The organism is Streptomyces sp. NPDC053560, assembly GCF_044544605.1.
GTDB lineage: Bacteria > Actinomycetota > Actinomycetes > Streptomycetales > Streptomycetaceae > Streptomyces.
On sequence record NZ_JBITXI010000001.1, the window covers coordinates 394,275 to 451,945 of the forward strand.

The 57,671-nt window shown below is 71.5% G+C and carries 45 protein-coding genes and 3 pseudogenes (1 of these 48 only partly in view); 18 read left to right on the forward strand and 30 right to left on the reverse strand.

What is annotated here, in order from left to right; all coding sequences use genetic code 11:
* Nucleotides 1–1,835 carry the 3' portion of a PEP/pyruvate-binding domain-containing protein gene (locus ACIGQF_RS01780; RefSeq protein ID WP_399704096.1) on the forward strand. The gene continues 178 nt to the left of window position 1, outside the view, so the window shows 1,835 of its 2,013 coding nt (coding positions 179–2,013); its start codon lies beyond the left edge, outside the window; the stop codon is at nucleotides 1,833–1,835.
* Nucleotides 1,832–3,178 carry an MFS transporter gene (locus tag ACIGQF_RS01785; RefSeq protein WP_399704098.1) on the forward strand — a complete coding sequence of 449 codons (1,347 nt, stop codon included), beginning with the start codon at nucleotides 1,832–1,834 and terminating at the stop codon, nucleotides 3,176–3,178. Before ACIGQF_RS01780 ends, ACIGQF_RS01785 begins: the two co-directional genes overlap by 4 nt.
* Here the strand turns inward: ACIGQF_RS01785 and ACIGQF_RS01790 are convergent.
* Nucleotides 3,130–3,666: a hypothetical protein gene (locus ACIGQF_RS01790; protein ID WP_399704101.1), complete on the reverse strand. Its 537-nt coding sequence runs from the start codon at nucleotides 3,664–3,666 to the stop codon at nucleotides 3,130–3,132. The two genes, ACIGQF_RS01785 and ACIGQF_RS01790, sit on opposite strands and share 49 nt — an antisense overlap.
* A 175-nt stretch (nucleotides 3,667–3,841) precedes the next feature.
* Nucleotides 3,842–4,615 carry an IclR family transcriptional regulator gene (locus ACIGQF_RS01795; protein ID WP_399704103.1) on the reverse strand — a complete coding sequence of 258 codons (774 nt, stop codon included), beginning with the start codon at nucleotides 4,613–4,615 and terminating at the stop codon, nucleotides 3,842–3,844.
* Nucleotides 4,616–4,695: 80 nt separating this feature from the next.
* Between ACIGQF_RS01795 and asnB (ACIGQF_RS01800) the strand changes: the two genes are divergently transcribed.
* From asnB (ACIGQF_RS01800) to ACIGQF_RS01840, 9 genes are all read left to right on the forward strand, one after another.
* Nucleotides 4,696–6,243: an asparagine synthase (glutamine-hydrolyzing) gene (asnB, locus tag ACIGQF_RS01800; protein WP_399704105.1), complete on the forward strand. Its 1,548-nt coding sequence runs from the start codon at nucleotides 4,696–4,698 to the stop codon at nucleotides 6,241–6,243.
* Nucleotides 6,244–6,419: 176 nt separating this feature from the next.
* Nucleotides 6,420–7,802, forward strand: coding sequence for an MFS transporter (locus tag ACIGQF_RS01805; RefSeq protein WP_399704108.1), 1,383 nt, complete (start codon nucleotides 6,420–6,422; stop codon nucleotides 7,800–7,802).
* A 5-nt stretch (nucleotides 7,803–7,807) separates the two neighbouring features.
* Nucleotides 7,808–8,785, forward strand: a complete 978-nt coding sequence (locus ACIGQF_RS01810) for a sugar kinase (protein WP_399704111.1) — start codon at nucleotides 7,808–7,810, stop codon at nucleotides 8,783–8,785.
* On the forward strand, nucleotides 8,782–9,525 hold the full coding sequence (locus ACIGQF_RS01815; RefSeq protein WP_399704114.1) for an IclR family transcriptional regulator: 744 nt from the start codon (nucleotides 8,782–8,784) through the stop codon (nucleotides 9,523–9,525). The genes ACIGQF_RS01810 and ACIGQF_RS01815 overlap by 4 nt, the downstream gene beginning before the upstream one ends.
* Entirely contained in the window at nucleotides 9,522–10,253 is a 732-nt protein-coding gene (locus ACIGQF_RS01820; RefSeq protein WP_399704116.1) for a bifunctional 4-hydroxy-2-oxoglutarate aldolase/2-dehydro-3-deoxy-phosphogluconate aldolase, read from the forward strand. The genes ACIGQF_RS01815 and ACIGQF_RS01820 overlap by 4 nt, the downstream gene beginning before the upstream one ends.
* Nucleotides 10,250–11,401, forward strand: coding sequence for a galactonate dehydratase (gene dgoD, locus ACIGQF_RS01825; protein ID WP_399704118.1), 1,152 nt, complete (start codon nucleotides 10,250–10,252; stop codon nucleotides 11,399–11,401). Before ACIGQF_RS01820 ends, dgoD begins: the two co-directional genes overlap by 4 nt.
* A gap of 175 nt (nucleotides 11,402–11,576) precedes the next feature.
* On the forward strand, nucleotides 11,577–12,800 hold the full coding sequence (gene manD / locus ACIGQF_RS01830) for a D-mannonate dehydratase ManD (RefSeq protein ID WP_399704122.1): 1,224 nt from the start codon (nucleotides 11,577–11,579) through the stop codon (nucleotides 12,798–12,800).
* 29 nt (nucleotides 12,801–12,829) lie between these two features.
* On the forward strand, nucleotides 12,830–14,341 hold the full coding sequence (locus tag ACIGQF_RS01835; RefSeq protein ID WP_399704124.1) for a mannitol dehydrogenase family protein: 1,512 nt from the start codon (nucleotides 12,830–12,832) through the stop codon (nucleotides 14,339–14,341).
* A gap of 105 nt (nucleotides 14,342–14,446) precedes the next feature.
* Nucleotides 14,447–15,388 (forward strand): squalene/phytoene synthase family protein, encoded by a 942-nt coding sequence (locus tag ACIGQF_RS01840; protein ID WP_399704127.1) that lies wholly within the window; start codon nucleotides 14,447–14,449, stop codon nucleotides 15,386–15,388.
* Here ACIGQF_RS01840 and ACIGQF_RS01845 read toward each other — a convergent pair.
* From ACIGQF_RS01845 to ACIGQF_RS01855, 3 genes are all read right to left on the reverse strand, one after another.
* Nucleotides 15,329–15,769 carry a cation-transporting P-type ATPase gene (locus tag ACIGQF_RS01845; protein ID WP_399704130.1) on the reverse strand — a complete coding sequence of 147 codons (441 nt, stop codon included), beginning with the start codon at nucleotides 15,767–15,769 and terminating at the stop codon, nucleotides 15,329–15,331. The genes ACIGQF_RS01840 and ACIGQF_RS01845 overlap by 60 nt on opposite strands.
* Nucleotides 15,766–16,680 (reverse strand): polyphosphate kinase 2 family protein, encoded by a 915-nt coding sequence (locus ACIGQF_RS01850; RefSeq protein ID WP_399704132.1) that lies wholly within the window; start codon nucleotides 16,678–16,680, stop codon nucleotides 15,766–15,768. Before ACIGQF_RS01850 ends, ACIGQF_RS01845 begins: the two co-directional genes overlap by 4 nt.
* Before the next feature lie 253 nt (nucleotides 16,681–16,933).
* A complete protein-coding gene (locus ACIGQF_RS01855) occupies nucleotides 16,934–17,470 on the reverse strand; it encodes a SixA phosphatase family protein (protein WP_399704134.1) in 537 nt (178 codons plus the stop codon).
* Between the two features lie 197 nt (nucleotides 17,471–17,667).
* On the opposite strand from ACIGQF_RS01855, the gene ACIGQF_RS01860 reads away from it, so the two are divergent.
* Both ACIGQF_RS01860 and ACIGQF_RS01865 read left to right on the forward strand, forming a co-directional pair.
* On the forward strand, nucleotides 17,668–17,799 hold the full coding sequence (locus tag ACIGQF_RS01860; RefSeq protein WP_399704136.1) for a hypothetical protein: 132 nt from the start codon (nucleotides 17,668–17,670) through the stop codon (nucleotides 17,797–17,799).
* Nucleotides 17,781–18,635, forward strand: a complete 855-nt coding sequence (locus ACIGQF_RS01865; RefSeq protein ID WP_399704138.1) for a S8 family serine peptidase — start codon at nucleotides 17,781–17,783, stop codon at nucleotides 18,633–18,635. Before ACIGQF_RS01860 ends, ACIGQF_RS01865 begins: the two co-directional genes overlap by 19 nt.
* A 24-nt stretch (nucleotides 18,636–18,659) precedes the next feature.
* Here ACIGQF_RS01865 and ACIGQF_RS01870 read toward each other — a convergent pair whose 3' ends face one another.
* The gene (locus ACIGQF_RS01870; RefSeq protein ID WP_399704141.1) at nucleotides 18,660–19,991 is read right to left on the reverse strand and encodes a diacylglycerol/lipid kinase family protein; all 1,332 of its coding nucleotides are present in this window, start codon (nucleotides 19,989–19,991) and stop codon (nucleotides 18,660–18,662) included.
* 320 nt (nucleotides 19,992–20,311) lie between these two features.
* On the opposite strand from ACIGQF_RS01870, the gene ACIGQF_RS01875 reads away from it, so the two are divergent.
* Entirely contained in the window at nucleotides 20,312–21,310 is a 999-nt protein-coding gene (locus ACIGQF_RS01875; RefSeq protein WP_399704144.1) for a D-alanyl-D-alanine carboxypeptidase family protein, read from the forward strand.
* Nucleotides 21,311–21,352: 42 nt separating this feature from the next.
* On the opposite strand, the gene ACIGQF_RS01880 is transcribed toward ACIGQF_RS01875, so the two are convergent.
* Both ACIGQF_RS01880 and ACIGQF_RS01885 read right to left on the reverse strand, forming a co-directional pair.
* A complete protein-coding gene (locus ACIGQF_RS01880) occupies nucleotides 21,353–21,658 on the reverse strand; it encodes a gas vesicle protein K (protein ID WP_399704146.1) in 306 nt (101 codons plus the stop codon).
* Between the two features lie 49 nt (nucleotides 21,659–21,707).
* A pseudogene (locus ACIGQF_RS01885) lies at nucleotides 21,708–21,912 on the reverse strand (gas vesicle protein).
* 114 nt (nucleotides 21,913–22,026) lie between these two features.
* Here ACIGQF_RS01885 and ACIGQF_RS01890 point away from each other — a divergent pair.
* Nucleotides 22,027–22,725: a phosphatase PAP2 family protein gene (locus ACIGQF_RS01890; protein WP_399704149.1), complete on the forward strand. Its 699-nt coding sequence runs from the start codon at nucleotides 22,027–22,029 to the stop codon at nucleotides 22,723–22,725.
* Nucleotides 22,726–22,776: 51 nt separating this feature from the next.
* Here the strand turns inward: ACIGQF_RS01890 and ACIGQF_RS01895 are convergent, their stop codons facing one another.
* From ACIGQF_RS01895 to ACIGQF_RS01995, 21 genes and pseudogenes are all read right to left on the reverse strand, one after another.
* Nucleotides 22,777–24,102, reverse strand: coding sequence for a glutamate-1-semialdehyde 2,1-aminomutase (locus ACIGQF_RS01895; RefSeq protein ID WP_399704151.1), 1,326 nt, complete (start codon nucleotides 24,100–24,102; stop codon nucleotides 22,777–22,779).
* A 7-nt stretch (nucleotides 24,103–24,109) separates the two neighbouring features.
* Nucleotides 24,110–24,661: a dTDP-4-dehydrorhamnose 3,5-epimerase gene (gene rfbC / locus ACIGQF_RS01900; protein WP_399704153.1), complete on the reverse strand. Its 552-nt coding sequence runs from the start codon at nucleotides 24,659–24,661 to the stop codon at nucleotides 24,110–24,112.
* Nucleotides 24,658–25,863, reverse strand: a complete 1,206-nt coding sequence (locus ACIGQF_RS01905; protein WP_399704156.1) for a polysaccharide pyruvyl transferase family protein — start codon at nucleotides 25,861–25,863, stop codon at nucleotides 24,658–24,660. Before ACIGQF_RS01905 ends, rfbC begins: the two co-directional genes overlap by 4 nt.
* A complete protein-coding gene (locus tag ACIGQF_RS01910; protein WP_399704158.1) occupies nucleotides 25,863–26,813 on the reverse strand; it encodes a glycosyltransferase family 2 protein in 951 nt (316 codons plus the stop codon). The genes ACIGQF_RS01905 and ACIGQF_RS01910 overlap by 1 nt, the downstream gene beginning before the upstream one ends.
* The gene (locus tag ACIGQF_RS01915) at nucleotides 26,810–28,117 is read right to left on the reverse strand and encodes a hypothetical protein (RefSeq protein ID WP_399704758.1); all 1,308 of its coding nucleotides are present in this window, start codon (nucleotides 28,115–28,117) and stop codon (nucleotides 26,810–26,812) included. The genes ACIGQF_RS01910 and ACIGQF_RS01915 overlap by 4 nt, the downstream gene beginning before the upstream one ends.
* 5 nt (nucleotides 28,118–28,122) lie before the next feature.
* Complete coding sequence (locus tag ACIGQF_RS01920) at nucleotides 28,123–29,406, reverse strand: DUF4910 domain-containing protein (RefSeq protein WP_399704159.1); 1,284 nt, start codon at nucleotides 29,404–29,406, stop codon at nucleotides 28,123–28,125.
* A complete protein-coding gene (locus ACIGQF_RS01925) occupies nucleotides 29,394–30,419 on the reverse strand; it encodes an NAD-dependent epimerase/dehydratase family protein (protein ID WP_399704162.1) in 1,026 nt (341 codons plus the stop codon). The genes ACIGQF_RS01920 and ACIGQF_RS01925 overlap by 13 nt, the downstream gene beginning before the upstream one ends.
* A gap of 3 nt (nucleotides 30,420–30,422) precedes the next feature.
* Nucleotides 30,423–31,100: a PIG-L deacetylase family protein gene (locus ACIGQF_RS01930; protein ID WP_399704163.1), complete on the reverse strand. Its 678-nt coding sequence runs from the start codon at nucleotides 31,098–31,100 to the stop codon at nucleotides 30,423–30,425.
* Nucleotides 31,097–31,891 (reverse strand): glucose-1-phosphate cytidylyltransferase, encoded by a 795-nt coding sequence (locus tag ACIGQF_RS01935; protein WP_399704166.1) that lies wholly within the window; start codon nucleotides 31,889–31,891, stop codon nucleotides 31,097–31,099. The genes ACIGQF_RS01930 and ACIGQF_RS01935 overlap by 4 nt, the downstream gene beginning before the upstream one ends.
* Nucleotides 31,888–33,156, reverse strand: coding sequence for a class I SAM-dependent methyltransferase (locus ACIGQF_RS01940; protein WP_399704168.1), 1,269 nt, complete (start codon nucleotides 33,154–33,156; stop codon nucleotides 31,888–31,890). The genes ACIGQF_RS01935 and ACIGQF_RS01940 overlap by 4 nt, the downstream gene beginning before the upstream one ends.
* Nucleotides 33,157–34,362, reverse strand: a complete 1,206-nt coding sequence (locus tag ACIGQF_RS01945; RefSeq protein WP_399704171.1) for a glycosyltransferase — start codon at nucleotides 34,360–34,362, stop codon at nucleotides 33,157–33,159.
* A 2-nt stretch (nucleotides 34,363–34,364) separates the two neighbouring features.
* Nucleotides 34,365–35,603 (reverse strand): O-antigen ligase domain-containing protein, encoded by a 1,239-nt coding sequence (locus tag ACIGQF_RS01950; protein ID WP_399704173.1) that lies wholly within the window; start codon nucleotides 35,601–35,603, stop codon nucleotides 34,365–34,367.
* A 1-nt stretch (nucleotide 35,604) separates the two neighbouring features.
* Nucleotides 35,605–37,143, reverse strand: coding sequence for a right-handed parallel beta-helix repeat-containing protein (locus ACIGQF_RS01955; protein WP_399704176.1), 1,539 nt, complete (start codon nucleotides 37,141–37,143; stop codon nucleotides 35,605–35,607).
* Between the two features lie 8 nt (nucleotides 37,144–37,151).
* The gene (locus ACIGQF_RS01960; RefSeq protein WP_399704178.1) at nucleotides 37,152–39,128 is read right to left on the reverse strand and encodes an alginate lyase family protein; all 1,977 of its coding nucleotides are present in this window, start codon (nucleotides 39,126–39,128) and stop codon (nucleotides 37,152–37,154) included.
* Entirely contained in the window at nucleotides 39,125–41,320 is a 2,196-nt protein-coding gene (locus ACIGQF_RS01965) for a bi-domain-containing oxidoreductase (protein ID WP_399704180.1), read from the reverse strand. Before ACIGQF_RS01965 ends, ACIGQF_RS01960 begins: the two co-directional genes overlap by 4 nt.
* Nucleotides 41,321–41,339: 19 nt before the next feature.
* The gene (asnB, locus tag ACIGQF_RS01970) at nucleotides 41,340–43,274 is read right to left on the reverse strand and encodes an asparagine synthase (glutamine-hydrolyzing) (RefSeq protein ID WP_399704182.1); all 1,935 of its coding nucleotides are present in this window, start codon (nucleotides 43,272–43,274) and stop codon (nucleotides 41,340–41,342) included.
* Between the two features lie 3 nt (nucleotides 43,275–43,277).
* On the reverse strand, nucleotides 43,278–44,684 hold the full coding sequence (locus tag ACIGQF_RS01975) for a Wzz/FepE/Etk N-terminal domain-containing protein (RefSeq protein WP_399704184.1): 1,407 nt from the start codon (nucleotides 44,682–44,684) through the stop codon (nucleotides 43,278–43,280).
* Nucleotides 44,681–46,126, reverse strand: coding sequence for a Wzz/FepE/Etk N-terminal domain-containing protein (locus tag ACIGQF_RS01980; protein ID WP_399704187.1), 1,446 nt, complete (start codon nucleotides 46,124–46,126; stop codon nucleotides 44,681–44,683). The genes ACIGQF_RS01975 and ACIGQF_RS01980 overlap by 4 nt, the downstream gene beginning before the upstream one ends.
* Nucleotides 46,123–47,384: pseudogene (locus ACIGQF_RS01985) on the reverse strand (glycosyltransferase family 4 protein). Before ACIGQF_RS01985 ends, ACIGQF_RS01980 begins: the two are co-directional and overlap by 4 nt.
* The gene (locus tag ACIGQF_RS01990; RefSeq protein ID WP_399704189.1) at nucleotides 47,374–48,693 is read right to left on the reverse strand and encodes a nucleotide sugar dehydrogenase; all 1,320 of its coding nucleotides are present in this window, start codon (nucleotides 48,691–48,693) and stop codon (nucleotides 47,374–47,376) included. Before ACIGQF_RS01990 ends, ACIGQF_RS01985 begins: the two are co-directional and overlap by 11 nt.
* A 124-nt stretch (nucleotides 48,694–48,817) precedes the next feature.
* A complete protein-coding gene (locus ACIGQF_RS01995) occupies nucleotides 48,818–50,296 on the reverse strand; it encodes a sugar transferase (protein ID WP_399704192.1) in 1,479 nt (492 codons plus the stop codon).
* A 684-nt stretch (nucleotides 50,297–50,980) separates the two neighbouring features.
* On the opposite strand from ACIGQF_RS01995, the pseudogene ACIGQF_RS02000 reads away from it, so the two are divergent.
* Nucleotides 50,981–51,265: pseudogene (locus ACIGQF_RS02000) on the forward strand (restriction endonuclease); the annotation flags it as partial.
* 345 nt (nucleotides 51,266–51,610) lie between these two features.
* Entirely contained in the window at nucleotides 51,611–52,831 is a 1,221-nt protein-coding gene (locus ACIGQF_RS02005) for a metallophosphoesterase (RefSeq protein WP_399704193.1), read from the forward strand.
* A gap of 890 nt (nucleotides 52,832–53,721) precedes the next feature.
* On the opposite strand, the gene ACIGQF_RS02010 is transcribed toward ACIGQF_RS02005, so the two are convergent.
* Nucleotides 53,722–53,898 carry a response regulator transcription factor gene (locus tag ACIGQF_RS02010; RefSeq protein ID WP_399704195.1) on the reverse strand — a complete coding sequence of 59 codons (177 nt, stop codon included), beginning with the start codon at nucleotides 53,896–53,898 and terminating at the stop codon, nucleotides 53,722–53,724.
* A gap of 592 nt (nucleotides 53,899–54,490) precedes the next feature.
* Here ACIGQF_RS02010 and ACIGQF_RS02015 point away from each other — a divergent pair.
* Nucleotides 54,491–57,103, forward strand: coding sequence for an SCO7613 C-terminal domain-containing membrane protein (locus ACIGQF_RS02015; RefSeq protein WP_399704198.1), 2,613 nt, complete (start codon nucleotides 54,491–54,493; stop codon nucleotides 57,101–57,103).
* Nucleotides 57,104–57,671 lie beyond the last annotated feature (568 nt).

Sequence of the window (57,671 nt, forward strand, 5' to 3'; positions counted from 1 at the left end):
CACACCCCTTCCACGTCAACTACATCGCCACCCGCGTACTCGGCATGGACGTCGCCGAACTCGACGCCGTACTCGACGAGTTCAACGCCTCCGTCTACATGGACCCCGAGCGCCGCTTCCTGCTCGGGGTGCTCTCCCTGCACACCGACGAGGACGCGGAGGGCCGCGAGCGCACCTTCCTCGTGCTGGAGACGACCGAGGCCGACACCATGCACGGGGAGTTGCTGGAGTTCTTCCACGGCTTCGTAAGGGAACGCGTCGACGGCAGGCTGCCGCTGCTGCTCAAACCCGCCAATCACGGCCAGGAGGAGGAGCTGGCCGCGGTCAGCGAGCAGCGGGTGCCGCGCATCCTCAGCCACGAGCTCTTCGGCACCAGGACCCGGACCCCGCTCAACCTCGGGGAAGCCACCGGCCGGCTGCGTTGCTTCCGGACCGTGGAGGAGTACAGGGCCGCGGTCGGCGGGCTCGGCTGGCCGGACATCGTCGCCATGCCCTGCCTGCCGGACGACGTGCAGCGGGTGGCCGGATTCATCAACACCGCGCCCATCACCCCGCTGTCCCACACCAACGTCCTCGCCTCCGGCTGGGGCATCCCCAACGCGATCGTCCGCGACCTGGAACGGCTCGTCGAGAAGGACGGGCTGGACGGCGCCTGGGTCCGGTACCGGGTACGCGAGGACGAGATCACCCTGGAGCGGCTGGAGCAGGCCCCCGAGCTGCGGGCACCGGCCTGGCACCAACAGCGCATCCAGCTGGACCCGCCGCTCCTGGAAGACGCGCCCGTTCTCGCCCTGCACCGGCTGCGCAGCGCCGACCGGGACCGCTACGGCACCAAGGCGGCCAACCTCGGAGAGCTGCACCACGTGCTCGACAGCCGCACGGCCGACCTCACCGCGTACTACGGTCGCCCCCGCCCGCCCCGGGAGGACCTGTACGGGCATCTCGCGGCCCGGCTCGGCCTGCGCTCGCCCTCAGCGGCCGAACTCCGTTCGGCGGCCGCCGCCTTCGTGGCCGGTACGGTCGAGGCGCCCGAAGGCGTCGCCCTGCCGTTCTCCCTTCTGCACCGCTTCCTCACCTCCTCACCGGCGCTGCAACAGGGCATCGGCAAGCTGAAGATGGCGCTCGAACTCGACGCCACCGATGTGCTCGACCCGCTCTGCCTGCAGATCCAGCAGCTCATCCGGCACACCCCGCTACCCGAGTCCGTCGCCGGGGAGATCACCCGGGCCCTCCCCGCCTCGCTCACCGGGGGCGGCCGCCTCGTGGTGCGCTCCTCCTCCAACGCCGAGGACCTTCCGGGCTTCTCCGCGGCCGGTGTCTACGACTCCGTCACCACGGTCCGCGGCACCGGCGAGCTTCTCGACGCCGTGCGGCAGGTGTGGGCCTCCCTGCTCTCGCCGCGCAGCGTGCGGCTGCGCCACCAGGTGGGCATTTCCCTGGACGACACGTACATGGGCGTGATCATCCAGGTGTACCTCCCCGCCGCGCTCGGCGGTGTCCTGGTGACCTGCAACCCGACCCGGCGCGAGGACTTCCGCAACGTCTACCTCAACTGCTCTCCGGGCTCGCCCGAACAGGTCGTGGAGGGAGAGGTCCTGCCACAGCAGTACCTCTACAACACCGTCGAGGGCGGCGGACGCACCGTCGCCCTCGGCTCCTGGGGCGAGGGGCTGTCCGCCGCCACACGTGCCCGGCTCGCGGACCTGTCCCTGACCGGGCGGCTGCTGCAGTCCCACTTCAGCGCGCCCGAGGTGGACGACGCGCTGGACATCGAGTGGCTGCTGACCGACCGGGGCGACTTCCGCCTGGTCCAGATCCGCCCCTACGCGCTGTGAGCCCCCGCCTCCCGCGCGCCGCAGCGCGGCCCGCGGTCAGGCCCCTGACCGGCACCGCCCGCCGCATCATCCGGCTGAACTACGGCTTCCAGCTGCTGTTCAACCTGCTGTGGTGGATGCCGGTGTTCTACGCCTACCAGCGGGACGCCGGGCTGTCCGACGGGCAGATCTTCGGTATCCAGAGCATCTACTACGTGGCCTTCTGCCTCTTCGAGATCCCGACCGGGCTGATCGCCGACCGCATCGGCACCCGCAACTGTCTGCGGGCCGGCGCCGTCGTGATGACGGCGGCGAACCTCGCCCCGGTGTTCAGCGCCTCGTACACCGGGTTCCTCGTCCACTTCCTCGCCATCGCCGCCGGACGCTCCCTCACCTCGGGGGCGGCCAGCGCCTATCTGTACGACGGGCTGCGCGCCGAGCGGTGCGAGGAGCACTACCTCAGGGCGGAGGGCACCGCACGGGCGCTGGGGCTCGCGGCCAAGGTCGTGTGCTGGCCGCTGGTCGGGCCCTTGATGGCGCTCGCCCACCCGGCGCCGTATCTGCTCAGCGCGGTGGGCGCGGCGGGCTCCCTCGCCTGTGTCGTCGCGTTGCCGCGGCCGGCGGGGGCGGGCGGCGCAACGGTCGGGGCGGCCGAGCAGGCGGACGGAGGGCGCAGCGGCGGTGCGTTCCTGCGGGACGCGGGCGCCACGCTCCGCTGCGTCGCCTCTTCACCGTGGCTGGCCCTGGTGATGGTGCAGGGCGTGGCCGTCTTCACGCTGTCCCGGATCTGCCAGGTCAACCTCTTCCAGCCGATCCTGCTGGACCATGGCATCGCGGAGGCGTCACACGGTGGTGTGATGGCGGCGATGACGGTGTCGGAGGCGGTGGCCTCGGCCCGCCCCCAGTGGCTGAGCCGCCGGCTGCCTCCGGTCGCCTGGGTGTCGGTCCTCAGCCTCGCGCTCGCGGGCACCTTGGCGGCCATGACGCTCGGCGGGCCGTGGGCCGTCGTCGCGCTGCTCTGTCTGTTCGCCGCCGCGACCGGTTTCGCGTATCCCGTCCAGCGCAAGCTGGTCAACGACGCCGTGCCCGCCCACGCCCCGCGGGCGACGCTGCTGTCGGTCGAATCGATCGTGGACCGCGCGGTGTGCGCGCTGGCGGCCGTCGCCGTGGGCGCCTACCTCTCCGCCGGACGCCTGGACGCCCTGCTCTGGCACAGCGCCCTGGCGACCGCGGTGCTGCTCGGCGCCTTTCAGCTGGTACTGCCGGTCCTGCGCAGCAAAGTGGCGTGGCGCGGTCCCGGCAGCGCGGCGGAGCGTCAGCGGGGGCCGCGCGCCAGCAGCTCGATCACCCGGGCCGGGAGGTAGGCGGGGCGGTGGGGCTGCCCGATCCGGTAGGCCACGTAGCCGAGCGAGGCCGCGACGCCGGTCTCCTCGGCGGTCTCGGCCTGGTAGACGAGACGGCAGTCGTTCGCCTCCGCCTTGGCACGCTCCCAGAGGACGGGCGCCGGCTTGCGTTCCGCCTCGGTGCGCGGAGTGCGGATCCGGTCGCCGAAGTCCTTCCAGGCGAAGGGGGCGGAGCCCTTCCAGGACCCGTCGAGCTCCTTCTTCAGCGCGGCGGCACGCTCGGCGTCCGTCCCGCCCCACGAGGACGGCACGTTGGTGATCAGCCCGACGCTGATGTGCCGCTCCCGCAACTCGCGCAAGTACGCGGCGGCGCCCGGCAGATAGCCCGTGCTGCCGTCCTCGGCCGTGTGCACCAAGGTCTCGCCGAGGTCGAAGTAGACGACGGCGCAGCCACGCGCGGCGTCCGTCCGCGCCCCGACGGGAACGTCGTGCGGCGCGTCCGCGGGCATGGCCGCACGTGCCGCGGTACCCAGCGTGGCCGACACCGCCACGGCGCCCAAGAGCGCAAGGCCGGAACGGAAGAAGCCGCGAGAGGGTGGTAAAGGGGATCTGTTCATGGCGTTCGGCGCCTTTCTCTTCGACGCTCCCGCCATACCCCTGAACAGCACACCCCACTCGCCACCCTCAGGCCCCGCTCGGCTCGGCCCCGTTCAGGCGTGCCGAAAGCCGGTGCGCGGCGGCAGCGACCGCGTCGACCGTCCGCGGCACCGCCTCCGGCGGGAGCCGGAAGACGGGTGCGGAGACGTTCACGGCGGCGATGACGTCGCCCCGGTGGTCGTGCACGGGGGCCGCGACCGCGATCAGGCCCGGCTCCATCTCCTCCACTGCCACGGCATGGCCGCGCGACCGTTCCGTCCGCAGCCGTTCGAGCACGGACGGCACATCGCGCGGCGCTGCGTCCGTACCCGGCAGCGGCTCACCGCCCTCCGTCGCCAGCAGCGCCGCCACCTCCTGGTCCGGCAGGTGGAACATCAGGGCGCGCCCCGCGGACGTGCAGTTCAGCGGCGAGCTGCGGCCGATCCACTCGTGTGCCTGCAACCCGCGGGAGGTGCGTTCGGTGAGCACCGTGACGACGCTGTGACCGGACAGCACCGTCAGATACGCCGGCTCGCCGACCTGGTGCACCAGCTCGCGCAGTACCGGCGGTGCCTCGCGCTGCAGGCGGTCCTCGCCCGCGGAGGCGGCCAGGGCGAGCAGCTGCCGGCCGACGTGGTACCGCAGGCTACGGGGATCCCGTTCGATGAAGCCCTCCTCGGCGAGGACCTTCAGCGTCCTGGAGATCTGTGACTTCTCCTTGCCGAGCGCCTGGGCCACGTCCTGCACGCCCATCGGCCCCTGCCCCAGGATCCGGAGCACATCCAGCGCGCGCCGCACGCTGCTCAGGCCGTCGCTTCCCATACCCCAACCCTGTCGTGCGCGTGCGTATACAGCAACTCGCATTGCCACATCCGCATGCACCCCCTCTACGGTCGTGGGTCATGTGCGGAATCGCAGCTCTACACAGCCCTGACGGAGACATCGACACCGTGTGCGCCGGCACCCCGGCCCATCGGGTGCTGGACCGGCTGGCCCACCGCGGCCCCGACGACAGCGGAACCCGTACGGTCGGCGGCCACACCTGGCTCGGCCACCGCAGGCTGTCCATCGTCGACCTCGACGGCGGACAGCAGCCCCTCGGCGGCAGCCAGGGCGAAGACGACTGGTCACTCGTGTGCAACGGCGAGATCTACAACCATGCGGCCCTGCGTGAGCAGCTCCCCGCGCACGCCTTCGACTCCCGCTCCGACTCCTCGGCCGCCCTGGCCGTGCTGCGTACCGAAGGCCCCGCAGGACTGCACCGGCTGCGCGGTATGTGGGCACTGTGCGCGGCCACGCCCGGCGGCCGCTTCGTCGCCGCCCGCGACGCCGTCGGGATCAAGCCGCTGTACTGGGCGCACGCCGACGGAACCGTCCACTTCGCCTCCGAGCTGCGTGCTTTCGCGCCCGCGGTGCAGCGGCACGTCACCACATTTCCGCCCGGCTGCTGGTGGACCCCGGAGGACGGGATGCACCGCTTCGCGGACGCCGTGCCCGCCCGCGCACGGGTCGACGGCTGGGCCGGCATACCGCAACAGGTCGTCGAGAAGGCCACGTTCGAGTCCGTCACGGCGTCCGTGCGGCGACACCTCATGGCCGACGTCGAGGTCGGCGTGTTCCTCTCCGGCGGTCTCGACTCCAGCCTGGTGGCCGCCGTCGCCGCCGAGGCCTGTGCGCGGCAGGGCCGACGCCTGAAGACATTCGCCGTCGGCACGGCGGACTCCCCCGACCTGCTCGCCGCCCGCGACGCCGCCGCGTATCTCGGTACCGAGCACCACGAGGCGCTGTTCGACGCCAAATCGGCGGAGAAGATACTGGGCGACGTGGTGCGGTGCGTGGAGTCCTTCGACGCCGGCCTGATCCGCAGCGCGGTCCCCAACTGGTTCCTCTCCGAACTGGCCTCCCGGCACGTCAAGGCGGTGCTGACCGGCGAGGGCGCGGACGAGCTGTTCGCCGGCTACGGCTACTACCACGACCGGCACTCCTCCCCCGACGCCCTGGACGCCGAACTCCGCCGCACCGTGAACACACTGCACGGCCTGAACCTCCAGCGCTGCGACCGCGTCACCATGGCGCACGGCCTCGAAGCACGCGTCCCCTTCCTCGACGCCGACGTCATCGCGCACGCCATGTCGCTGCCGGCGACGGTCAAGGCACTGGAGGACGACGGCATGGAGAAGGGCCACCTGCGCCGGGCCTTCGCCGGCCGACTGCCCGAACATCTGCTGTGGCGCCGCAAGGAGCAGTTCGGTACCGGCAGCGGTGCGCAGAGCGTCCTCACCCCCTGGTGGGCCACCCGCATCACCGACGCCGAGCTCGAAGCCGCAGTCGCCGACGAGGGCACCCCTGACCTGCGCAGCAAGGAAGAGCTGGGCTACTACCGCATCTTCCGCGGGGCACTCCCGGACATCCGTCCGGAGGCCGTGATCACGCGATTCGCCACGGCCTGAGTCCGGTCCGGGCCCGCCGGGACGCATACGGAAGTCCGCTTGTGCATCATGTGCACAGTGTGTGCACACATTGCTTCGCCTGTGGTTAACGTGAGCGAAACACCTCGGGCGGCACAGAGCCTCGCGGCGTCATCACGCCGTGGGAGCCGGCGTGTGCCCTGTGCAAAGGAGCACGCATGGCAGAGCTTCAACCGACCGCGGCGCCGGCAGACGATCCACAGCAGCACTCCCGCAAGCGAAATGCCCTGGCCGCGGTGGTGGGGTCGGTGCTGGAGTGGTACGACTTCTTCCTCTTCAGCACGTCAGCCGCACTGGTCTTCAACAAGATCTTCTTCTCCGGCGAGTCGGAGTTCGTGGCGACGCTGGCGTCGTTCGCCACGTTCGCGGTGGGGTTCGCGGCCCGCCCGCTCGGTGGGCTCGTCCTTGCCCACCTGGGCGACCGCTGGGGCCGTAAGCCGGTCCTCCAGATCACCCTGGTGCTGATGGGCGTGGGCACGATCGCCATCGGGCTGATGCCGACGTACGCGCAGATCGGCATCTGGGCGCCGGTCCTGCTGGTGTTCTGCCGCATCCTCCAGGGACTCGGCGTCGGCGCGGAGCTCGGCGGCGCGTATGTGTGGACCACCGAGAGCGCCAAGCCCACCCAGCGCGGATTCTTCGCGGCGCTGCCCGGCGGTGGCGAGTTCCTGGGCGTGGTGTGCGCGTCCGGTGCGATGGCGGTCGTGTCGTCGATGGACGAGGAGTCGTTCCTGAGCTGGGGCTGGCGCCTCCCCTACCTCGCCTCGGTCATCGTGGTCATCGGCGGCTTCCTCCTCCGGCACGTGGCCGATGAGAGCGAGACGTTCAAGGAAGCGGTCGCGGAGGGCAAGAAGGAGAAGCTGCCACTGACCGCGGCCGTCCGCAGTCACGGCCGGACCATTCTGCTGATGATCGGTGCGGGCTCCGCCACGGCCGTGGCGTCGTACTCCATCCAAGGATATCTCCCGGCTTACACCACGCAGCAGTTGGGGATGCCGGCGAATGCGGCGGTCATCGCGATCACCATCGCCGCGTCCGTGTCCGTCATCGGCGTACCGGTCTGCGGCTGGCTCTCCGACCGGTTCGGGCGGCGCCCTCTGATCATCACCGGTGCGCTCGCGACGGCCCTGTTCGCCGCGCCGTTCTGGCTGCTCGTCGGGACGAAGTCGCTGCCGGTGATCACGATGGCGGTCTGTCTCGCGTTCGCCGTACTGCTCAATTCGCTGATCTTCGGCCCCTCGGGCTCCTTCTTCTCCGAACTGCTGCCGACCGAGGTGCGGTTCAGCGGCCTGGTGCTCGCACGCGAGAGCACGGCCGTGCTGTTCTCCGGCACCGCGCCGTTCATCGCCACCCTTCTGGTCCATGCCGGAGGGGGCAGCCCGTGGCTGCTTGCCGGTTACATGGCACTCTCGGGAGTCATCACCGCCGTTTCGGTGCTGCTGCTGCCGGAGACCGCGCCCCGCGCGCTGCGCCGCAAGGCCATCAAGTCCGGGGACAGTGACGGCAGCACTCCGATCGACGTCCAATACGCAGAGGTGTAGCAGAAGTGTCAGATCAGAAAGTCCCGCGGCCCGGGGAGCACGAAGTCCTGTGCCTCGGGGAGGCCATGGTCCTGGTGGCACCCCAGCGGGGACAGCGGCTCGCCGCGGCCCGCGACGCGACCCTCGGCGTCGCGGGTGCCGAGTCGAACGTGGCACAGTACCTCGCCGATCTGGGCCACTCCGTGGCCTGGGCGAGCCGGGTCGGCACCGACCCGCTCGGCGACCGGGTGCTCACCGCGGTCGCGCAGCCCGGTGTGGACGTGCGTCACGTCGAGCGGGACCCGTCGGCCCCTACGGCCGTCTACTTCAAGGACCCCTCCCCCGAGGGCGGCACCCGGGTGCAATACTACCGGGCCGGGTCCGCGGCGTCCCGAATCACTCCGGCGTACCTGGACAGGCTCCCCATCGGCTCGGCACGTCTGGTGCACCTGTCGGGAGTCACCGCCGCACTGTCGGCGAGCTGCGCGGCGACCGCTACGGACCTGTTCGGCCGGGCGCGCGAAGCGGGGGTGCTCCGCTCGTTCGACGTCAACTACCGCCCGGCGCTGTGGCGTACGGAGGACGCCGCCGCACCGCTGCTCGCCCTCGCCCGCAATGCCGACGTCGTGTTCGTCGGGCTCGACGAGGCGGCGGAAGTCTGGGGCACCACGACCGCCGAGGACGTACGCGACCTGATCGGGCCGTCGGTGAGCGTGGTGGTGAAGAACGCCGAGGTCGGCGCGGTGCTCTTCGCATCGGGTGCCGGCGACGCGGGGACGTTCGTACCCGCCGAGCAGGTCGAGGTCGTGGAGCCGGTCGGCGCGGGTGACGCGTTCGCGGCGGGCTACCTGTCCGCCTGGCTGCGGGGCGCCGAACGCGCCGAACGGCTGCGCCTGGGCCACCGGGTCGCCGCCTTCGCCCTCGGCTCGGTGGACGATCACGTCGACGCGACCTCCCTGCGCGATGTGCCGCTCGCGGCCGGCCCGGACGGGGCGGCCCGGTGAGCCAGGCCGTCGAGCGGGCCATCCAGATCATGGAGATGCTGAGCGAGGGCCCACAGCATCCGACCGCGATCGCCGAACGGTTCGGCGTGCACCGGACCACCGCGCTGCGCCTGCTTCAGGATCTCTGCCGGGGCGGCCTCGCGCGCAAGCGCGAAGACGGCACCTTCGCCGTGGGGTACCGGCTCGCCGGACTGGCGCAGGCGGCGCTGGAGCAGTTCGACCTGCGCGCGATCGCGCACCCGTTCCTCGTCGAGCTCGGCCGCAAGCTCCGGGCGACCGTACACATCGCCACCGTCGAGGACGGGCGCGTCATCTACGTCGACAAGATCGAGCCGCAGGGCGGCGTACGGCTGTACTCGCAGATCGGAAAGCCGGTCGTGCTGCACAGCTCCGGCGTCGGCAAGGCGATTCTCGCGTTCATGCCGGAGCAGGAGCGCGCCGAACTGCTGGACGGCCATGTCTACGAGCGGTTCACCGACACCACGGTGACCACGGCCGACGCGTTCGCGGCCCGACTGCGCGACATCAGGGCGCGGGGCTGGGCCGAGGACGACGGAGAGTACGAATCGTTCGTCAACTGCGTGGCCGTCCCCGTCCGGGACGGCACCGGGACCGTGAGTACGGCCGTGTCGGTGACGGCGCTCAAGGCGCAGGCCGATCTCACCGCCCTTCAGGGGCATCTGCCGGCCATCCGGCACACCGCACAGACCATTTCGCGAGCACTCGGGTGGACCCAATGACCACATCCGCCAACAACACGTCAGGCGTGACCCCCGCGGGCAACACGTCCGGCACGGACACCTCCGGTCAGCTCTTCCAGGAGGCGTTCGAGGCACTGCCCCTCATGGCGATCCTCCGCGGTTTTGACGTCGAACGCACGGTCGCGGTGAGCCACCGCGCCCGGGACATCGGCATCAGGCTCGTCGAAGTGCCCGTACAGAACGACACGGCGGTGGCCGCGCTCCGCGCCGCGGCCGAGGCAGGCCGGGAGCGCGGTGCCGTGGTGGGCGCCGGCACCGTGACCACGGTCGAGCGCGTCGCGCTGGCGGCGCGGGCGGGGGCGCGTTTCACCGTGGCCCCCGGCTTCTCGCGCGAGGTCGCCGAAGCATCGCTCGCCGCGGGCCTCCCCCATCTGCCGGGCGTCGCGACCGCGTCCGAGATCCAGCAGGCCGAGGCGCTCGGTCTCACCTGGCTGAAGGCGTTCCCGGCCACCGACCTCGGCCCGTCCTGGATCACCTCGATGCGGGGCCCGTTCCCGGAGGCGCGCTTCGTCGCGACCGGCGGCATCAACCTGGCGAACGCCGAGGAATTCCTCGGCGCCGGAGCCGCCGCGGTGTCGCTCGGATCGGTGCTGGCCGACCCGGAACAGTACGCACGGCTCCCCGAGCTCGTCGACTCGATCAGGACCACCCGAACCCGCACCGGAGACGGACTCCGTACCGGAAAGACCGGAAAGGAAGACCGATGAAGATCGTTGCGCTGGAGACCTTCTCCGTAGCACCCCGCTGGCTGTTCCTCGCCATTCGCACCGACGAGGGCATCACCGGCTGGGGCGAGCCCGTCGTCGAGGGCCGCTCGGCCACGGTCGCCGCGGCCGTCGAGGAGCTCTCCGACTACCTCATCGGCCAGGATCCGTTCCGTATCGAGGACCACTGGCAGGTGATGACGAAGGGCGGCTTCTACCGGGGCGGGCCCATCCTCTCCAGCGCGGTGGCCGGCATCGACCAGGCGCTGTGGGACATCAAGGGCAAGGCCCTCGGCGTGCCCGTGTACGAACTGCTCGGCGGCGCGGTACGCGACCGGATGCGCACCTACTCGTGGATCGCCGGTGACGAGCCGGCGGGGGTCTCCGAGCACGCGCTGGAGCGTATGCAGCAGGGCTTCGACGCGGTCAAGATGAACGGGACCGGCAAGGCCCGCGCGCTGGAGTCCAAGGCCGAACTCGATGCGCTGGTGGGCCGCGTCGCAGCCGTACGCGAGGCCATCGGTGACGAGGCCGACATCGCCATCGACTTCCACGGGCGCGTCTCGCCCGCAGTGGCCCGCGAGGCCCTGCGGCTGCTGGAGCCGCTGCATCCGCTGTTCGTCGAGGAGCCGATCGTGCCGGAGCTCACCGCGGACTTCGGGCGGATCTGCTCGTCCACGACCGTACCGATCGCCACCGGTGAGCGGCTCTACTCGCGGTGGGACTTCCGCGATCTGCTCGGCTCGGGGATCGCGGTCGCGCAGCCGGACCTGTCCCACGCGGGCGGCATCTCCGAGGTCCGCAGGATCGCTGCGATGGCGGAGGCGCACGGTGTGGCGCTCGCCCCGCACTGCCCGCTCGGCCCGATCGCCTTCGCCGCCTCGCTGCAGATCGACTTCGCCACCCCCAACGCGCTGATCCAGGAGACCAGCCTGGGCATCCACTACAACACCAAGGGCGGCTCCGATCTCCTGGACTACCTGGTCGACAAGAGCGTCTTCGACTTCGCCGACAGCCACATCGGCCTGCCGACCGCGCCGGGGCTCGGCATCGAGGTCGACGAGGCAGCCGTGCGCAAGGCCGCCGAGGCGGGGCAGCGCTGGCGCAACCCGGTGTGGCGGAACGCCGACGGCTCGCTGACGGAGTGGTGACCCGAGCGGCAGAAGTCCGGGCGCATCCTCCGTCGGCAAACATTTGACAATCTTGCGCAAGGTTGTCGAAGCTGGCCGGGAACCGGGGTACGTTCATCGCCTGTGCGGCCGAGACCGCCGCCGGCCGGCGGCCGGCCGCTGGTGAGGATCTCGCCGACACCGTGGAGCGCCCCTGATGAGCAAGCCCGACAGCATCGCAGCCGTCGACGTCCTGGCCGCCGGCCCCACCCGCAACTTCGTCACCCTCAAAATCACCACCGAGCAGGGCCTGGTCGGCTGGGGCGACGCCACCCTCAACGGCCGTGAGCTGGCCGTCGCCGCCTACCTCCGCGACCATCTGGCCCCGCTGCTCATCGGCCGCGACCCCGCCCGCATCGAGGACACCTGGCAGTACCTCTACCGCGGTGCCTACTGGCGCCGCGGACCGGTCACCATGACCTCCATCGGCGCGGTGGATCTCGCCCTGTGGGACATCAAGGGCAAGGCCGCGGGGCTGCCGGTCTACCAGCTCCTCGGCGGTGCCGTACGTGACCGGATCCTGTCCTACACCCACGCCAAGGGCTGGGACATACCCCAGCTCCTGGACTCCCTCGACGCCCGGCTCGCCCAGGGATTCAAGGCCGTACGGGCCCAGACCGGCGTCCCCGGCCTGGACATCGTCTACGGCGTCACCAGGGAGGACGCCGCGTACGAGCCCGCCGGGCGTGGCATCGCCCCCGTCGAGGAGACCTGGGACACCGACGCGTACCTGCGGCACGCACCCAAGGCACTGGAGGCGGCCCGCTCCCACATCGGCCCCGAGGTCGCACTCCTGCACGACGCCCACCACCGCCTCACCCCCAACGAGGCGGCGCGGCTGGGCCGCTCCGTCGAGGATCTGGGCCTGTTCTGGCTGGAGGACGTCACCCCCGCCGAGAACCAGGAGGTACTGCGCACCCTTCGCGGCAGGACCACCGTCCCCCTAGCCATCGGCGAGGTCTTCAACACGATCTGGGAATGCCAGAGCCTGATCACCGAGCAGCTCATCGACTACGTGCGCTGCTGCGTCACGCACGCGGGCGGCATCAGCCACCTGCGCCGCATCGCCGCCCTCGCCGACGTCTGGCAGATCAAGCTCGGCCCGCACGGCCCCTCGGACGTCTCCCCCGTCGCCCTGGCCGCCTCGCTCCATCTCGGCCTGGCCACCCCCAACTTCGCCATCCAGGAGTACATGGGCTACGACCCGCTGGTGCACGAGGTGTTCCGCCACGCCTGGTCGTACGAGGACGGGCACCTGCACCCGGGAGACGCACCCGGCCTCGGCGTCGAGGTCGACGAGGAGCTCACCGCCCGCCACCCCTACGAGCCCGCCTACCTGCCTGTGGCCCGGCGCCGCGACGGCTCGATGACCGACTGGTGACCCCTCCCGGAGCAAGGACGTACCCGCACATGAGCACCGCCCCCACCACCACGCCGCGCCTGAGCACCGCCACGTCACCGGTCGGCGCGCTGCTGCACCACCGGACTCTCGGCCCGGCCGGCACCGGCATCGTCCACCTCGGCCTCGGCAACTTCCACCGCGCCCACCAGGCCGTCTACACCGCGGCCGCGCTCGCCCGCGAGGGCGGCCCGTGGGGTGTCCTCGGCGTGGCGGGGCGCTCCGCCGACGTCGCCGACGCGCTGCGCGCCCAGGACCTGCGCTACACCGTCGCCGAGGTCTCCCCGGCCGGACTGCGTTGCACCATCCCCGCCGTGCACACCGGGGCGCTGGTCGCCGCGCGGGAACCGGAGTCGGTGCAGCGCGCCCTGGCCGCCCCCGGAACCCGCGTGATCTCCCTGACCGTCACCGAGCACGGCTACACGTACTCGCCCCGCACCGGCGGCCTCCACCTGGACCACCCCGGCGTCCGTGCGGACCTGCGCGGCAACCGCACCGCACCGCGCACCACCCTGGGCCGCATCGTGCGTGCCCTCCAGGAGCGGGCCGACGGCCACGGCTCTCCCGTGACCGTCCTCAGCTGCGACAACCTCGTCGGCAACGGCGACCACACCCGCCGCCTCATCGAGGAGTTCGTCGCCCATCTGCCGGAGAGTGAGGGTGCGCCGCTCCGTGCTTGGATCGCGGCCGGGAACGTCACCTTCCCCAACACCATGGTCGACCGCATCGTGCCGGCGACGACGGACGCGGAACGCACCGCCGTGGCCGAGGCGCTCGGCGTGCGCGACGACGTGCCCGTCCCCGCCGAACCGTTCACCATGTGGGTCCTTGAGGACCGCTTCGCCGCGTCGCGCCCCGCCTGGGAGGCGGGCGGAGCGCTGTTCACCGAGGACGTGGAGCCGTACGAACTCCTCAAGGTCCGGCTGCTCAACGGCACACACTCGCTCATCGCCTACCTCGGCGCCCTGGCAGGGTGCGACACCATTCCGCAGTCCACGGCGCACCCCTTCGTCACGGAGGCGGCCCGCGCGGTCCTGCTCGGCGAGTACCTCCCCAGCCTCACCGTCCCCGACGACGTCGATCTGGACGCGTACGTGGACCAGCTCTTCACCCGCTGGGCGAACTCCGCGCTCGGGCACCGCACCCGGCAGGTCGGCTCGGACGGCTCCGTCAAGCTGCGGCAGCGGGTCCCCGACCCCGCCCTGCTCCACCTGCGGGCCGGGCGGCTGCCGCACCATCTCGCCCTCACCGTCGCCGCCTACCTGTGCTGCCTGGCCCCGCCGGCCGGCTTCGACCCCGGTGAGCACGCGGCCGCCATGACGGACCCGGCCCGCGAACGCCTCGCCGCCCTGCGCGCCCGCGCCACCGACGGCCCGTCCTTCGCCGCCGCGGTACTGGACGACGGTCTTCTCGGCAACGCACTCCCCGAACACCCCGCCTTCGCCACCCGCACCGGCGAATTCATCGACCTGCTCCGCACCCACGGCCCCCGCGCGGCCGCGTCGGAAGCCGCCCGGTCATGAGGTCCCGCTCGACAGCCCGACGTCGAAGCAGGGCACGCGTGGTGCCGGTGCGTCGACGCCCATAGGCTCTCCGGTGAGCACCGCACCACGAGAACGAGGAAAACATTGACCAGGTGGCCCACCGCGCTCACCGAGGCCGGCATCAACGATCCATCACTGCGGCTGGATTACGAAGCCCAGCGCCGGCTGGTTCGGCGCTTCAAGCCCCAGGAGTTCCTGGCCGTTCGGCTGCTCCTGCCGGCGCGTCTCCAACCGTCCGTCATCGCCGCCGTGGCGTTCATGCACGAAACCGACAGGCGCATCGACGAAGGTGAGGTGGCCACCCGGCAGGACGCACTCGACGCCTGGAGCCGGCGGGTCGCAGAGGCAATGGAGCACGGCACATCCGATCAGCCCGTCCTCAGAGCGCTGGCCGACACCGCCGAGCGGCACCCGCATCTCTCGACGTACGTCCGGGAATTCCTGGACGGCGCGCACGTGGAAGCCGGCTGGACGGGCTTCGAGACCGAGAGCGACTTCCAGGCATACGTGGACGCCTACTCGCATCCGGCACTCATGCTCACCGCGTCGCTGGTGGCACCAACGGCACAGGCAGAGCAAGCCGATGCGTTCGAAAGCGGCTGCCGCACCCTGATCGAAGCCATGCAACGCGCCGACTTCCTGGCGGACCTCTCCGAGGATGTCCCGCAGGGCAGAGTCGGCATCTCCCACGAGGAGTTGACGCACTTCGGGCTCGAACTCGATGACCTCCTGAACCCCTCCCCGGCATCGGCATCGGCACCCGCACTGGAGCACCTCGTCCAGGCTCAGGCTCGCACCATCAGCGCCGGCCTGGCCTCCTGCCGGGGCCTCCCCGACCTGGTGGCGCCGGAAAACCAACCCTTTCTCCGCGCCTTCATCCGCGTGCAGGAACTGCAACTGGAGGACGTGCGCAGCAAGGGCGGCAAGCTGTTGCACGAGGAAGCAGGGGCATCAAAGCCCGCCGCTCTAGGGGTGCTTCTGCAGCACTGGCGCGCCGCCAGGAAGCAGCGAGGCCGACGCCGGTAGGCTGACGGCCGGACATCGCCATTCGCGCTGTCCGTGCTGGTCCACCGGGCGCCCGTGCGGGCGCGGAAGGCCGCGACGGCGGCTTCGACGGTGGGGAACATGTGGCCCGGGCCGATCGTACGGGTGAGGCCGTAGCGTTCGATCTTGCGCCGCCGAGCAGGGCCACGCCGAGGAAGGCTGCGACCGACAGCAGGTATTCCACCTTGCGTTGCCGCCACAGCCGCGCCGCCCCCGGGACATGTCGCTGCGGTACTGGGCCAGAAACCGCCGCCGGCCGGGCTCGGGCTTCTCCTCGGGCAACGCATTCGGGCCGTCCCGGCTCAGCGACTCGGCAGCGCGTGCGGCGGAGAGGCCGACAGGCGGGTCCACCGCTCCGGTCACCCGCTTCCACGGTTGGCCTCTTCTTCGAGCTCTTTCCTGGCGTTGGCCAGCTCCCGGCGGGCCGGGGCGCTCATCTTCGGGTACTGCGGATCGATGTCGATCAGTGTGTGTGCGAGCACGGCTGCCGCACAGAGCCGCGCGCGCCACTTGCGGTCGGCCGGGATGACGTACCAGGGAGCCCACTCGGTACTGGTGGCGTTGAGCATGTGCGTGAAGGCCTGCTGGTATGCGTCCCAGTGTGCCCGTTCGCGTACATCTGCGGCCGAGAACTTCCAGTTGCGCTCCGGTACGTCGATCCGCTTGAGGAACCGTATGCGCTGTTCCTCCTTGGAGAGGTTCAAGAACAGTTTGACAACGCGGAATCCGTTGTCGGTCAGATAGCGCTCCCAGGCGTTGATCTCCCGATAGCGCCGTTTCCAGATGTTGCCGCCCCTGGCCGACGCGCGGAGCCGCTGCCGGTCGAGGTTTTCCGGGTGCACCCGCACCACCAGGACTTCCTCGTAGTGGGACCGGTTGAAGATGACGATCTGACCGCGCCGGGGCAGCCGACGCGCATAGCGCCAGAGGTAGTCGTGGTCCAGCTCTTCCACGGACGGCACCTTGAAGTTCGCCACCCGCACGCCCTGCGGGCTCATCCCGCTCATCACATGCCGGATCGTGCCGTCCTTGCCGCCCGCGTCCAACGCCTGCAGGCAGACCAGCACCCCTCGCGTCTGTTCGGCGGCCAGCCGCCGCTGATATTCGGCGAGCAGCTCGATGCCCACTCGCAGCAGTTCGACACCGTCCGCCTTCTTGGCGACACCCGCTTCATATTTCGGGTCGAAGTCTGCCGCCAGGTCGACTTTCTTCCCGGGCACGACTCTCAGCGGTGCGATGAACGACTCGGTGCGTCCTGCTTGCAGGTCGGTCATCGTCAGTCAGTCCTTTCGGAGGACTACGGATCGAGATGCCGGCTGCTCGGCGGGGAAGGGCGCCGGAGAATGCCTGTGCCCTCGACGCGACGGTGCGAAAGTGCGTGACAGGCATTCCTGAGTGGCAGGTGCCGCCGAGGTCCGGGGCGACGACCATGGGACGAACGTACGGCGACGAGTCCGCGTGAGGACACCGTACGGCAGACTCCGGGTGGCGGCGAGGAGTGCGGCGGGGAGCATCGTCGCACCACTGTCAACCGTTGTCCCGACGGGGCCCGCGAGCCACGGCCGTCTCCGTCAGGAGAGCCGTACCCAAGTCGATTTCCTTCCACGTACCGCGCCAGGTCAGCAGGGCGATCGCGGCAGTGGGGAACTTCTCCTGCACCGTTTGAAGCCTGCTGCCGACTCCGTCCCCGGCAGTCGCCAGGATCGTGTCCCGCAGAACCGGGTTGTGCCCGACCAACAACAACGTCGCGATGTGCGACGGCACTTCACGCACCACCGTCAGCAGTTCCGGAACGGTCGGGTGGTAGAGGCGCGGCTCGTACCGCACCGAGCACAGGCTCCCCAGGGACGAGGCCGCCAACTCCCAAGTCTCTCTGGTGCGGCGGGACGTGGAGCACAGCACGAGGTCGGGCAGCCAGTCCGCCTCGGCCAGCAGCCGGCCAGCGGCCCGCGCGTCCCGCCGGCCACGCGCGGAGAGCGGCCGCTCGTGGTCGGCCGTCCCGGGAGGGCGGTCGGCTTTGGCGTGCCGCAGCAACAGCAGACGCCGCAGGGCCGTCGGCGTCATGTCGGGCTCCATAGTGCCGGAGATTAGCGAGCCGGCCGCTGCCGCGACACATCTGTGCCTCTTCCGGACAGCAAGCGGCCTGTTCGCCCTGCCGTCCACTCGCGTTTCCCTTCACCCGCTTCGGGTGATGCGGGCCGGCGGGATCGGCTGCGGAATGGACTCGGCCCGGCGGAGCCTCGCCCGGATCGGAGGTAACCATGAGCGAGCCGTTGTCCCGGCACACCGCCGTACTCGCATGCGTCGCTCTCGTCGCCGCTCTGACTGCGGGCTGCGGCGACGACCACGAGCCCGACCCGAAGCGCGGTCAGCAATGGGGCTGGACGCGCTGAAGCTGCCGGCGGCGTGGTCGGTGACGACGGGGGGGGACGACACGGTGATCGCCGTGGTCGACACCGGCGTCGACCTCGACCACCCGGACCTGAGCAACCGCCTGGTACGCGGTACCGACATCGTCGACGGCGACGACACGCCGAACGACAGGAACGGCCATGGCACCCACGTCGCCGGTATCGCGGCCGCGGCGACGGACAACGGTGCGGGCATCGCAGGCGGAGCTCCCGGCGCCAAGATCATGCCGGTACGGGTCCTCACAGCCGCCGGTTCCGGTGCCAAGGAGGACATCACCCACGGCATCGTGTGGGCGGCCGAGCACGGTGCCGACGTCATCAATCTCTCGCTCGGTGAGACCGGGCTCATGGCCAAGCTGCTGCGGGGCGGCACCCTCAACAGGGCCATCACCACCGCGCACGACAAGGGCGCGGTCGTGGTGGCCGCGGCGGGCAACGAAGGAGCCGAGACCCAGCCGTACCGGCTGACCACGCCGGTTCTCGTGGTCGGCGCCAGCGATCAGGACGGCAGGCCCGCGGCATTCTCCAACTTCGGTGCCCAGGGGGCCGTCAGCGCTCCCGGCGTCGCCATCGTGTCCACCCTGCCCACGTACACCACACCTTTGCCCCGCGACAACACGTCCGGATACGGGAAGCTGGACGGCACGTCCATGGCAACCCCCTACGTCTCCGCCGTAGCGGCGCTCCTGCACCAGCAGGGGCGCACCCCGGACCAGATCATGGCCGCCATCAAGGAGACCACCCGCAACCCCGGCCAACTGCCCGAGCTGGGCCTCGGGACCGTGGACGCGCAGGCAGCCGTGAAATCCGCGAAGTAGAGCCGCTCGTGGGCGGCGGCACCGCTACGGCGCACCGCGGCGCGGCCGGACCGGCCGCAGCGCGAGCCGCCAGATGCGCCTCCAGTCCAGGGGTGGCCGGGGCTCGGGGACACCGGGGCGCACCCGGGGCACGAGCACACGCAGCGCCAACGGCCGCACCTCGCAACGGACCGGCACGGGCAGGGTCAGCGCCTCGCCGTCGATGCCGACCGGTATCGACGGCAGATCGGCGTCGACGGTCACTGTTCTCCCTGTCGACCGTGTCAGCCCGGCGGACCGCTGCCCCCGCAGCAGCCCGGCGGCCTGCCCCGCGCTCGACACCTTCACACCGATCACTCCGAGCACTCCGCCGTTGAGATACGGCCGACGGCCCAGCCCTGCGATGTCCCCCATGCCGTAAGGGTTGTTGCTGACCAGCACGGCCTGGGGCCCGGTCATGGTGACGGCGCCCGTCCGGGCCGTCAGGTGGGCGCCGCGGTGCCCCATGAGGTAGTCGGGGAGCATGTCCGCGATGGTGCGGGTCTTCCCGCCGCGGTAGGACGGATTCTGCACCACTTCGGCGTAGGCACCGAAAGACACGTTGTTCACGAAGGGACGGCCTCCGGCCCGCCCGAGGTCGACGCGGAGTTCCGCACCGTCCCGCAGTGCTTCCAGGGCCTTCGATGGATCGTCCCGGTCCAGTCCCAGGTCGAGGGCGAAGTGGTTGCGGGTCCCGGCCGGAATGACCAGCAGCGGTACGTCGTACGCGGCGGCGACATCGGCGACGACGGCCTGCGTGCCGTCCCCACCGGCCACTCCCAGGAGATCAGCGCCCTTGGCCACCGCTTCCCGCGCCAGTCCGGCCACATCGACCGTCCCCGGGCCTTCCAGCAGCGCTACGTCCGCGCCCAGTGCCTCCGCCTTCTCGCGCAGCCCGAACCGCTCCACCTTGCCACCGCCGGAGCGTGGATTCATGATCATGAAGGGCTGTCGGGGCGGAAGGACCGGAGACTCGGGCATCGCCACCGGCCGGTCGGCACGTACCAGGGCGGACCGCCCGGTCACGACGGCCGACAGCCAGAGCACGCCGGACAGCGCCACGATCCAGGTCACGTGGTGTCGTACGTACTGGGTCAGCACCAGGGCCGGAGCGGAGACGGTCAGCACGAGGGCGAGCATCCGCCGAGCGCCGTGGTGCGTGAGCGCCCACCACACGGCAGCCGCCGTCACCACCAGGCCACCGGCTCCCACCCCGAGCAGCACGACGGTACGCAGGCCCGCGAAGAGGAGCAGCACCACCACCGCGCCGGCGGCCGTCAGCAGCGACAGGCGCGCCAGCCATCGCTCCCCCGCCGCCGGAAGGGCCCCGGATCGCACGGGTCACCCGCCCCATACCGCGACGAGCAGCGGTAATCGCACAGGACGTCGGCACCAAGCAGTCATCACAGCCTCCAACCTGCTTCGCCCAGCGTGGCATGACGCGCGCGACACGGCACCCCGCGAGTTCGGCCGAACACTGCCGCGTGCCGCCCCCACGGGTCCCACCGGTCGCCTGCACAACATCTCCACGGCACGGCACTCCGTTACCCGACCATGACATAGCGATCTTGACAGTTACCGCCATTACGCAAGTAGGTTCAGCATGAACGAATTTCTAACTGAAAACCGGCACCCCCACGCCGGAAGAAGGGACGTCCATGGGTTCCCACGCCCGCCCCAACCGCATACACCGGACCGGGGTCAGGATCGCGACGGTGGCGCTTTTCGGGGCCGCCCTGCCACTGACCGCCGGCGGCCTCGCCCAGGCGGCAACCCCCAACGCCACGCATTCCGCCGACGAGAACGGCCAGCAGGGCGGTGTGGCCACCACTGCCGATCAGCAGAGCCTGGACGCGCAGGACCAGACCGCTCCCAAGATCAGCACTGATCACGCCTTCCTGCTGGACGCCCGTGACGGCAGCCAGGAGCGGGAGCTGTGGGCCGGGGCCAAGGCGGACGAGAGCGTGCCGATGGCCAGCACGACCAAGATCATGACGGCCTTGGTGGTGCTGAAGCACCCGGAGTGGCTGAACCGGCAAATCACGGTGAAGCAGGAGTACCGCGACTACGTCCAGGCCAACGGCAGCAGCACCGCCGACCTCCAGACCGGCGACAAGCTGACCGTCAAGCAGATGCTGTACGCCATGATGCTCCCCTCCGGCGGCGACGCCGCGATGGCTCTGGCCGACACCTACGGCGCCGGGGACACCGTGGACGCGCGGATCGCCGACTTCGTGAACCAGATGAACGTCGAGGCGCAGGCGCTCGGCCTGACCGGCACGCACTTCGACACGTTCGACGGCATCTCGCACGGCAACAACCACAGCACCGCCCGCGACCTGGCCAAGCTCGGCCAGCGCGCGATGCTGCAGCCGACGTTCGCCGAGGTCGTGCAGAACAAGCAGTTCAAGACCGAGGCCCCGGCAGCCAACGGACGCACCCGGTACTACACCTGGACCAACACCAACGAGCTGCTGACCAGCTACGACGGCGCTCTGGGCATCAAGACCGGGAGCGGCCCGGAGGACGGCTACTGCGTCGTCTTCGCCGCCAAGAAGGACAACCGCACCCTGGTGGGCGCGATCCTCGGGGCCGACACGGACAAGGGCCGCTTCGACGACGCCACCAAGATGCTCGACTGGGGCTTCGCCCACTGAGTCGACTGCGCATGGCAGACCGGTGGAACCGGTGGACGGTCTTCAGTCGCGGGGCAGCAGGGACCCCGGTGGACCGAGGTCGAGGTTGAGATCTTCGAGGCGCAGGCCGTGCTGATCGCACAGGTCGGAAATCCGCTCGTCGAGCAGCATGAGCGTCTCCCGATCCGGTCCACCTGTGCGTCGCTGAGGCCCCGTGCTCCACAGGCGGATCGCCTGCCGTTCCATCAACTGCCGCAGCGGTTCCACCACGGTGAGTACCAACGCGACCAGGCCACGGCCGACTTGTCGCGGTCGATGTCGCGGTCGATGTCGATGTCGAACCTGTCGTCGGACCGATGGGTCGTCCATTCGTCGATCTGGTCGTGGATCCCCGTATCGCTCCGTACGGCGCGCTCCGTCACAGGGGGCCTCCGTCCGGCCACGGCGCGGGCACCCGCTCGCTGACCGAAGACAGCAGTGCGCGGAGAGAGACGTACCCGGGGTACGTCCGCAATGGCGATGACCACATCGCCGCTGACGACGACGCCGGTGGCCAGTACGCGGTCCAGCAGGTCGACGAGCGGGACGCCGAGGGGCCCGGAGCAGCAGTGGAGGCCCTGCACCCGAAAATCCTGGGCACACCTGCCCGGCCGGCACCGCCGCCGGCCCAATGATGGGGCCGGCCGGGTGGATGATGGACCCGGCTTCGGGGACGCTGCGGAACAAGGGGGCTCGCATTGGATCGTCCGGCAGGAGCGGACCGGGAGGCCGGGCGGCCCGCTGTCGTGGCGCCCGCGGTGCTGCCCCCGTCGCTGCGCGCACGGCTCGGGACGATCGCGGCCCTCGCCGCGGTGGTGGTCGTGGTGCTCGGGGTCCTGTACGCCGGGCACAGCGAGCCCGGCAGGGTGGACCGGTGGATCGTCCGGCCGACGGCGGACAGTGTGCGGCCGCCGTGGCGGTACATCGCTCTGGCCACGGACTTTCTGGGGGAGCCTGCCGGGGCGGCGGCGCTGGTGGTGGCCGCAGTGACGGGCTGCCTGCTGCTTCGCCGGCCACGCGCGGCGGTGTTCGTCGTTGCCGGGACCGGGGTCACCGTGGGGGCGACGACGCTGCTCAAGCCCCTGGTGGGCCGCACCATCCACGGCGCGGACAACCTGTCCTACCCGAGCGGACACACCGCCTTCTTCACCGCGTTCGCCCTTGCCGTGGCGCTGCTCGCGGCCGGTCGGCTCGGCCTCGGCAGGACGGCCGGTGCGTCGCTCGTGCTCGCCGCGGCGCTGGTGGCCGGCACCGCGATGGGGTGGGCGCAGGTCGCCCTGGGCGCCCACTACCCGACCGACGCCCTCGGCGGCTGGTGCACCGCGCTGACGGTGATCCCAGCGACCGCGTGGCTGGTCGACCGGAGGGCCGGCGTCAGCCGGCGGGAGCGTCGCTGACGCCACGTCGCATCACGTCATGCACGCCCTGTCAGGTGACGCCCCGCCCCGTCACACCGAGCGGCGGAACACCGGCTTCACCGGTCGCCCGGCCAGCCAGGGCGTGGGGTCCCCGGCGTCCAGCGCCTTCCGGTACACCGCGCAGGCCTGGGCCACCACGTCGACGGTGTGGTCGATGTCGGCTTCGTCGAGCGCGCTGCTCACCACGAACGACGGGGCGAGGACTCCGCCCGTCAGCAGTCGGCGCAGGAACAGGGTGCGGTACTGCTGCGACGGCTGCCCGCTCTCGTCGAGGGTGGCGAAGACGAGGTTGCTGGCCCGGCCGCGGACGACGACGTGGTCGCCGACGCCCATGCTCGCCGCGGCGTCGCGGACACCGGCGGCCAGCCGCTCCCCGAGGGCGTGCAGCCGCGCGGTGACGCCTTCCTCGGCGTACGTGGTCTGCACGGCCATCGCTGCGGCCAGGGAGTGCGTCTCCGCACCGTGCGTGGTGGAGAGAAGGAACACGCGGTCGGCGGAGTGACGCAGCCCGCCCCGCTCCATCAGTTCACGGCGCCCGGCCAGTGCGGCGACGGCGAATCCGTTGCCCAGCGCCTTGCCGAAGGTGGAGAGGTCGGGGACGACGCCGTACAGCCCCTGGGCGCCCGCCTCGGACCAGCGGAAGCCGGTGATCATCTCGTCGAAGACCAGCACGCAGCCGTGCCGGTCGGCCAGCTCGCGCAGGCCCGCGAGGTATCCGGGCGGGGGCTCGGTGTGGGTGGCGGGTTCGAGGATCAGGCAGGCGATCTCACCGGCGTAACGGGTGAGCAGTTCCTCCGTCGCGGCCAGGTCCCCGTACGGGAACGCCACCGTGAGGTCGGTGGTCGGCGCCGGAATGCCGGCGGCCATCGGTGTGGTGCCGATGAACCAGTCATCGGTCGAGAAGAAGGGGTGGTCGCCGCAGAGCGCCACCCGCGGGCGGCCGGTGACGGCGCGGGCGAGGCGCACCGCGGCGGTGGTGGCGTCGGAGCCGTTCTTCGCGAACTTCACCATCTCGGCGGTCGGGACGGTGGCAAGGAAGCGTTCCGCTGCGTCGGCCTCCACGATGGACGGGCGGACGAAGTTGCTGCCGCGGTCGAGTTCGCGGCGCACCGCCTCGGTCACGCGCGGGTGGGCGTGGCCGAGGCTGACCGACCGCAGGCCGGACCCGTACTCGATGTAGCGGTTCCCGTCGACGTCCCACACGTGGGCGCCGCGGCCGTGGCTGATGACCGGGGCGAGGTTCTCGGGGTACTGGTCGTCGCCCTTGGCGTAGGTGTGCGCGCCGCCGGGGATCAGGGCGTGCAGCCGCTCGTTGGCCGCCTGGGACCGGGGCAGGGGGAACTCTTCGGAGTCCATGGTGACTTCAGCTCTCCTTCTGCTTCAGGGCCTCGGCGAGGTTCGGCGCCTCCCGGTCCCGCTGGGACATCGAGGTGACCGGCAGCGGCCAGGGGATGGCGAGTTCCGGGTCGTCGTAGGCGATCGTCACGTCCTCGGCCGGATCGTGCGGACGGTCGATCCGGTACGAGGTGTCGGCGGTTTCGGTGAGCGCCTGGAAGCCGTGCGCGCAGCCCGCCGGGATGTACAGGGTCACCTGCGTCTCGCCGGACAGGTCGAAGGAGGCCACGTTGCGGTAGGTCGGCGAGTCGGGCCTCAGGTCGACGACGACGTCGAAGATCCGCCCGTACGAGCACCGCACGAGCTTGGCCTCGCCCGCGCCGGAGCGCAGGTGCAGGCCGCGCAGTACGCCCCGGACCGAGCGGGAGACGCTGTCCTGGACGAAGGCGTACGGGTCGAGTCCCACCGAGCGGATCACATCGGTGTCGAAGGTGCGGCAGAAGAAGCCGCGCTCGTCGGCGTACGGCGTCGGCTCGAAGAGGTACGCGCCGGCGATTGCCGGGACTTCGTTCGCTTTCATGGAGCCTCCTGGAACAGGGCCCTGGTCAAGGCGCTGAACTGGTCGTCGAGTTGTCGGGCGGCGAGCTGGTTGCGTTCGACGAGAATCCGCCGCAGTTCCGCCGATCGCTTCTCCAGCGCACGGAACTGTCCGAGCAGCCGGTCGGCGTCGACCTCGCGCGCCGGGTGGCAGTACGCGCCAAGGCCCATCCGGTCCATGAGCGCGTGGCTCTTCGCCGCATAGCTGAGCGCGAGCGTGGGAGTGCCGACCTTCAGCGCGCAGATCAGGTTGTGGTACCGGGTCGCGACCACGGTGTCGGCGGCCGCCGTCTCCTTCATCAGGTCGGTCAGCGAGGCCGCCCCGGCCGCGGTGACCAGCGGCGAGTCCACCGCGTCGAGGATCGCGTCGACCACCGGCCCGTCGCACTCGTCACCGGTGAGCAGCCGGACCGGCCGGCCTTCCTCGACCAGTGCGCGGACGAGCCGAGTTGTCCCGTCGAGGTAGCGCCGGTGTATCTCGTCGGCGCGGGCGCGGTCGTCGTCGCCACCGTGGAAGTCCATGACGCCGACGCAGACCGGACCGCCCGGCGGGCCATCGGGTGTGCCCGCCTGCGGCGTCGGCAGGGCGAATGCCAGGTCCGGATGGACCTCGTCGCGTGCGGTGTCCACGCCCATTGCCCGCATCGCGTCGCGGGACAGGCCGTCCCGGTACGAGCGGTACGCGGCAAGGCGTGCAGACCAGCGCACCAGGGTCCGGGTCGCCCGGTTGCCGATCGGGGCGGCGCCGACACCGACCAGTGCGACCCGCGTGCCGAGCAGCCGCCCACTGGCACACAGTAGGAACAGCGAGTACGGGAAGCCCCACGGCCGCAGCGGCAGTGTGGCCTCCAGGACGCCCATGCCCGGCACGATCACGACGTCGTGCCGGCGCACCCAGGCGGCGGTGCGGAAGACATCGACGAGTTTGCCAAGGCCCTTCGCCGCGATCGCGGCCGCACGCGACGCGGTCCGGTACTCGCCGCGGTTCCAGTGCAGCCGCGTCGAGGGAATCCCGTACCGGGCCCTCACGGCCTCGGGTCCGCCGCACAGCGCGTCCACGACCGCCTTGGGGTGCTGGGCGCGGAGGTATCCGAGTACGGCTTCGAGCGACCCGTCGTTGCCGAGGTTGCCGGAGCCGAGCAGGCCGAACACCCCGACGCGTACCGGGGGTCTTCTCGGGGACATCATCCCCGCCTCCCCTCGCGTCCGGCCACGATCGCGTCCACGGACACGCTGAGCAGCTCCGGATCGACCGGCGCGCGGTCCTCGACCCGCTCGCCCGCGCCGCCCGGCCGGACCCGGCTGGTCAGCCACGCGGCCAGGTGGCGGTGGCACGCGCGCCGGTCGGCCGCGGACAGCGGCGCCCGCCGGATCGCCGAGGCGAAGCCCCAGATGTACTCGGCGAGCAGCCGGGGTGTCGGGTGCAGCGGGCCGGCCCGGCGGGGGTCCAGGTTGACGCACCGGGAGCGCTTGGACGGGTTCGCCCGCTCGGCCCGGGTGGGGTGGTCGCGGCGGAAGTACAACAGCTCCGGCACCTGGTGGAAGGCCCCGTGCAGGGTGATCTCGGCGACGTACGTGCGGTCCGCGTGGTGGTAGCTGTCCATCGGCTTCACCCGGCGCAGCACATCGGCCCGCATCACCCCGTAGAAGTCGTCACCGCCCGGCTCGAACAGCAGACTGCGGAACCGCTCGGGCGGGTGCGGCGAGTCGGTGGCGAGCCCGTACTCGTAGGGGACCTTCACCCGGCCGTCGCCGTCGATGACTGCCTGGCCGGTGTGTGCGAGGATCACGTCCGGCCGCTCGTCCAGCGCCTCCACGCAGCGCCGCAGCAGGTCACGGCCGTACAGATCGTCGTGCGAGGCCCACTTGAACAGCTCGCCGCGGGACTCGGCGAACACCCGGTTGTGGTTCGGCGTGGCGCCGATGTTGCGGTGCAGCCGGAGGTACCGGATGCGTGAGTCCTGCGCGGCGTACTTGCGGCAGATGTCCTGGGTGCCGTCGGTCGAGGCGTTGTCGGAGATGACGAGTTCGAAGTCCTCGTAGGTCTGGCCGAGCAGCGCGTCGAGGGACTCGGCGAGGTACTCCTCGCCGTTGTACACGGGCAGGCCGATGCTCAGCCTGGGGCGGGCGGTCATGAGGTCCTCACTTCGGAGATGGGGTTGTGGTGGTGCTCGCGCAGCGCGTACCGCAGTTGCAGCCACCACACGGCCGAGCCGCCGACGGTCGCGGCGGCGACGCCCCAGGCCGAGCCGACCGTGCCGGCCGCGACCGCCCCGCCGAGCCCGCCGCCGACGTAACAGGCGGAGGCGAACAACTGGCAGCGCAGGCTGCGCCGGGCCGCGCCGAGCGCGCGCAGCCCGGCCGCAGCTCCGGTGCCGAGCCCCGCGCCCGCGACGCCGAGAGTGATCGGCACGATGAGCTGTGCCGCGGAGTGCCAGACGTCGCCGAGCACGAGTGCGCCGAGCCGGTCCGGCATCAGCAGCAGCGCCCCGCCCCAGAGCAGCGCGGCGGCGGCCTGTCCGCCGCCCAGCAGGAGGCAGAACCTGCCGAGGCGGTGCGGGGCCTGCCGCAGCACGCGTGCCGCCTCCGGGACGGTGACCAGCGACAGCCCCATCAGCACGGCGAGGAAGGGGCCGAGCAGCAGCTCGGCGCCCCGCACCGCCCCCACCGCGCCGACTCCGACGATCGCGCCGAGCCCGTAAGCGCGCAGCTGGCTCGCGCCGCTGAGGCTGACGTTCTCGACCAGGTACCGGTAGCCGAGGTCGCGCTGCTCGCGAAGCCACCCGCGCGCTCCGGACAGCCGGGGCCGGATGCCGGACTGGAGGCAGCCGTACGCGGCGGCCACCGCGGCGGACGCGCCCCAGGCCAGCACGAAGGCGGCCACACTGCCCACGCGGGCCGCCACGACCATGGCCGGGACGAGCGCGACGCCCCACACTAGGTCGTTGACGAACGCCTTGCGCCCGGTGCCTGCGGCGAAGAACGCGAACCGCCAGGCGTCCTGGAGCAGCAGCCCCGGCAGTACGACGCCGAGGCAGGCGAACGCGGGCCCCACGCTGCCGCCGAGAGCGAGGCCGGCCACCAGGCACGCCGCGCCGATGGCGGCACCGACGCCGAGCGCGGTGCCCGACGACCGGGCCACGGCCTGGCGCCAGGACGCTTCCGGCACGCCGCTGAAGCGCACCACGAGCGGGTCGGTGGCCAGCCCGCGGGAGACGTTGAGCACCACGCCGTAGGTCACCCAGGCGAGGCTGAACACACCGAACGCGGTCACCCCCAGCGAGCGGGCCACGTAGATGCCCACCACGAAGTTGGACATGCTGGAGGCCGCCTGGTCGGCCAGCCCCCAGGACAGCCGGCCGACGAGGGCCCGTTTGGCGGCCCCGGCCGGCGGCGCCGCGGTCGCCGCCGGCTGCGGATTCTCCCCCTCGGTGGTCATCGGCTTCATGCCTTGATCAGCCCTGCGCCGTGCAGGGCGCCGGCGGCGTCGGCGACGGTGTCGAAGGGCAGCCCGGACCGCTCGGCGACGTCCAGCAGACTGTGTTCGCCGTCGGAGAGGTTGAGCACCCAGAGCATGGCCATCTGGGCCTGCTTGGTGTCGCTGCGGCCGCCGAGCGCGTCGTACAGCCCGCGCCGGCCCAGCTGCGGTTCGCCGTAGGGGCTGAGGTTGAGGTACCGCCGGTTGCGGTCGAGGACGGCGAACGCCTCGCGGCAGACGGCGAGCGTGTCCGCCATCGCCTCCGGGGAGACGAAGTCCGGGTTGTCCGCGGAGGTGTGGTACTCGGGGTAGCTCGCGTACGGGGTCCGGGTGAGCGAGCCCACGCCGAGGTCGAAACCGGGCGAGCAGTACTGCCGCTCGTCGTAGCCGTACGGAGTGAACTCGGTTGTCCGGTGCGGGCGTTCGGACGCGGTCAGCACATGCCGCAGCACCCGGTCGATCTCCGCGTCGCCGCGCCTGCTCTGCTTGTACGTGAGTTGCCCCGGGTCTCCGGCGCAGGCCAGCACGAGCCCGTGCTTCACCTGGCCGATCCGCTCCGCGTTGCGGGCCAGCCAGGTGATCGCTCCGATGGTGCCGGGCGCGTAGATGAACCGGTAGGTGTAGTACGGCGTCGTCTCCGCCAGTGCGCGGGCCAGGAACGTCGCCACCGCGATGCCCGCCAGGTTGTCGTTGGCCAGCGACGGGTGGCAGACGTGGCAGGAGACGATCACCTCGTCGGGGACCTGGCCGGGGACCACGTGCTCGGCGTAGGTGAGGTGGCCGTCCGCGAGTGTGGAGTCGATGCGCACCTCGTACTCGCCGTCCGGCATCGCGTCCAGGGTCTCCTGGGCCAGGCAGAACCCCCATTCCGGCTTGTAGTAGCTGGTGCGGTACGGCACCCAGGCCGGGTGGTCGGGAAGGGTGTGCAGATGGTCGCGCAGCTCGGAAAGGGGCATGGTCCGCGACACCGGCACGCTGTAGCCGAGCACGTGCAGGCTGGACGCGGCGAAGTCGACGATCCGGTTGCCGGCTGCGTCGGCGATGTACGCGTCCCGGATGTTCCACTCCTGCGGCACCGTCCAGTCGAGCACCTGCGTCCCGGTCGGCACCTCGTGCACCTGCAACGGGATGTACTCATTGACGATGTCCAGGGTGGCACGCACACCGTCGCCGGTGATGCTCCGGCAGAGCGGGTACAGCCGCTCCACCAGAGCATGCATCTCCGCGCCGACCGCGGTCATCGCCGCCACCGCAGGGTGTCGTCGACGGAACCGGCCTCGGAGGCCGCGCGCAGTACGGCGAGGCGGGTGAAGCGTCGCTCGAAGTCCTCCCGGGTCAGCCCGTGTTTCCGATAGGCGTCGGCCAGTTCCAGCGCGCCCTGCTGCACCGTCCACTCGCAGTCGAAGCCGGGGATCGCGGTGCGGAACCGGGAGAAGTCCACCCGGTACGAGCGCGGATCGGCACCGTTCTCCCCGGTGATCCGCACCTTCGCGCCGGGCACCGCCTCGGCGACCTGCTCGGCGATCTCCGCGACCGTGACGTTGTTGACCTCGCTGCCGATGTTGAAAGCCCGGCCGTGCACCGCTTCGCGCGGCGCGGTCAGCGCGGCCGTGAAGGCCCGTGCGATGTCGGCGGCGTGCACCAGCGGGCGCCAGGGGGTGCCGTCGGAGAGCACCAGCACCTCGCCGGACAGGAGCGCGTGGCCCACCAGGTTGTTCAGCACGATGTCGGCGCGCAGCCGGGGTGAGTAGCCGAAGGCCGTGGCGTTGCGCATGGAGACCGGGGTGAAGTCGTCGTCGGCCAGTGCGTGCAGGTCGTCCTCCACCCGCACCTTGGACTCCGCGTACGGCGTCACGGGGCGCAGCGGTGCGTCCTCGCCCACCAGGTCGTCGCCGCCGGCGGCGCCGTAGACCGAGCAGGTGGACGCGTACAGGAAGCGCCGCACGCCGGCTTCGCGGGCCAGCCGGGCGAGGCGTACGGACGCGTGGTGGTTGATGTCGTAGGTGAGCTCCGGCGCCAACGAGCCCAGCGGGTCGTTGGACAGCGCGGCCAGGTGGATCACGGCGTCCACCCCTGCCACGTGGTCGGCCGTGACGTCGCGCAGGTCCATCTGGTGCCCGGAGGGGTCGGCGGGCGCCTCGCCCAGCACGCAGTCGGCGAACAGGCCGGCGTCCAGGCCGACGACCTCGTGTCCGGCGGCCGTGAGGACCGGGGCCATCACGGTGCCCAGGTAGCCCTGGTGTCCGGTGAGCAGTACGCGCAAGGTTCAGTCCCCCAGGTTGAAGGTGCCCGAGTTGCGGGCGCCCAGATCGAGCGTGAGTTTGGTGACGGCGAACGCCTCGGCGTACCGCTCGTGGCATTCGATGCCGCGGATCCGCGCGAGACCGAGGAAGGCCTCGCGGTCGTACCAGGGCCGGTGCCGCTGCGAGGGGTAGTGCTCCGCCAGCAGCCGCACCTTCTGTTCGGCGATCGCCGGCGAGAGCGGTTGGTACGCCGCCATACGGCCGAGATCGCCGTCCCACTTGACGATCTCGTAGCCGAGCACGAGGTGGTCGCGGAACGCGGTGGGTATCAGCTGCGCCAAGTCGCGGTGGTCCTGGTGCGCGTCGTCGGTACGCGGGGCCAGGATCAGATCCGGGTCGGTCTGCGCGCGCAGTTCCTCGACCGCGGTCTTGGCCTCGTCCCAGTGCGCCCGCTGCCGGCCGTCGGGCAGCTTGAGCACGGTCAGCCGCAGGTCGGCGCCCGGGCAGAAGGCGGCGAGCGCGGCCCGCTCCTCCTGCTCCCGTTCGCTGCCGCCACCGGAGAGCACCAGTGCGTCGACGCGGATGCCCGGACGCGCGAGACACAGCGTCAGCAGTGTGCCGCCGGCGCCGATGGCGATGTCGTCGCAGTGCGCGCCCACCGCGACGATGCGGTCCGGGCGGCCGGCCCCGAGCCGGATCATGCGCTCACCCCGGCGTTGTCCCGCTCCCACACGGCCCACGGGCGGTCGCCCCGGGCGTAGGCGGCGTCGAGCGCGGCCTTCTCCTTCACGGTGTCGGTCGGCTTCCAGAAGCCGCGGTGCTGGTGTGCCACCAGCCTTCCGCGCTTGGCCAGTTGGGCGCATCCATCGGCGACCAGGTCCCCGTTCTCCGGGATGTGGTCGAAGACCTCCTGGCGGAGCACGAAGTAGCCGCCGTTCTCCCACAGGGGCATGTCGCTCACCGCGGTGATGCCCCCCACCAGGCCGTCCTCGCCGAGGTCCACGCAGTGGAAGGAGGACTGCGGTGGCACGACCATCATCGACGCACCGGCGTCGCGCCGGGCGAACCGGTCGATCATCTCCGGCAGCGGCGCGTCGGTGAGCACGTCGGCGTAGTTGGCGAGGAACATCTCGTCGCCGTCCAGGTGGTGCCGCACCCGGCGCAGCCGCTCCCCGATCGGTGACTCGATGCCGGTCTGCGCGAACGTGATCGTCCAGTCCGAGATGTCGGTGGACAGCAGCTCGGTCCGGCCGCCTCTCAGCACGAAGTCGTTGGACGTCGTCTCCTCGTAGTTGAGGAAGAAGTCCTTGATGTGGTGGGCCCCGTACCCGAGGCACAGGATGAACTCGGTGTGCCCGAAGTGCGCGTAGTAGCGCATGACGTGCCAGATCAGCGGTCGCGGGCCGACCATCGCCATCGGCTTGGGCACGTCGTCGGAAGCGCCGTCGCGCATCCGCATCCCGTAGCCGCCGCAGAACAGTACGACCTTCATGCTGTGACCTCTTTCAGAGACGCGGCCTCGGCAACGCTCTGCTCGACAACGCTCAGTTCAGGGATGGGAAAGACAAGACGGCCGCCCCACTCGTGCACGTAGGAGAGCTGCTCGACCAGCTCGTCCCGCAGGTTCCACGGCAGGACGAGGACGTAGTCCGGCTTGTCGGCGGCGATCCGCTCGGGCGGCAGGATCGGGATGCGGGTGCCCGGGGTGAACCTGCCGTGCTTGTAGGGGTTGCGGTCGACCGTGTACGCGAGCAGGTCGGGCCGGATGCCGCAGTGGTTGAGCAGGGTGTTGCCCTTGCCCGGGGCGCCGTAGCCGACGACCGTCTCGCCGCGCTCGGCCGCCTCGATGAGGAACTTGAGGAGGTCGCGGCGCACCTTGGCCACCCGTGCCGAGAACTCGGTGTACCCGGACAGCTCCTGCAGCCCGGCGGCCTTCTCCCGGGCCAGCACGTCAACCACCCTCTGTGTCGGCTGCCCGGCCACCGCCTCCGGGCGGGCCCACAGCCGGATGGAACCGCCGTGCGTGGGCAGCAGCTCGACGTCCACGACGGCGAGTCCGCCGCTGGCGAGGGCCCGGATCGCGGACGCGACGGTGTAGTACTGGAAGTGTTCGTGGTAGATCGTGTCGTACTGGTTCTCCTCGATCAGGGTCAGCAGGTGCTGCACTTCGATGGAGACCCAGCCGTCGTCGGCGACCAGGGCGCGCAGTCCCTGGGTGAACCCGACGACGTCGGGGATGTGCGCGTACACGTTGTTGGCCACGACCAGATTCGCCGGGCCGTGCTCGGCGCGGACGGCCGAGCCGGTGTCCGGGCTCAGGAACTCCGTGCGCGTGGGCACGCCCGCGTCCCGCGCCGCCGCGCCGACGTTCACCGACGGCTCGATGCCCAGGCAGCGGATCCCCCGGTCCACCACGTGCTTCAGCAGGTACCCGTCGTTGCTCGCGACCTCCACCACGAAAGCGTCGGGTCCGAGTCCCACCCGCTGTACGGCGTCGTCGACGAACGTACGCGCGTGCTCCACCCAGGAGGTCGAGTAGGAGGAGAAATACGCGTACTCCGTGAACGTCTCCTCCGGCTTGATCAGCGGCGGGATCTGCGCAAGCCAGCAGTCGGTGCAGACCCGCAGGTGCAGCGGATAGGCCGGCTCCGCCGTGTCCAGTTGGTCCGCGGCGAGAAAGCTCTCACATGGTGGCGTCGCACCGAGATCGACGACGCTCGCCAGTGTCGCCGAGCCGCAGAGTCGGCATCGTGTCATTTACTTGCCCCCCATTGTTTCCGTCCGACCCGCGATCGCGGTGCGGTACTCATCCACCAGGCGCTCCAGCCCGACGGCCGGGCTGAAGCCCTGTTCGTAGCGGCGCCGGGCCGCCTGGCCCAGCTCCCGGTTGCGGGCCGGTTCGGCCGCGATCCGGCGTATGCAGGACGCGAGCGAGGCGGGTTCGCCCGGCCGGTGCAGCAGCCCGGTCACCCCGTCGTCGACGAGTTCGACGAAGGCGCCGTGACCGGCGGCGACGACCGGGACCCCGGCCGCCATCGCCTCCACGACCACCAGGCCGAACGCCTCCAGCCACGTCGAGGGAGCCACCACGGCGACCGACCGGGCGATGGCCTGCTGGCACTCCGCCGTGTCGTACAGGCCGACGTACCGCACGTCGTCCCGGCCCGCGGCCCAGGCGGTCACCTCACCCTCCAGCGGGCCGGTACCGGCGATCACGAGCGGCACGCCCACGCCGCCGGCCGCGGCGAGCTCGTCCCACGCGGCCATGAGCTGCCGTACGCCCTTGGCCTCGGCGAGCCGGCCGAGGTAGAGCACGTGCTCGCCGGGACCCGTTCGGCGGGCTTCCGGGTCGGGCACGAAGTTGTGCTTGACCGCGAGTCGCTCGGGCGGCATGCCGGCGCCCACCAGGACCTCGCGCTGCGCGGCGGAGATGCAGAGGAACCGCGCCACGCCGGACCACCACCGCCGCCGGTTGGCCGAGAGGCTGACCGCGAGCGGCACCGTCGCCAGCCGGGAGCCGCGGTAGCAGCCGTGCCGGACCGCGGGCAGCGGAGTGGACCCGACGCACTCGGTGCACGGCCGGCCGTCCCGTTGCAGCGTGCCGGGCGGGCAGATCTGGGTGTAGTTGTGCAGCGTGGCGACGGCGGGCACACCGGCGTCGGCGCAGGCGGCCAGGACCGCGGGCGACAGGAGCGGAAAGACGTTGTGGACGTGGACGATGTCAGGGCGCTCGGTGCGCAGCCGGGTGGCGAGTTCCGCGCGTACGGCCGGGTTCCACGGCACGAGCAGCGGCAAGGCGGCCTTGCTCACCAGGGACCGGGCGGCGATGTCGTCACTGCGCCGCTCGAACAACTCGACCCGATGACCGGCCGCGCGCAGCAGCGCCACCTCCTGGTCGACGACCTTGTTCTCCCCGCTCGGCTGCGCCGAGGCGTAGCGGTTGTGCACCACGAGGACGTGCATGCTCAGATCACCTCCGCTCTCTGGGCCCGTCGCGGCATGCGTCGCCGAAGGCCTTCTGGCGTGGAAAGGGGGCCGGCCGCGGCAGGTGCCGCCAGCAGCGAGGCGGCGACGGCCAGATGCAACAGGTACGGCGAGGCGTCGCCAAGGCCTGCCTCGGTGTACGACGCGATCGCGCAGTAGCTGATCAGGAAGATCGCGCAGGCCCTCGACAGCGACGGTGGCCGCAGCAGCGCGACACCGCCCAGCACGATGATGACCGCCGCCACCAGGGCGACACCGGCCAGCCCCTGTTCCTGGTAAACGGCCAGCCAGCTGTTGTCGATCGGCAGCCCGCCGTACGACTTGTCGCCCAGCCCCACCCCGAACAGCTGCTCCACGGTCGACCGCGGCGCCGCCAGCAGGGCGTCCCAGACCTTGGCCCGGCCGGTGAGGTTGGAGAAGTTCTCCTGGCTCTGGCCGCGCAGGAACCACGCCTGGAGCGCGGAGCTGAACGCCACCGCGGCCGCCACGGCGCACAGCACCGCCCAGCTGAAGAACCGGCGCGCCGCGGCGCTGGTCAGGAGGAGCGAGCCGATCGCCAACGCCAGCCCGATGAGCAGGCCGACCGTGGCCGTCCGGGTATGGGTCAGCGCGAGCAGGACGAGTGACGGCACGATGACCACCGCAGCGCCGGCCTTGTCGGTCCGGCGGCCCAGCAGGAGGAGCACCGTAAGCCCGATGATCACCGCGGCGTACTGGCCGATCTGCGGCGGCGTGAGCGGCCACAGCGCGCCGACGAGGCGTCCGCCGTAGAGCTCGGGCAGGGCCGTGCCCGGTGAGACGACCAGCCCCGCGGCCACCGACCCGAGCACCGCGAAGTACATCCGGATGTGGTGCCGGACGAACGTCGGGCCGCCGTCCCACCAGCGGCTGAGCAGCCACAGTGTGCCGACGAAGAGAGCCAGCCGGGCGCACCGGAACAGCGCGCCGAAGCCGGACTCCAGGTGCGCACTGGAGAGCACGCTCGTCACCAGCAGCAGGGTGAGCAGGCTCAAGTAGGAGCTCGCTCGGATGCGCAGCCGGGGATTGAGCGCGAGCGCCAGCGAGAACGCGACGGCCAGCGCGCCCATGGTGACCAGCTGGATGAGGGAGCGGGGAATCGGGATGATGGTCTCGGCCCCGGCGGAGCCGAGTGTGTTGAGGACCAGCAGCCCCCAGATGATCCCGACGGTCTTCGGTGTGCCCACGGAGTCCCGGTCCATCTCAATCACCGGCCCGTGGGGCGAAGGTGCTGCCCGCGTCCTGCTGATACGGCGTGCTCTGCCACTGCCCGGAATCGAGTATGCGGCTCGGGTCGTGGGCGACGAACTGCCACTGTCCGAGGTAGGCGTTGTCGTGCCAGCGGTTGCGCTGCTCGCCGGTGATCGCCTCGGCCACCCGCTCGCCCTGGTACGGCGACCAGTCCGGGTAGGTGCCGTAGTTGGCCAGCACCGCCATGCGGTCGCACTTCACCGTGCACTTGACGACGGACTTGTCGAGCACGAAGCGGTTGTGGTGGATGTCCACCCGCTGGGTCTTCCACCGGCAGTCGGCGTAGAGCGGTGCGGTGTCGATCGCGGGCTTCGCGCAGCGGCCGGTGTCCCGCACCAGCAGTGTGCAGTCTCCGGACGAGGTGTTGGCCGGGCTGTTGCAGAACCGGTCGGCGTTCTCCCACAGGGTTATTCCGGACCAGTTGTTCTCCAGTACGTTCCGGTAGATCTCGATCCTGTCGGTGCGGGCCCGGACCCGTGGTTCGCCGCCGGACTCGGAGAGGTAGACGGTGGCGAACGGGAAGGTGTCGCCACGGTCGGCCGCCCTGCGGCCCTCGACCCAGTTGTTCCGCCGGATCGTGTTGTGCCGGATGACCGCGTTGTAGCTGGTCTCGTAGATCAGCGCGGCACCGTCGTTGGCCTCCAGCACGTTGTTCTCGATGCGGAAGTCGTTGTTGTTGGTGTCCGCCCACAAGCCGGTGCCGCGGTTGTCGTGCACCCAGTTGCCGCGCACATCAGCGCCGTTGACGGCCCAGAACTTGATGCCTCCGGTACAGCCGCAGCCCTTCCGCCGCCGCTCCCAGTCGCCGGTGTTGTTGCCCACGACCTCGTTGCCCTCGACCACCAGGCCGCTGAGACGACCACCGGACTTGTACGCGTTCATGCCGTACTGGCCGTTGTCGCGCAGGCAGCTGGCGCGGACCCGCTGGCGGTCACCGGCCATCAGCCCGGCACCGGAGTTGTGCTGGATCGTGGCGTGCTCGATCGTCCAGCCGTCGGCCGAGTCGTGGTTGACCACGCCCTCGTTCTGCGGCGCGACGAAGCCCTGCACGGTCAGGTAGCGGAGGGTGACGTCGCGGGCGGTGCCCCCGAACGCGTACTGGTTCGTCTTCCGGCCGTCGAGCACCGCGCCCGGCGCACCGAGGTAGCGGTCCCCCTCCTTGGGGATGACCTGGGCGTAGCGGTCCGGGTCGAGCCGGTGCTTGCCGGGTCGAAGCCAGAACGTGGTGCCGGGCGGACTGCTCTTGGCCTTCGCCGCCAGGTCACCGACCACTGCCGGGTCGATCGTCACCGCGCCCGCCGGTGCCTTCGCCGGCCCGGCCGCGGGCTTGGCGCACACCCGTGCCACGGGCGTGGCCGAGGCCCCGGACAGGGACGGCGCTCCCACCGCCTTCGCCGGCGCTTCCGGCGTACTCGTACAGCCGGCCGTCGCCAGCAGGGCCAGCGTCAACGGCGCCGCCGCCCACGCCCAGTGCCGTCTGTTGCTCCTCACGCGCGCCCCTAGCCGTGAAACCTGAGCACGGTGGTGAACTCCCCCGACGGCACAGCGCTGCCGGTGAAGCCGGTGCCGATCAGGGTGGTGGTGGGTTCCTTGCGCCCGAATCCGGCGGAGTACCAGCCCAGCATGGGGTATCCCCTGCTCGGAGAGCTTGGGGAGGGCGCGGTCTCGCCGCGGTGCGCCCGCCAGTTCAGCTCGCCGGGCAGTTCCAGCTCCGCGGAGCGGTCCTCGCCGTCCAGGGTCCAGGTGAGCACTGCTCGGTCGCCCGTCAGGTGCGCGGTGATCGCGGGGCCGAGGTGGAACGCCAGACGTACGTCGCGGCCCGGGCCGCGCACCTCGTCGACGATACTCAACTCCCGCGTCGATGCGGCGAGTTCGACCAGGCGTCGGTGCACGGCGCCCTGGTAGCCGTCGTGCTCGGCGGACCAACGGGCCGCGCCCGCCTCCAGGACGCGAGTGCGCGCATGCCGGGTCCACAGGAACGGACCGCCGGACACGGACTGATCGGCGCCGTCCAGCTCTAGCGTGTTGTGGCCGAGGGTCGACCGGAAGTACTGCCGCCACTCGGGTTGCCCGTGGTAGCAGTACGTCCCGGGGTCGGCGAGCACATCGACCCCGTCGTGCCGGACCTCCACGGACAGCGCGTCGGCGTGGGCATGTGCGGCGATGGACAGGAAGCCGTGCGGACCGCCGTCGCAGCGGCACCAGATCTCGCCCGTCTCCCCCGGGCCGCGCAGGACGGTGAGCCCCGCGTCGGCGAAGTGTGCCGGCCGGCTCGCCGGGCGGGTCACGGACGACGCAGTGGGCTTGATGAGCGCGGCCAGCAGCGGCGTACGCACATCAGTGCCGGTCACCGCCGGCCACCAGGCGAGACGGCCGAACACGGCGTCCCCGGTGGCCAGCAGCGAGGCCCAGCGGTCGGTGCCCGCGCCGTCCATGACCAGACCGTGCCCGTCGTCCGCGTCCCCCTGGCGCGGCGGCCGCAGCCGGCTGTCCACGACGGCGGCGAGCGCGTCGGTCATCCGCAGCAGCACCAGTCGGACCGTCGCGGGGACCGGCACGCCGGCGGCATCCGCCTCGGCCACCGCGGCCAGACCGAGTTCCAGCACGAGGCCGTGGTACTCGGTGGCCAGCTCGCGGTTGAGGCCGGAGAGGAAGGTGTTGCCGCGCAGGTGCCGCTCCAGGGACCGCAACGCGCCGCCCCGCCAACGCGCCGAGGCGGGGAACCAATCGAACGCGCAGGCCGCGGCGAACTGCCCGGCGGCCTCGGCGATGACGTGATTGTTCGCCGAGGACCCCCGGCTGGGGAAGGCGGCCAGCCAGCGCTGGTGGTGCCAGATCTGGTTCAGCGCCACCGGGTTCTCCTCGAACAGCCCGGCCGCGCCCGGCCAGCCGTCGAGCAGCCGGCGGATCCACACCCAGGACAGCAGCCGGATGCCCAGCTCGATGCCGCTGATCCAGTGCACGCCGCGCAGCGGCGGGTTGGCCGCCCACCACGACCGCAGGTGCCCGGCCACGCGCTCGGCGTACCGCTCGTCCCCGGTGAGCGCGTAGGCGGCGGCGAGCACGGTGAGGTACTGGTGCCGGGACGGCTCCCAGATCTGCTTGATGTCCCCGACCGCGTCCTCGCTCCGGTACGGCACGTCGAAGGCGTAGCCCCACGGAGCCCGGCGGCCGGTCTTCGGGTCGCGCCACCAGTCCGGGTCGACCAGGTCGTCGCGGACCACACCGAAGAATTCGGCGTGCCCGGCCAGCAGCCGGTCCGCCTCGGCGAGGAGACGCTTCGCGGCGTCCGGTGGCACCGCGGCCATCGTCCCGGCGGGCAGGACCGCGGTGAACCGGGCGCCGGTCACGCTCGGGCAGTCCGGCAGCGACGACCTCCACCGCCGTCTGCGCACCGCGTCGACCGCCCGGCCGCCGATCTCCCGCGGTTCCATCCGGGAAAGGCGGCGTAAGTACCAGCCCGCACTCATGGTCATCGCGTCCGCTCCAACGTCACCGGCGCACCGGCGGCCAGACCGGTCTCCACGGCGAGGGTGGCCGCGGTGGTGGCGACCAGCGACTCCAGCGGCACCGGCATCGGCCCACCGGTCCGCACGGCCTTGATGAACGCGGCCAGCTCGGCGTTCTGGCCCTTGTCCCGGGCCTTGGGCAGCCTGGAGCTGACCCACCGCTTGCGCCCGTACACCGAGGCGCGGACGAAGTCGTCGAGCCGCAGCACCTTGCCGTCCGCGACCAGGTCCAGCGTCTCCTTGGGGAAGGCGGGCGCGCCGGTGGTGACGTAGCTGATGGTGGCGGTGGACCCGTCCGGGTAGCGCAGTACGACCTGGAGGTCCTCGTTGCCCGACGGAGCGACCGCGTACACGGATACCGGATCGGCGTCGAGCAGCCAGCTCGCCGTGTCGATGAAGTGCCCGCCCTCCCCGGCGAACCGCGAGCCCTCGGTGCCCTGCTGGAGGTACCAGCTGCCGTGCTGCAGCCGGCCCGCGTTGACCAGGTAGCGCAGGCTCGCCGGACCGGTCCGGGCACCGAAGCGCTCCTTGGCCTCCTGCAGCAGCGGTGCGAACCGGCGGTTGAAGCCCACCTGCAGCCGGTCGTTGCCGGACTCCTCCACCGCCGCGAGGACGCCGGACAGTTCGTCCTCGGTCAGGGCCAGCGGCTTCTCCACGAACACCGCCTTGCCGGCCAGCAACGCTTTACGGGTCAGTTCGGCGTGCGAGCTGTGCCGGGTGACGACGAACACCGCGTCGATGGTCTTGTCGCCGAGCACGGCGTCGAGGTCGGTGGTCGCCTGGGCGAAGCCGAACTTCCGCTGCGCGTTGGCCGCGGAGAGCGCCGTCGTGGTGGCGACGGTCCACAGCGCGACGCCGTCGCGCTGCGCGAGGTGCGGCAGCAGCATCGACGTCGCGTAGTTGCCCGCGCCGACGAACGCCAGCCGCAGCGGTGCGTCGGCGGCGCGGGCCGGACGCCGACGCATGCTCCGAGTGGAGACAGCCACCGCGGGCACGGCCACCGTCGGAGCGCCCGCCGCCTCCGTTTCCCTCTCCTGTCCGGGGTACTGGAACAGGACGGCCACGGCCTTCAACTCGCCGTCCTTCAGGCGCCGGTACGTCTCGACGGCGTCGTCGAAGTCGGCGATGTGGGAGATCAGGGGCTCGACGTCGACGCGGCCGCGGGCGACGAGATCGAGGAAGCACGCCAGGTTGCGCCGCTCGGTCCAGCGCACGTAGCCGATCGGGTAGTCCCGCCCTTCGAGCTCGTACTCCGGGTCGTAGCGGCCGGGGCCGTACGAGCGGGAGAACCGCACGTCCAGCTCCTTCTCGTAGTACGCGTTCCACGGCAGGTCCAGCCGGCACTTGCCGATGTCGACGACCCGGCCGCGGTCCCGGCAGAGCCGCGCTGCCAGCTCGACGGGCTGGTTGCTGCCGCCGCCGGCGGCCAGATACACCTGGTCCACACCGTGCCCGCCGGTGAGCTCGGCAACGGCGGTCTCCACCGTCGCGGACGCGGGATCACCGCAGGCCGCGGCGCCCAGCCGCTCGGCGAGCTCGCAGCGCACCGGGTCGGGGTCGGCCCCGACCACACGGACTCCCGAGGCGGCGAGGAGCTGCACCACCAGCTGGCCGATCAGCCCGAGGCCGATGACCAGGGCCACTTCGCCGAGCTGTGGCTCGCCCTGGCGGACGCCCTGCAGTGCGATCGACCCGACGGTGCCGAAGGCCGCGTGCCGTGGCGCGAGGCCGTCCGGCACCGGGGTGTAGAGGTTCTTCGGCACCCAGTTCAGCTCGGCGTGCAACGCGTGCTCGTTGCCGGCGCAGGCCACGAGATCGCCGACCTTCACGTCGTCGATCCCGGCGCCGACCTGCTCGACCACGCCGCACAGCGAGTAGCCCAGCGGCGTGTAGGAGTCCAGCTTGCCCATCACCTTGCGGTAGGTGGCGGGCACCCCGTTGGTGGCCACGCTCTGCATGACCTTGGCCACCTGGTCGGGGCGGGAGCGGGCCTTGCCCAGCATCGACATGCCGGCCTCGGACACCTTCATCAGCTCGGTCCCGGTGGATATCAGCGAGAAGGCGCTGCGGACCAGCACACCGCCCGCCTTGCACCCCGGCACCGGCACGTCGAGCACCGTCAGCTCGCCGCTCTTGTAGTTCTGCACAACCTGCTTCACCCGAACTCCTCTGAATTGCCTAAGCCGTTGACCGAGTGCTCTGGCCGGACCCAGAGGTCGCGTCGCGATACCAGTACTCGAGGGTCAGTACGTGCCACAGATGCTTGGAGAAGTCCCGCTGCCCGGCGGCGTCCTCGGCGGCCATGCGCGCCAGTGCGCCACGGCGCAGGAACCCGGACCGTACGAGCTCTCCGTCATTGACCACCTCGCGCACCAGCGGTGCCAGGTCCCGGCTCATCCAGGCCCGCAGCGGGGCGCTGAACAGGCCCTTGGGCCGGTACACGATCTCCCGGGGCAGGATCGAGGTGGCCGCCTCCTTGAGGACGGCCTTGCCCTGCCGTCCGACGATCTTGCGGTCCCCCGGCACGGCGAACGCCGCCCTGACCACCTCGACGTCCACGTACGGCACCCGCACCTCGGTCGAAGCTGCCATGCTCGACCGGTCCGTGTACGTGAGGTTCAGCCCCGGCAGGAACATCCGGGCGTCGCCCAGGCACATCCGGTTGACGAAGTCGTCGAGGCCGTTGTCCCGGTAGACGTCCGCATGCTCGGTCAGCACGTCGTCGACCGTCCCGGCCAGGTCCGGATCGACCAGCGCGAGCAGCTCGTCCTGGTCGTACATGGTGTAGCTGCGCCGGAACGCGGTCTCCTCCGGCAGGTCGGCGAAGGAGAGGAACCGCTTCGCGAAGCGCACCGACCGGTACCCGCGGCGGGCCGAGGCGACCGGCAGCCGGTCCACGACCCCGGACACACCGCGCCGCAGTGGGCGCGGGACACGCTGGTAACGCAGCGCGAGCAGGTTGGCCACGTGCTTGCGGTACCCGGCGAACAGCTCGTCGGCGCCCATCCCCGAGAGCATCACCTTGACCCCGGCCTCGCGCGCTGCCGAACAGATCAGGAAGGTATTGATCGCGGCGGGGTCGCCGATCGGCTCGTCCAGGTGGTACGTCATCCGCGGCAGCAGGTCGAGCACGTTCGGGGCGATCTCGATCTCGTGCAGGTCGACGCCGAACCGCTCGGCCACCTGCCGGGCATAGCGCAGGTCGTCGGGCATCGCCTCGAACTTGGCGTCCTCGGCGCGGAATCCGATCGTGTAGGCGGAGATGCCGGGCTGGTGGCGGGCCGCCAGCGCGGTCAGCCAGCTGGAGTCGAGGCCGCCGGAGAGGAAGGTCGCCACGGGTACGTCGGAGAGCAGGTGGCGCCGCGTCGACTCCTCGACGATGGCGGCCAGGTCCGGCTGCTCGCCGCTGCGGGCCCGCTCCTGCCCCTCGGCGGCGACGTCCTTCAGGTTCCAGTACCGGCCGCGCTCCACCCGGCCGTCGGGCCGGAATTTCATCCAGCTTCCCGGCGGCAGCTTCTCCGCCTCGCGGAACGCGCAGCGCGAGTCCGGCACCCAGTAGTAGAGGAGCGAGGCCACCAGCGCCGCGTGGTCCACCTCCAGCGACTCACCGGTGGCGGTGGCCAGCGCCTTGAGCTCGGAGGCGAACACCAGCCCCTCACCACGCCGCAGCAGGAACAGCGGCTTGATGCCCAACTGGTCGCGCACAAGCACCAGTTCACCGGTTCGCTCGTCGAAGATGCCGAACGCGAACATGCCGCGCAGCCGGGGCAGGCAGTCCGTGCCCCAGCGCCGCCAGGCCTCCAGCAGCACCTCGGTGTCGGAGGTGCCGCGGAAGCGCACCCCGGCGGCCGCCAGTTCGGCACGCAGCTCGGGCGCGTTGTACAGCTCGCCGTTGTACGTCAGGGCGAGGCCGCCCGAGACCATCGGCTGGGCGCCGGTCCCGGACAGGTCGAGGATGGCGAGCCGGCGGTGCCCGAGGTCCACTTCGCCGTCACCGGCGGAGTGGCTGTACCGGCCTGCGCCGTCCGGGCCGCGGTGGGCGAGGGTGTCGGTGAGCCGATCGGTCACGATCTTGCCGTCCGGCCATCGGTAAGTACCTGCGATGCCACACATGGGCTACCGCGCCTCCTGATCGTTGTCCGGGACTCGTGCGGCCGGCATCGGCAGCCGTTCCGACCGGTGCCGCCCCCCACCGCTCCACCGGGCCGACCGCTCGCCGTGGCCCCGCAGCGCGATGTGCAGCCCGTCCCACAGCGTGCCGTCGGTCCGGTCACGCGGATCGGGGTCGATCAGCACCACACCGATCACCGCAATGCGCTGGTCCGCGAGCTGCCGCGCCACGGTGTGCAGCCATGCGGCACAGCCGTGCCCGGCCCGCACGACCAGTACGGTCCGGCCGCCGAGGTACGGGAGGTCCGTCCACGCCGTACCGGGCGCCACGGAGCCGACGCCGACCACCGGCCCCTCAGCGCCCAGTGCCCCGGTGAGGTCCGCGGCGAGCACGCTCGTGCTGCGCGCGCTGCCCAGTTCCAGCAGCGACACCGGTTCGGCGGAGCCGCGCACGGTGCGGGCCAGGGTCGTGGTGAGGCGCTCGCGGGCCGCGCGGGTCCGTCGGCGCTGCCACCGCCTGCCCGGCCGGCGGGGCAGCTCCGCGATGACCGAGGCACCCAGGTTCGCCGCGATGTCCCGGCGCAGCACGGGGCGGTCCGCCACCACCGCGCCGACCGCGGCCAGCGCGAGTCCGAGGACGAGGCCGAGGACGAGCCCGATCGCGCCGTCGGTGGCAGCGGCCTTGGGCAGGGAGTGCCGCACCGCGCGCGGGGCGTCCACGATCTGCGTGCCGGCGACGACCCGGGGCGTGCCGATGCGCGCCTCCTCGGCGCGCTGGCCGTAATCGGCGATCCGCGATGTGAGCTCGGCCCGGCGGGCGAAGAGCGACTCGGTGCTCGCCGGTGCTTCCGGGTCGCCCTCCGGCGACCGGCCGCCGATCGCCTTGTTGACCTCGGCGAGCTCGTCCCGCATGCGGTCGCGCTGGTCGTCCAGGGCCTTGGCCTCGGCGTTCGCGGACTCCCGCATCCGCTTCACATGGTCAGCGATGAACGCATCGGCCAGCGCCTCGGCCCGGGCCACCGCTTCCGCGTCACTGTCACCCGTCACATCGATCTGCAGCAGATTGTTGGTCACGCCGGTACCCCGGTAGTCCTCCATGAAGTCCTCCGGCCTGTCCGAGGACTTGAGGGACCGCAGGGCCTTGCCGGCGATCCGCGAGGTCCCCAGCACCGCGACATCGGTACGGATCAGCGTGCCGGTGTCGTTCGGCTGGTCCTCCCGGTGCGCTACCAGCACCTTGGTCACCGCGCTCGGCGGCGGGGGCAGCAGGACCGCCACCGCCGCGCCGGCCAGCAGTCCCAGCAGCGCCAGGGACCACCAGAAGCGGCGGCGTCTGCGCACCGCCGCCACGAGCCCCTGCAGGTCGATCAGTGGAGCGGCGGCCGGCGACTCCTCATTCGTACTCGTCGTCACACCGAACCTCCCGCCGCGTGACCGCGCACCGCGAGCGCCGGAGCGGCGTTGTCCGGCAGATCGCCGGCAGACCGCGTCGGACGGGCCCGGACCGGGTCTGCGACGACGATGCCGACGACCTCGTGCCTGGCGTCCGCGCACGCCTCGGCGAGGCCGGCGAGCTCCTCCGCGGTCCAGCTGCCCGCACTGAGGACGACCAGGGCACCGGACTCGGTGTCGCGGTCCGGCACGATCGGCCGGTCCACCGCCACCTCCACCACCCGCAGCATGGGATATCCGCTGCTCGAAGAGGCGAGGTAGCCCGTGCTCGAAGAGGTGGGGAAAGGGGCCCCCTCGGCCTCGGCGGCGAGCTGTCCGGCGGCCCGGAGGGCGATCTCGTCGCCGTCCGGTACGACCACGAGAAGCCGCCGGGGCGCCGGCAGCTCGTCCAGGAGGCGGGCGCACACCCGCCGGTAGCGGATCCGCCTGCCGGCCTCGTCACCGGAGCGCTGCGGGGCCGACACGTCCCACCGGGCGTCGATGCCGAGGAGGCGGCGAACCCGGGCCCACGGGACACGGCCTTCCGACCGGTGCGCACGCCGTTCCGCGCGTACGTCGCCGAGCTCATCGACAGGTACGTCAACGGTGCCGAGGAGCGCCGAGCCCAGCGCAGTGGTGATCTCCGCTTCGGTACGCAGCCGGCGGTTCATCCGTACGGCGACGAGGTGGCCGATGACCGCGAGCAGGAAGAACAGCAGCGCCCCGGTGACGATGAGGTGCGTCCTCGTGGGCGGCGCCGCACCGGTCGGCCGGGCCGCCTGGCCCATGACGACCATGCCGGCCTTGTCGTTCGCCGGGTCGGCCTCGTCGAGCTTCGTCATGGCCTCCTCCAGGGAGGTACGCAGCTTTTCGAGCGAGGTACGGGCCTGCACGCTCTCCACGGTCCGCCCCGGGTCGGCCGCATCGGCCAGGTCGGTGATGCGGCGGTTGGTCTCGACCACCTTCTGCCGCAGCGCCTCGGTCCCCGTAGCCGCGTCGGGGTCGGTGCTGCCGCCGGCGATCCGCGTGGCGAATCCGACGAACTGCCGGGCGAGCTCGTCGGCGAGCTGCTGGGCGCGTGCCGGGGTGTCGGCCGTACCCGAGATCGTGATGATGTTCCCGTCGGCGGCCTTGGCGGTCACCCGCTCGCGCAGCTCGTCGCGGCTGATGTCCCGCCAGCCGAGCTTGGCGGCCGCGAGGTCGACCACCGACGAGCTGGTCGCGATGTCCACCTGGGTCAGCAGCTCGCGCTCTTCCCACTGCCCGGGCAGCAGTACCGGTGCCGACGCCGTGTAGCGCGGCGGAAACACCACCGAGGTGCCGAAGCCGGCGAGCGCGCCCACCACGGTGAGGACGGCGAGCAGCCGCCAGCGCCGGCGGAGTATGCGCCCGATCGTGACCAGGCGGATCGTGTCATCGTTCAACGCCGTGCTCTCCGCCCCGTCCGGACCGGGTCGCAGCCGACGCCGAAGCGTGGTCGCGGCACGCAGCGGCGTACGCGGCGAGCAGCGATGCCTGCGAGTTCCGCCAGGAGAGCGGCCCGCTGATCCGCTCCTGGCCGATCTCGCCCATCCGGGCCCGCTGCTGCGGATCGTCCAGCAGCAGCGCGATGAGCTTCGCGAACGCGGCCTCGTCGTTGGCGGGCGCGTACACGGCGGCGTCACCGGCGGAGACGCGCGCCTCCCGCAGGTCGAACGAGACGATCGGCCGGCCCATCGCCATGTACTCCAGGACCTTGTTCATGGTCGACACGTCGTTCAGCGGATTGCGCGGGTCGGGAGAGAGGCACACGTCCGCGGTGGACAGGTAGCGCACCAGGTCGGCGTCCGGAATGCGCCCGGTGAACTGCACCTGCTCGGAGAGCCCGAGCTGCCGGGAGAGCTCCACCATCGCATCGAAGGCGTCACCGGCACCGACGAACACCGCATGCCAGTCCGTCCGCCCCAGCTCGTCGCGGAGCTTCGCCAGGGCCCGCAAGGCGTAGTCGACACCGTCCTGCGGCCCCATCACGCCGAGGTAGCACAGCAGATGAGACCTACCGCGCTTCAACTCCGGCTCGGGCGGCACCGGTTGGAACCTGTCGACGGCGGGCGCACTGCGCACCACGAAGACGTCCTCCGGCCGCTTGCCGCCGCGGCGCAGCGCGACGTCCCGGTAGCTCTCGTTCGTGGCGAGCACGATGTCCGCGGCCCGGTAGGTCCGCCGTTCCAGCGCGCACACGGCGCGGTAGAGCAGGTCCTTGCCCCGGCCGAACCGGGAGAGGTACAGCTCGGGCACCAGGTCGTGCTGGTCGAAGACGAACCGCGCGCCGCGCCGCTTCAGCCACAGCGCAGGCAGGAACAGCAGGTCGGGCGGGTTGCAGGCGTGGACCACATCGACCGGGCCGACCTTGCGGGCCAGCCGGAGCGTGTGCCACAACGCCGATCCGTACTCCCGCAGATATCCGGCCGGCCCTCCGGTGGCGGCACGCAACGGGTAGCGGTGGATCCGCACCCCGTCGATCACTGCCTCCGCCTCCGTGTCCCGCTTGCTGCCTTTCGGGCAGATGACGTGCACGTCCCAGCCCACGTCGCGCAGGGTCAGGCACTCCTGCCACACCCGCCGGTCGAACGGCACCGACAGGTTCTCCACCAGGATCAGCGCGCGCCGGCCCTGTCGCTCGTCACTGACATCACCAAGCAAGGCCCACGTACCCCGGTTCGGTCCGGCGCGCCTCGGCGTCGGGAAGGCGGATGAGGTCGATCAGCACCGAACCGTCGTCGCTGTGGGGCAGCGCCGACAGCACGGCCGGATCCTTGGTCCCGACCAGGCACACCTCGGCGTGGTCGACGACCTCCTCGACGGAGTCCGCGAGCAGCTGCGCGAGGTGCGGCAGCCGCGTCTCGATGTACTCGCGGTTCGCGCCGATCAGCCGTGAGAGGCTCACATTGGCGTCGTAGATCTTCAGGTCGTAGCCCTTGCCGAAGAGCCGCTCAGCCAGCTCGACGAGCGGGCTCTCGCGCAGGTCGTCGGTGCCGGGCTTGAAGGACAGCCCGAACAGACCGACCCGCCGCTTGCCGGTGCGCTCGACCAGCTCCACCGCGCGCTGGAGATGATCGGCGTTGGAGGGCAGCACATGGGCAAGGATGGGAACCGAGACATCGGCCCGCCGCGCCGCGTAAACGAGGCTGCGCAGGTCCTTGGGCAGGCAGGAGCCGCCGAAGGCGAAGCCGGGCCGCAGGTAGGCGGGGCTGATGTTCAGCTTGCGGTCGGCGAGGAACACGTCGATCACCTGGTGCGAGTCCACCCCGAGCGCCTGGCACACCGCGCCCAGCTCGTTCGCGAAGCCGATCTTGAGACCGTGGAACGCGTTGTCCGCGTACTTGATGGCCTCGGCCGTCGGGACCGGCACCCGGAACACCTCGCCGGGCAGCCCCTCGTACAGCGCCGCCACCGCGTCGCCGCTCGCCGGGTCGAGCTCGCCGATGACGGTCTTGGGCGGGGCGAAGAAGTCCCGCACGCTCGTGCCCTCGCGCAGGAACTCCGGGTTGACCGCGACCCCGAAGTCCGCCCCGGCCGTGCCGCCGACGTACTTCTCCAGGATCGGTACCAGCAGGTTCAGGCAGGTACCGGGAAGCATCGTGCTGCGGAACACAACGGTCTGCCGCCCGCCCCGCTCGGCCAGCGCGGCGCCGATCTGCTCGGTGACCCGCTCCAAATACGTGGTGCACAGGCTGCCGTTGGGCTCCGAAGGCGTGCCCACGCAGACCAGCGACACCTCACTGCCCATGATCGCCTCGCGGACGTCCGCGGTGGCGCGTAACGCTCCGGTCCGCACCACCTCGGCGATCAGCTCGCCGATCCGCTCCTCGACCACCGGCGCCTTGCCGTCGTTGACCAGGTCGACCTTCACCTGGTTCACGTCCACCCCGATGACCTCGTGGCCCATGCTGGCCAGGCACGCGGCCGACACACAGCCCACGTAACCGAGCCCGAAGACGCTTACTCTCATGCCTCGCCCCTCCCCCTACTCAGGCCCTTGCGGCCTGCGGTCCCCCAAGCCAGGCCCTGGTGGCCTGCATTCCACGCGCCGGCCGTACGACGTCGCCGTCCCCCGCACATGTCCGTAGGCGCCATCAGTAGGCCCCCTGTCCGTGGAGCACCGCACGCAGCGTCTTCCACAAGATCACCGTGTCCAGGGCGAGCGACCAGTCCTCCACGTACCGCAGGTCGAGGCGGACCGCCTCTTCCCACGGCAGGTCGCTGCGTCCGCTGATCTGCCACAGCCCCGTGAGTCCGGGCTTGACCAGCAGCCGCCGCCTGATGTCCGGGTCGTACGCGGCGCACTCCTCCGGTAGCGGGGGCCGCGGGCCGACGAGCGACATCGATCCGGTGAGCACGTTGAACAGCTGCGGCAGCTCATCGAGTGAATACCGGCGCAGCACCTTTCCCACCCGGGTCACCCGCGGATCCTGGCGGACCTTGAACAGCAGCCCTGCGCCCTCGTTGCGGTCGGCCAGTTCGGCACGTGCCCCGTGCGCCCCGGTGACCATGGTGCGGAACTTGAGAATGGTGAACTCGCGGCCGTCCTTGCCGACCCTGCGCTGGCGGTACACCGCCCCACCCCGGCTGTCCGCGAGCACGAGCACCGCAACGAGCACCATCAGCGGCGCGAAAAGCAGCAACAGGAGCGCCGCACCCATCCGGTCGACGACCTCTTTGACCGCCCGGCGCCCCCCGGTGAAGGTCGGCATGCTGACCCGCAGCAGCGGTATCCCGAGCACCGCGTCGACGTGCAGTCGCGGGCCCGCCACCTCCATCAGCACGGGCGCCACGACCATCTCGGCATCACTGCCTTCGAGGTTCCAGGCCAGCCGCTGCAGCCGGTCCGGCGACCAGTGCGGGTCCGGTGTGACCGCGACGACCCGGTAGCCGTCGTGGCGGACGTGCTTGGCGACGTCCGTCAGCCGGCCCACGACCGGCACTCCGTCCAGCTGGTCGCCGTCGAGCCCGCGACCGTCCGTCGTGCACACCGCCTCCACCCGCCAGCCGAGGTGCGGGAACTTGCGGGTCCGGCTGATCAGGTCGCGCACGGTGTCCGGGCTCCCGGCAGCAAGCACCGGTCTCAGGCACCGTCCACCGTTCCGCTGCTTGTGCAGCCGGAGGCGAAGCAGATACCGCTCGGTCATGGTGACGAGCGCGATCGCCGGGATCGCGACGAAGATCCAGAGCTTGATGTTGCGCGAGGTGAGGGCGATCCCGCCGAGCGCGAGGACGACGGTCGCCGTGAACAGTGAGCGTCCGAGCCGGCGGAACTCCTCGGCACCCTGGCCGAGCACGGCCGGCGCCCACGACCGGCTCACCGCAAGCGCGCCCAGCACGAGCAGCTCGGTGCCGAAGGCGAGAATCCCCCACTTCTCATGCCAGTTGGCCGCGTCCCGGACCCCGAAGAAGTTGCCGATCGCTGCCACGACCAGGCCGGTGGCCACGGTATCGCTGGTGATCACGGTACGCCGGTACCGCTGCTCCCAGTCGTTCACCGGTCCGCCGACCGCTCCGTCCGCCAGACGCCCGCGCGCCCACGGAAAAGGACCGACCAATCCCCCCTGCCGCACAGAAACCCCCCGGCTTCCAGTGGTACGTGATCGACTAACGCGTTCCTCACCTCGGGAGGCCCCCGCCCCAAGCCCCCCTCACAAGCCCCCGAGAATCGGCCGTCTTCACATCCGGCGCCGGGGACACAGTCGCCCGCCGCTCATAACGACCGTCCTGCAAGTCATCATTTGTCGCTTCGTGTCACAGCATCTGAAGCACGGTCAATCTAGAGCATCAGAACCCGCCTGAAGAGAGAGATGTGTGGAATTTGTGGTCAAGATTTGGAGACGGGGAAACTGGTCGGTGACGGACCGGTGACCACCCACGGGTACGTTGGTGATGAGGCCATGTCTGTGACCTGTGGTAACGAACGTGACGGGTGTGCCACGAAGATCCACCTGGCGACCCACAGGCGTTGCCGCCCGCTCAAGAGATCTCTCGCGAACCGTGGCATATGCGTGCCACGTCAACTTCCGGTCATAGTGGGTTGGTTGTGGCAGGTCGGGACGTGATGACGACGTTCGGCGCCACGTTCGAGGGGGAGCCTGTGGGGGGCTCAGAGAGGCCGGGCGCGGATGAGTCGTCGTTCCACCGGGCTGATCGGTACCTGGGCGGAGGTCCAGCGCCGCCAGCAGCGTCAAGCGGAGGCCCAGCACCACGCCTGGGAGCAGCATCAGCGGGAGCAGGAGCGCCAGCAGCGAGCGTCAGGTGACGGGGGTGTCGACGTGGACGCGCTGGACCCCGACCCCATGCGTGGCGGCAAGATCGTCGTGCAGGTGAAGCGGTACCGCGACACCGTGCCGCCGAGCGCCGTGCGTGATCTCTACGGCACGGTCCAGGACGCCGGCGCGAACAAGGGCGTACTGATCACCACGTCCGCTTTCGGGCCCGGCTCGCACGCCTTCGCCAACGGCAAACCCCTGACCCTCATCGCCGGCGCCGAACTGGTCGACCTCCTGAGCCGCCACGGCCTGAACGGGCGCCTCGGCCGCACCCCTGACCGGCGCGAAGCGGCCGCGAACCGCAACGCCGACCTGGACGTCGACCTGGTCGAGGAGTACGGAATCGAGGTGGCCCAGGCACCGACCGCGCCCGGGAACACGAGACTCGCGGACCGGTCCCACGCACGAGGGGCGGGGCGGCCCTTGCCCGGCAGCCGACAATGGGCTCTCCAAAGGTCTCCGGCGGTTCGGGGCCGGAGCAGAGTCAGGGCATGAGCGGCGGATCATGTCGGGGCCACGGGCCTGTGGCTGGTCCGACGACTGTGCCGTGGCCACCACCTCTCGCATCCGCTACGGATACGATCCGCCGGACAGAACCTCAGGAGGGGAAGCGTGGCAGAGACCAGTACCACCGGATCCGTCGCCAGTGAAGCGCAAGAGGCACCACCGAGTCGGCTGCGGCGCCTGATGCGCTACCTCCCCCTGATCGCACCCGTTCTGCTCTGGGCCGTGCCGTGCTGGGTTCTGCTGCACACCGGCCAGCACTGGCCGCTCCCCGTCACACTGATCGGCACCACGCTGTTCGCCCTCGGCCTGATCGGTATGCCGCTCGCGATGATGCGCGGCCACGGGCGGCGCCAGCAGGACCGGGCGGCGATCGTCGGTGACACGCTGCTGGGCAGCATGTGGGTCCTGTTCACCTGGTCCGTTCTACTCGGCGTCCTGCTGCGGCTCGCCCTGACCGTGGCCGGCGTCGGTGCCGGACAGGACCGGGCGCGCATCGTCACCTGGGCCGTCCTCGGCGTAACCGCCGTGCTGCTCGCCTGGGGGTACGCCGAGGCCCGGCGCGTGCCACGCGTGCGCCGACTCGACGTGCAACTCCCGCGCCTGGGAGCAGGGTTGGACGGAACCCGCGTCGTCCTGATCACCGACACCCACTACGGTCCGCTCGACCGCACCCGGTGGTCGGCACGGGTCTGCGAGACGGTGAACACCCTGGAAGCCGACCTGGTCTGCCACACCGGCGACATCGCGGACGGCACGGCCGAACGCCGTCGCGCCCAGGCCGCCCCACTGGGCACCGTGCAGGCGACTCGGGCCCGTGTCTACGTCACCGGCAATCACGAGTACTACAGCGAGGCCCAGGGCTGGGTCGACCTGATGGACGAGCTGGGCTGGGAGCCGCTGCGCAACCGCCATCTGCTGCTCGAACGCGGCGGTGACACCCTCGTCGTCGCCGGCGTCGATGACGTCACCGCCGAGTCCTCAGGACTGGCGGGCCACCGCGCCCACCTCGACGGAGCCCTCCACGGCGCCGACCCCGACCTCCCCGTACTCCTCCTCGCCCACCAGCCCAAGTTCATCGACCGCGCGGCAGCCCACGGCATCGACCTCCAGCTCTCCGGCCACACCCACGGCGGCCAGATCTGGCCCTTCCACTACTTGGTCCGCCTCGACCAGCCGGCCCTCGCCGGCCTCACGCACCACGGCACTCGCACCCTCCTCTACACCAGCCGCGGCACCGGCTTCTGGGGCCCACCCTTCCGCATCTTCGCCCCCAGCGAGATCACCCTGCTCGTACTCCGCTCCCCGCAGCAGTCGCCCTCGGCGTAGGACTGGGCGGACCGGCACGTCGGCTCGGAGAGGCCCACGGGCCGAGCGGTGCATTGCCGCAGAAGGCAATGGTGTCAGCGTGGGGGCCGTCGTGAAGGGTCAAGCCCCGGCTCGCTGCGCTGACCGAGGAAGCTCAGCCGTACCTGCCGACGAGGATTGTCGGCGTTCGTGTCCGCCAAGCTCCGTTGAGGCAGCCGCAGGCTGGCAAGCAAGGAAGTCCACGAGGTGTGGCGCCGGGAAGGGCTCGGCGCAATCGGCTTTCGTCAAAGCGCAGGTCACCCGTCTCTTGACCATCATCACCTCGGGAGACGCCACTGGCGCCCAGCCGGTGCGCCGGGCGCGAGCGGCTGCCGGTGCACCGCCGCTCCCCTCCGTCCCCGTGCTGTGTCACGCGTGCTGCGCGATCCGCCCGGTCCTCGGCGGTGGTCGCCGGCTCCCGCTCCAGGGGCTCCCACAGCCGCTCGACGACGGCCCCCGGGACCACGACCGGCAGCAGGCCGTTCTGGTACGCGTTGCCGGTGAAGATGTCGGCGAACCGCGGCGCGACGACCGCGGCCGGGATCTCCGGCACGGCGTACGACCGCGACCGGATTCGGGCCGCGGGCACGGTGCCGAGCAGGCGGCCCCCCGCAGCCGCAGCACCGGACGGCGCGGGGGCGCTAGGACAGCGGCCGCTGCCGTAGGGCGTTCCCGCTGGTGTGTCCTCCTCGGTGAACCGGCCTCGACGGACCGGCGGTGCGGGCGGAGGACCAGACCGACGGCCTCGCGGCCAAGGGTTCAGTGGCCTTGAGCCGCGCTCCAGGGTCCGCGAGTACGCGCCGGCTCGGCGTCGCCGCGCGACCGTCCGGGCGCACCGCGCCCGTCCGGACGTCGGTGTCCGGGCCAAGGTGTCAGCAGGCCGGGGCACGGTACGGACCGGCGTCGCCACCGGCCTCGTCGAGCGAGGTGACCCACGAGGCGACCTGGGCACGGGAGGCGAAGCCGAGCTTGCCCAGGATGCGCTCGACATGACCGCCCACCGTGCGCGGTGAGATCACCAGTGTCTCGGCAATCGCACGGTTGCTCATGCGCCGAGCCGCACGTACATCGATCGTCTGGAGCAACTCCCGTTTCACCATCGAGGTCCCCTTCCCCCAGCGCACGATCTGGACGCGCACCGACGACCGCACAGCCGTCACCGGCCGCCCCCACTCCCTCCGCACTCCACTGACGAAATCCCGAAGGCGGCTCGTACGGAATGGGCCCGGGCCGACCGCGCTCGGCCCGGGCCCGTTCCGTCTGCATCCTCGGACCAGGGCGTTTCGGGGCGCAGGTGCAGTCCGGTGAAGCCGTCCCGTGGAACGCCGCCCGCCATTGGGCTCGTGCGTGACTGAAGGCGACGCCCGCTGCGGCCCCACCCAGGCGGCGGAACCGTCCCTGCATTCACAACGGCGGGAGGATTCGCCGTTGCCTCGGGCACCAGCGCGACAGCGACATTGAGTATGGGTACTCATGCCCCTGGCCGAAAGGGCTCCGCATACTCGCGCCATGCGCATGGAATCACCGGGGTGCCCGGACTGCGGAACGCCACTGGGGCCGCCTCCGCCCGTTCGGTGTGCCCGTTGCCGACTGCCCCTGACCGGGCCGGATGCCTTCGCGTTGTGGCAGGTCACGGGTGAGTTGAGTGCGCTGGACGCACGCAGGCATTGGCTGGCGCGGCGGCACGGCGAGTTGCTGGCCGCGCTGCGGGCACGCCGGGACGCGCCCACGGAGCTGCCGGTGGCCACATCCGCGGGGATGCCGATGACCGTCCCCGTGGGCGAGGGCGGCGGCGGTGCGGCGGGCGCCTCGGGGCGGGAGATCTCCGCGCCGTCCGCCCGTACCGCGCTGTTGCTCGTCGGCGGAGTGCTGGTAATCGTGGCCGCGCTGGTGTTCACCGTGGTGAGCTGGGGACGGCTGGGCATCGGCGGGCGGGCCGCCGTACTGCTCGCGCTGACCGGCTGCGCACTCGCGCTGCCCCGTCCGCTGCGGCGGCGGCAGCTGACGGCCACCGCCGAGGCGTCGGCCGCGGTGGGGCTCGCCCTGGTACTCCTGGACGGCTACGCGGCCCGGCAGGCGGGACTCGGCGGTCTGGACCGCGTCGGCACGGAGGGGTACTGGGCAGCGCTCACCGCTCTGACGGCGGTGGGAGCGGCGGCCTACGGCTGGTGGCAACAGCTCCGGCTCCCACTGCCCGTGGGATTCCTGTTGGCACGGTTGCCCGGCCTCCTGGCCACCGCCGCCGTGGGCGGAACGGCCGAGGACTACGCGACCGCGATGATCGCCACGGCCGCGGTGGACTTCGCGGCCCTGTACGCGCTCACGGCACGTGCCACGGCCGGACACGTCGAGTTCCGCGATCGGCTGGGCAGCGAGCGGGCTGCCACCATCCTGGTCGCGGGGGCCCGGGCGGTCGGCGGCGGATGGGCGCTGCTGGGCGGGACGCTTGCGGTGGCGCACGCGGTGAGCGCCGCGTCGCCGGCCGAGGTGGTGCGGACATGGGTACCGCTGGGTCTGCTGACGCTGCTGGGTACGGCGCTGTGCTACGGCTTCCGCGCACTGCCGTTCGCACTGCGCTCCGGCGGCGAGGGTGTGGCCGTCGTGGCGTTGATCGTGGCCGTCGGCGCCGGCTTGCGGTGCATCACGCCTTCGGGGTGGGCCGTGACCGGGTACGCGGCACCGGCGGCACTCATCGCGGTGTGGGCTGCGGTGTCCTGGGTACGGAACGGCCAGTGGGCGAAGCCTGCGCGAGGTGAGGGGACGCCGGGCGCTCCCGGTCCGCTGCGGCCCGAAGGCCGGCCACCGGGGCCGTTTGCGCCGCCACCCGAAGCTGTGACCGAGGCTCGGGCTGCGGTGGGAAAGCTGGTCGCGGCCTCGGCCGTCCTGCTGCTGACCGGTGTTGTGGTGCTGCCGGACCTCGCGCGCGCCCTCATCCAACCCGTCGCGCACGGTATGGCGCTCTGGTTCGTCGGTCACCCGTCGCAGTGGAGCTGGCAGCTCGCGGCTCCGCCGCTCGTCGTGCTCTGGTTGTTCGTCTCCGTGCCGGCCGCCATGGCCGTACTTCGTGCCCGCGCCGTCGGCGACAGGCACACGGACCGGCCGGCGAGCGCACTGCACAATGCCCTGGCGCTGATTGCCGTCCCCGCGCTGCTCCTGCTGCCGGTGGCGCTGGGACTGCCGTACCGATGGGTGCTGGCGGCCGCCGCCGTGGCGTCCGTCGCCGTAGGGGTGGACGTCGTGCGCCGGCCCGGGGCCGCGCTCGTACCGCGGCTCCTGGTACTGGCCGCCACCGGCGCCCTCGCCCTGCTGTGGTCGTGGGCCGACCGGGCCGCCATGCTCGCAGTGTGGGGGACCTTCGCCGTGTCGGCCGTCGTACTCGCCCACGTCCTTTCGGCGCCGGCCGCTCCGGCCGCCCGGCCCGCCGAACGCGCGACGGCACGTCTCGCAGGCGGCTTCGCCGTCCTCGCTCTGGGGGTCGAGGCAGTCGCGTCCGGCACCACGGCCGGCCTGCCCTGGCACGTCACCGCGTTCGCGGTACTCGCGGTCGCCCTCGCTTCCGCCTGTGCCGCAGCCCTCTGGCACCGGACCCCCGGACGCCATCAGCTCTCCACGGCCGTCGAAGGTACGGGGTATGCCCTTGCGGCGACGGCCATCGTCTTGACGGCCCCTCACCCCGACGCGCTGAGTCTCGCCCTCGCCGTAACCGGGGTCGCGGGCCTGGCCACCGCACTGCGCCCGGACCGCCGCCGCGCCGCACTCGTCGGAACGGCCCTGCTCATCGCCTTCTCTTGGGTGCGCCTCGCACTGGCGGGCATCGCCTCCCCCGAGGCGTACACGCTGCCGGTCACGGCAGCCGCACTGGTCATCGGCTACTGCCGCCGCACGAGCACCCCGGGAACGGGCTCCTGGCCCGCCTACGGCGCCGGGCTGAGCGCGACCCTGCTTCCCGGCCTCGCCGCCACGTGGACCGACGAGAACTGGCTGCGCCCGCTGCTCCTGGGTGCGGCCGCCCTGCTCAGCACTGTTGTCGGGGTACGTACGCGCCTGCAGGCACCGCTGGTCGTCGGCGGCGGTGTACTCGTGCTGGTCGGGCTCCACGAACTCGCCCCGACCGTGGTCCAGGTGCTCGGCCTCCTCCCCCGCTGGGTGCCACTGGCCGCGGCCGGGCTGCTCCTGCTGCTGCTCGGGGCCACCTATGAAAAGCGGATCGACGAGGCCCGGCGCCTGCGGGACACGGTGGGCAACATGGGGTGAGCCTCCGACGACGGCACCGGTCCCCGGCCCCTCCCCCGCTGCCGTCGGCTGAAGGACTGAGCGGTGGCCGCGGTACGGGTCAGCTGCGTTGCCGGCTTCCACGCTCGCGCGAACGTCTGCCTCGCCCGAGCCCAACTACGAGCGCCGCCCGTGCCGGCGCCGGCTCGCCCGAGGGGCGCTGTAGTACCGGCCTTCAGTCGGCACCCTGGTCACGCGAGAAACGACGGTCGAACCTGCCGATTGGCCTCATCGCGAGTCCACTGCAGCCAGCCGGTGGAGATCTTTGGGCGGGACGAGAATGCGCTCGAACCGGTCCGCGAGTTTCTCCAGGACGCGGTGGAGCGCGGGAGGCCACCTTTTCCGCGCGGCGTCCGTCCGACCAAGAGGCCGTCTGCCGGTCCCGTGCACATCGGCTACCTCCCGGACCAGCCGTTTCTGGGGCTGTCCAAGCTCGCGCGCATCCGGTGAGCACTGCGCCTGCCGCCCGCAAGCCCAGAAGCGCCCCACCAAAACAGATCGCGGACCGGCCGCAGACCCAGCCGGAGCCCAAGGTCGTCGGAGTGGTCAT

Coding starts and splice junctions, on each gene's coding strand:
- ACIGQF_RS01855 (WP_399704134.1), bottom strand. CDS start 17,470: ATGACGCCGACGGCCCTGCGGCGTCTGCTGTTGCTGCGGCACGCCAAA.
- ACIGQF_RS01835 (WP_399704124.1), top strand. CDS start 12,830: ATGAGCACCGCCCCCACCACCACGCCGCGCCTGAGCACCGCCACGTCA.
- ACIGQF_RS01895 (WP_399704151.1), bottom strand. CDS start 24,102: ATGGACTCCGAAGAGTTCCCCCTGCCCCGGTCCCAGGCGGCCAACGAG.
- ACIGQF_RS01875 (WP_399704144.1), top strand. CDS start 20,312: ATGGGTTCCCACGCCCGCCCCAACCGCATACACCGGACCGGGGTCAGG.
- asnB (WP_399704105.1), top strand. CDS start 4,696: ATGTGCGGAATCGCAGCTCTACACAGCCCTGACGGAGACATCGACACC.
- ACIGQF_RS01905 (WP_399704156.1), bottom strand. CDS start 25,863: ATGTCCCCGAGAAGACCCCCGGTACGCGTCGGGGTGTTCGGCCTGCTC.
- ACIGQF_RS01915 (WP_399704758.1), bottom strand. CDS start 28,117: ATGACCACCGAGGGGGAGAATCCGCAGCCGGCGGCGACCGCGGCGCCG.
- ACIGQF_RS01820 (WP_399704116.1), top strand. CDS start 9,522: ATGACCACATCCGCCAACAACACGTCAGGCGTGACCCCCGCGGGCAAC.
- ACIGQF_RS01990 (WP_399704189.1), bottom strand. CDS start 48,693: ATGAGAGTAAGCGTCTTCGGGCTCGGTTACGTGGGCTGTGTGTCGGCC.
- ACIGQF_RS01935 (WP_399704166.1), bottom strand. CDS start 31,891: ATGAAGGTCGTACTGTTCTGCGGCGGCTACGGGATGCGGATGCGCGAC.
- ACIGQF_RS01930 (WP_399704163.1), bottom strand. CDS start 31,100: ATGATCCGGCTCGGGGCCGGCCGCCCGGACCGCATCGTCGCGGTGGGC.
- ACIGQF_RS01805 (WP_399704108.1), top strand. CDS start 6,420: ATGGCAGAGCTTCAACCGACCGCGGCGCCGGCAGACGATCCACAGCAG.
- ACIGQF_RS01850 (WP_399704132.1), bottom strand. CDS start 16,680: ATGACCGACCTGCAAGCAGGACGCACCGAGTCGTTCATCGCACCGCTG.
- ACIGQF_RS01865 (WP_399704138.1), top strand. CDS start 17,781: ATGGGGCTGGACGCGCTGAAGCTGCCGGCGGCGTGGTCGGTGACGACG.
- ACIGQF_RS02010 (WP_399704195.1), bottom strand. CDS start 53,898: ATGAGCAACCGTGCGATTGCCGAGACACTGGTGATCTCACCGCGCACG.
- ACIGQF_RS01860 (WP_399704136.1), top strand. CDS start 17,668: ATGAGCGAGCCGTTGTCCCGGCACACCGCCGTACTCGCATGCGTCGCT.
- ACIGQF_RS01790 (WP_399704101.1), bottom strand. CDS start 3,666: ATGCCCGCGGACGCGCCGCACGACGTTCCCGTCGGGGCGCGGACGGAC.
- ACIGQF_RS01795 (WP_399704103.1), bottom strand. CDS start 4,615: ATGGGAAGCGACGGCCTGAGCAGCGTGCGGCGCGCGCTGGATGTGCTC.
- ACIGQF_RS01950 (WP_399704173.1), bottom strand. CDS start 35,603: ATGGACCGGGACTCCGTGGGCACACCGAAGACCGTCGGGATCATCTGG.
- ACIGQF_RS01910 (WP_399704158.1), bottom strand. CDS start 26,813: ATGACCGCCCGCCCCAGGCTGAGCATCGGCCTGCCCGTGTACAACGGC.
- ACIGQF_RS01945 (WP_399704171.1), bottom strand. CDS start 34,362: ATGCACGTCCTCGTGGTGCACAACCGCTACGCCTCGGCGCAGCCGAGC.
- dgoD (WP_399704118.1), top strand. CDS start 10,250: ATGAAGATCGTTGCGCTGGAGACCTTCTCCGTAGCACCCCGCTGGCTG.
- asnB (WP_399704182.1), bottom strand. CDS start 43,274: ATGTGTGGCATCGCAGGTACTTACCGATGGCCGGACGGCAAGATCGTG.
- rfbC (WP_399704153.1), bottom strand. CDS start 24,661: ATGAAAGCGAACGAAGTCCCGGCAATCGCCGGCGCGTACCTCTTCGAG.
- ACIGQF_RS01940 (WP_399704168.1), bottom strand. CDS start 33,156: ATGACACGATGCCGACTCTGCGGCTCGGCGACACTGGCGAGCGTCGTC.
- ACIGQF_RS01880 (WP_399704146.1), bottom strand. CDS start 21,658: ATGGACGACCCATCGGTCCGACGACAGGTTCGACATCGACATCGACCG.
- manD (WP_399704122.1), top strand. CDS start 11,577: ATGAGCAAGCCCGACAGCATCGCAGCCGTCGACGTCCTGGCCGCCGGC.
- ACIGQF_RS01960 (WP_399704178.1), bottom strand. CDS start 39,128: ATGACCATGAGTGCGGGCTGGTACTTACGCCGCCTTTCCCGGATGGAA.